Source organism: Paraburkholderia metrosideri (assembly GCF_904848625.1).
Taxonomy (GTDB): Bacteria; Pseudomonadota; Gammaproteobacteria; order Burkholderiales; family Burkholderiaceae; genus Paraburkholderia; species Paraburkholderia metrosideri.
The window spans coordinates 172,766-230,203 of the sequence record NZ_CAJHCP010000012.1 but is presented as its reverse complement, the minus strand read 5'-3'; the positions used below and the strand labels follow the sequence as shown (position 1 = coordinate 230,203).

General features: G+C 62.3%; 51 protein-coding genes (1 of these 51 running past the window's edge). 34 read left to right on the top strand and 17 right to left on the bottom strand.

The window, feature by feature from the left end; genetic code table 11:
- The first annotated feature begins 8 nt into the window (after positions 1-8).
- The 8 genes from LMG28727_RS25895 (at position 9) to LMG28727_RS25860 (ending at position 9,114) form a co-directional block, all read left to right on the top strand.
- Positions 9-212 (top strand): hypothetical protein, encoded by a 204-nt coding sequence (locus LMG28727_RS25895; protein WP_201645146.1) that lies wholly within the window; start codon positions 9-11, stop codon positions 210-212.
- A 157-nt stretch (positions 213-369) separates the two neighbouring features.
- The gene (locus LMG28727_RS25890) at positions 370-1,569 is read left to right on the top strand and encodes a serine hydrolase domain-containing protein (protein ID WP_201645145.1); all 1,200 of its coding nucleotides are present in this window, start codon (positions 370-372) and stop codon (positions 1,567-1,569) included.
- A gap of 122 nt (positions 1,570-1,691) precedes the next feature.
- Positions 1,692-1,988: an H-NS histone family protein gene (locus tag LMG28727_RS25885; RefSeq protein WP_201645144.1), complete on the top strand. Its 297-nt coding sequence runs from the start codon at positions 1,692-1,694 to the stop codon at positions 1,986-1,988.
- Between the two features lie 625 nt (positions 1,989-2,613).
- Positions 2,614-3,138, top strand: coding sequence for a formaldehyde-activating enzyme (gene fae / locus LMG28727_RS25880; protein ID WP_201645143.1), 525 nt, complete (start codon positions 2,614-2,616; stop codon positions 3,136-3,138).
- Positions 3,139-3,209: 71 nt separating this feature from the next.
- Positions 3,210-4,247 (top strand): aldo/keto reductase, encoded by a 1,038-nt coding sequence (locus tag LMG28727_RS25875; protein ID WP_201645142.1) that lies wholly within the window; start codon positions 3,210-3,212, stop codon positions 4,245-4,247.
- The gene (locus LMG28727_RS25870) at positions 4,244-5,683 is read left to right on the top strand and encodes an NAD-dependent succinate-semialdehyde dehydrogenase (protein WP_201645141.1); all 1,440 of its coding nucleotides are present in this window, start codon (positions 4,244-4,246) and stop codon (positions 5,681-5,683) included. Before LMG28727_RS25875 ends, LMG28727_RS25870 begins: the two co-directional genes overlap by 4 nt.
- Positions 5,684-5,805: 122 nt before the next feature.
- On the top strand, positions 5,806-7,188 hold the full coding sequence (locus tag LMG28727_RS25865) for an MFS transporter (RefSeq protein WP_201645140.1): 1,383 nt from the start codon (positions 5,806-5,808) through the stop codon (positions 7,186-7,188).
- Between the two features lie 324 nt (positions 7,189-7,512).
- Positions 7,513-9,114 carry a peptide chain release factor 3 gene (locus LMG28727_RS25860; protein WP_201645139.1) on the top strand — a complete coding sequence of 534 codons (1,602 nt, stop codon included), beginning with the start codon at positions 7,513-7,515 and terminating at the stop codon, positions 9,112-9,114.
- A 125-nt stretch (positions 9,115-9,239) separates the two neighbouring features.
- Here LMG28727_RS25860 and LMG28727_RS25855 read toward each other — a convergent pair whose 3' ends face one another.
- Complete coding sequence (locus LMG28727_RS25855; protein WP_201645138.1) at positions 9,240-10,109, bottom strand: LysR family transcriptional regulator; 870 nt, start codon at positions 10,107-10,109, stop codon at positions 9,240-9,242.
- A gap of 384 nt (positions 10,110-10,493) precedes the next feature.
- Here LMG28727_RS25855 and LMG28727_RS25850 point away from each other — a divergent pair, with 384 nt between their 5' ends.
- Complete coding sequence (locus LMG28727_RS25850; RefSeq protein ID WP_201645137.1) at positions 10,494-12,908, top strand: bifunctional acetate--CoA ligase family protein/GNAT family N-acetyltransferase; 2,415 nt, start codon at positions 10,494-10,496, stop codon at positions 12,906-12,908.
- A 135-nt stretch (positions 12,909-13,043) separates the two neighbouring features.
- Here the strand turns inward: LMG28727_RS25850 and LMG28727_RS25845 are convergent, their stop codons facing one another.
- Both LMG28727_RS25845 and LMG28727_RS25840 read right to left on the bottom strand, forming a co-directional pair.
- Positions 13,044-13,589 (bottom strand): hypothetical protein, encoded by a 546-nt coding sequence (locus LMG28727_RS25845; protein ID WP_201645136.1) that lies wholly within the window; start codon positions 13,587-13,589, stop codon positions 13,044-13,046.
- A 131-nt stretch (positions 13,590-13,720) separates the two neighbouring features.
- Complete coding sequence (locus tag LMG28727_RS25840) at positions 13,721-14,509, bottom strand: IclR family transcriptional regulator (protein WP_201645135.1); 789 nt, start codon at positions 14,507-14,509, stop codon at positions 13,721-13,723.
- 273 nt (positions 14,510-14,782) lie between these two features.
- Between LMG28727_RS25840 and LMG28727_RS25835 the strand changes: the two genes are divergently transcribed.
- From LMG28727_RS25835 to LMG28727_RS25795, 9 genes are all read left to right on the top strand, one after another.
- Positions 14,783-15,832, top strand: coding sequence for a sugar ABC transporter substrate-binding protein (locus LMG28727_RS25835; RefSeq protein ID WP_201645134.1), 1,050 nt, complete (start codon positions 14,783-14,785; stop codon positions 15,830-15,832).
- Entirely contained in the window at positions 15,829-17,352 is a 1,524-nt protein-coding gene (locus LMG28727_RS25830; protein WP_201645133.1) for a sugar ABC transporter ATP-binding protein, read from the top strand. The genes LMG28727_RS25835 and LMG28727_RS25830 overlap by 4 nt, the downstream gene beginning before the upstream one ends.
- The gene (locus LMG28727_RS25825) at positions 17,342-18,397 is read left to right on the top strand and encodes an ABC transporter permease (protein ID WP_201645132.1); all 1,056 of its coding nucleotides are present in this window, start codon (positions 17,342-17,344) and stop codon (positions 18,395-18,397) included. Before LMG28727_RS25830 ends, LMG28727_RS25825 begins: the two co-directional genes overlap by 11 nt.
- Before the next feature lie 46 nt (positions 18,398-18,443).
- A complete protein-coding gene (locus LMG28727_RS25820; protein ID WP_201645131.1) occupies positions 18,444-18,770 on the top strand; it encodes a UxaA family hydrolase in 327 nt (108 codons plus the stop codon).
- Between the two features lie 42 nt (positions 18,771-18,812).
- A complete protein-coding gene (locus LMG28727_RS25815) occupies positions 18,813-20,141 on the top strand; it encodes a UxaA family hydrolase (RefSeq protein WP_201645130.1) in 1,329 nt (442 codons plus the stop codon).
- Between the two features lie 256 nt (positions 20,142-20,397).
- Positions 20,398-21,438: an aldo/keto reductase gene (locus LMG28727_RS25810; protein ID WP_201645129.1), complete on the top strand. Its 1,041-nt coding sequence runs from the start codon at positions 20,398-20,400 to the stop codon at positions 21,436-21,438.
- 7 nt (positions 21,439-21,445) lie between these two features.
- Positions 21,446-22,276 (top strand): amidohydrolase family protein, encoded by an 831-nt coding sequence (locus LMG28727_RS25805; RefSeq protein WP_201645128.1) that lies wholly within the window; start codon positions 21,446-21,448, stop codon positions 22,274-22,276.
- Positions 22,277-22,337: 61 nt separating this feature from the next.
- Positions 22,338-23,081, top strand: a complete 744-nt coding sequence (locus LMG28727_RS25800) for an SDR family oxidoreductase (protein ID WP_201645127.1) — start codon at positions 22,338-22,340, stop codon at positions 23,079-23,081.
- A gap of 47 nt (positions 23,082-23,128) precedes the next feature.
- Positions 23,129-23,977 (top strand): ureidoglycolate lyase, encoded by an 849-nt coding sequence (locus tag LMG28727_RS25795; RefSeq protein WP_201645126.1) that lies wholly within the window; start codon positions 23,129-23,131, stop codon positions 23,975-23,977.
- 102 nt (positions 23,978-24,079) lie between these two features.
- Here the strand turns inward: LMG28727_RS25795 and LMG28727_RS25790 are convergent, their stop codons facing one another.
- Positions 24,080-24,514, bottom strand: a complete 435-nt coding sequence (locus LMG28727_RS25790; protein WP_201645125.1) for a PaaI family thioesterase — start codon at positions 24,512-24,514, stop codon at positions 24,080-24,082.
- A gap of 286 nt (positions 24,515-24,800) precedes the next feature.
- Here LMG28727_RS25790 and LMG28727_RS25785 point away from each other — a divergent pair, with 286 nt between their 5' ends.
- A complete protein-coding gene (locus LMG28727_RS25785; protein WP_201645124.1) occupies positions 24,801-26,423 on the top strand; it encodes a methyl-accepting chemotaxis protein in 1,623 nt (540 codons plus the stop codon).
- A 122-nt stretch (positions 26,424-26,545) separates the two neighbouring features.
- Here the strand turns inward: LMG28727_RS25785 and LMG28727_RS25780 are convergent, their stop codons facing one another.
- Positions 26,546-26,749, bottom strand: a complete 204-nt coding sequence (locus LMG28727_RS25780) for a cold-shock protein (RefSeq protein ID WP_007178724.1) — start codon at positions 26,747-26,749, stop codon at positions 26,546-26,548.
- Positions 26,750-26,968: 219 nt separating this feature from the next.
- Between LMG28727_RS25780 and LMG28727_RS25775 the strand changes: the two genes are divergently transcribed.
- Positions 26,969-27,244, top strand: a complete 276-nt coding sequence (locus LMG28727_RS25775; protein ID WP_201645123.1) for a hypothetical protein — start codon at positions 26,969-26,971, stop codon at positions 27,242-27,244.
- 127 nt (positions 27,245-27,371) lie between these two features.
- Here the strand turns inward: LMG28727_RS25775 and LMG28727_RS25770 are convergent, their stop codons facing one another.
- Complete coding sequence (locus LMG28727_RS25770) at positions 27,372-27,710, bottom strand: HNH endonuclease (protein WP_236592344.1); 339 nt, start codon at positions 27,708-27,710, stop codon at positions 27,372-27,374.
- 36 nt (positions 27,711-27,746) lie between these two features.
- A complete protein-coding gene (locus tag LMG28727_RS25765) occupies positions 27,747-28,853 on the bottom strand; it encodes an AGE family epimerase/isomerase (RefSeq protein ID WP_201645180.1) in 1,107 nt (368 codons plus the stop codon).
- 262 nt (positions 28,854-29,115) lie between these two features.
- Here LMG28727_RS25765 and LMG28727_RS25760 point away from each other — a divergent pair, with 262 nt between their 5' ends.
- The 7 genes from LMG28727_RS25760 to LMG28727_RS25725 all read left to right on the top strand — a co-directional run bounded on the left by LMG28727_RS25760 (position 29,116) and on the right by LMG28727_RS25725 (position 34,375).
- The gene (locus LMG28727_RS25760; protein ID WP_201645122.1) at positions 29,116-29,802 is read left to right on the top strand and encodes an MgtC/SapB family protein; all 687 of its coding nucleotides are present in this window, start codon (positions 29,116-29,118) and stop codon (positions 29,800-29,802) included.
- 129 nt (positions 29,803-29,931) lie between these two features.
- Positions 29,932-30,900 (top strand): hypothetical protein, encoded by a 969-nt coding sequence (locus LMG28727_RS34820; protein ID WP_407945867.1) that lies wholly within the window; start codon positions 29,932-29,934, stop codon positions 30,898-30,900.
- Positions 30,901-31,090: 190 nt separating this feature from the next.
- A complete protein-coding gene (locus tag LMG28727_RS25745; protein WP_171910253.1) occupies positions 31,091-31,249 on the top strand; it encodes a hypothetical protein in 159 nt (52 codons plus the stop codon).
- 437 nt (positions 31,250-31,686) lie between these two features.
- Positions 31,687-31,980, top strand: coding sequence for a hypothetical protein (locus LMG28727_RS25740; protein WP_201645121.1), 294 nt, complete (start codon positions 31,687-31,689; stop codon positions 31,978-31,980).
- Positions 31,981-32,086: 106 nt separating this feature from the next.
- Positions 32,087-33,040, top strand: coding sequence for a 3-hydroxyacyl-CoA dehydrogenase family protein (locus LMG28727_RS25735; RefSeq protein WP_201645120.1), 954 nt, complete (start codon positions 32,087-32,089; stop codon positions 33,038-33,040).
- A 142-nt stretch (positions 33,041-33,182) separates the two neighbouring features.
- Positions 33,183-33,794 (top strand): flavin reductase family protein, encoded by a 612-nt coding sequence (locus tag LMG28727_RS25730; RefSeq protein WP_201645119.1) that lies wholly within the window; start codon positions 33,183-33,185, stop codon positions 33,792-33,794.
- A 146-nt stretch (positions 33,795-33,940) separates the two neighbouring features.
- A complete protein-coding gene (locus LMG28727_RS25725) occupies positions 33,941-34,375 on the top strand; it encodes a cupin domain-containing protein (protein WP_201645118.1) in 435 nt (144 codons plus the stop codon).
- A gap of 93 nt (positions 34,376-34,468) precedes the next feature.
- Here the strand turns inward: LMG28727_RS25725 and LMG28727_RS25720 are convergent, their stop codons facing one another.
- Positions 34,469-35,965, bottom strand: coding sequence for a polyhydroxyalkanoate depolymerase (locus LMG28727_RS25720; RefSeq protein ID WP_201645117.1), 1,497 nt, complete (start codon positions 35,963-35,965; stop codon positions 34,469-34,471).
- Positions 35,966-36,183: 218 nt separating this feature from the next.
- Here LMG28727_RS25720 and LMG28727_RS25715 point away from each other — a divergent pair, with 218 nt between their 5' ends.
- Positions 36,184-36,846, top strand: a complete 663-nt coding sequence (locus tag LMG28727_RS25715) for a glutathione S-transferase family protein (RefSeq protein ID WP_201645116.1) — start codon at positions 36,184-36,186, stop codon at positions 36,844-36,846.
- A 107-nt stretch (positions 36,847-36,953) separates the two neighbouring features.
- On the opposite strand, the gene LMG28727_RS25710 is transcribed toward LMG28727_RS25715, so the two are convergent.
- Entirely contained in the window at positions 36,954-38,939 is a 1,986-nt protein-coding gene (locus LMG28727_RS25710; protein ID WP_201645115.1) for a methyl-accepting chemotaxis protein, read from the bottom strand.
- Positions 38,940-39,527: 588 nt separating this feature from the next.
- Here LMG28727_RS25710 and LMG28727_RS25705 point away from each other — a divergent pair.
- Positions 39,528-40,709 carry a GNAT family N-acetyltransferase gene (locus tag LMG28727_RS25705; protein WP_201645114.1) on the top strand — a complete coding sequence of 394 codons (1,182 nt, stop codon included), beginning with the start codon at positions 39,528-39,530 and terminating at the stop codon, positions 40,707-40,709.
- 178 nt (positions 40,710-40,887) lie between these two features.
- Here the strand turns inward: LMG28727_RS25705 and LMG28727_RS25700 are convergent, their stop codons facing one another.
- The gene (locus LMG28727_RS25700; protein WP_201645113.1) at positions 40,888-43,497 is read right to left on the bottom strand and encodes a heavy metal translocating P-type ATPase; all 2,610 of its coding nucleotides are present in this window, start codon (positions 43,495-43,497) and stop codon (positions 40,888-40,890) included.
- Between the two features lie 123 nt (positions 43,498-43,620).
- Positions 43,621-44,301 carry an FMN-binding negative transcriptional regulator gene (locus tag LMG28727_RS25695; RefSeq protein WP_201645112.1) on the bottom strand — a complete coding sequence of 227 codons (681 nt, stop codon included), beginning with the start codon at positions 44,299-44,301 and terminating at the stop codon, positions 43,621-43,623.
- A 349-nt stretch (positions 44,302-44,650) separates the two neighbouring features.
- On the opposite strand from LMG28727_RS25695, the gene LMG28727_RS25690 reads away from it, so the two are divergent.
- From LMG28727_RS25690 to LMG28727_RS25670, 5 genes are all read left to right on the top strand, one after another.
- On the top strand, positions 44,651-46,072 hold the full coding sequence (locus tag LMG28727_RS25690; protein WP_201645111.1) for a DUF1254 domain-containing protein: 1,422 nt from the start codon (positions 44,651-44,653) through the stop codon (positions 46,070-46,072).
- Between the two features lie 282 nt (positions 46,073-46,354).
- Positions 46,355-50,116, top strand: a complete 3,762-nt coding sequence (locus LMG28727_RS25685; RefSeq protein WP_201645110.1) for a DUF748 domain-containing protein — start codon at positions 46,355-46,357, stop codon at positions 50,114-50,116.
- Positions 50,117-50,455: 339 nt separating this feature from the next.
- The gene (locus LMG28727_RS25680) at positions 50,456-51,523 is read left to right on the top strand and encodes an OmpA family protein (RefSeq protein WP_201645109.1); all 1,068 of its coding nucleotides are present in this window, start codon (positions 50,456-50,458) and stop codon (positions 51,521-51,523) included.
- A gap of 83 nt (positions 51,524-51,606) precedes the next feature.
- Positions 51,607-52,248, top strand: coding sequence for a response regulator transcription factor (locus LMG28727_RS25675; protein ID WP_201645108.1), 642 nt, complete (start codon positions 51,607-51,609; stop codon positions 52,246-52,248).
- Between the two features lie 18 nt (positions 52,249-52,266).
- Complete coding sequence (locus LMG28727_RS25670; protein WP_201645107.1) at positions 52,267-52,641, top strand: Hpt domain-containing protein; 375 nt, start codon at positions 52,267-52,269, stop codon at positions 52,639-52,641.
- 16 nt (positions 52,642-52,657) lie between these two features.
- Here the strand turns inward: LMG28727_RS25670 and LMG28727_RS25665 are convergent, their stop codons facing one another.
- The 6 genes from LMG28727_RS25665 to LMG28727_RS25640 form a co-directional block, all read right to left on the bottom strand.
- Positions 52,658-53,473: a lytic transglycosylase domain-containing protein gene (locus LMG28727_RS25665; protein WP_236592342.1), complete on the bottom strand. Its 816-nt coding sequence runs from the start codon at positions 53,471-53,473 to the stop codon at positions 52,658-52,660.
- Complete coding sequence (locus LMG28727_RS25660; protein WP_201645106.1) at positions 53,473-54,231, bottom strand: TadE family protein; 759 nt, start codon at positions 54,229-54,231, stop codon at positions 53,473-53,475. Before LMG28727_RS25660 ends, LMG28727_RS25665 begins: the two co-directional genes overlap by 1 nt.
- Before the next feature lie 98 nt (positions 54,232-54,329).
- Positions 54,330-54,680, bottom strand: a complete 351-nt coding sequence (locus tag LMG28727_RS25655; protein ID WP_236592340.1) for a DUF192 domain-containing protein — start codon at positions 54,678-54,680, stop codon at positions 54,330-54,332.
- Positions 54,677-55,558, bottom strand: a complete 882-nt coding sequence (locus LMG28727_RS25650; RefSeq protein ID WP_201645105.1) for a type II secretion system F family protein — start codon at positions 55,556-55,558, stop codon at positions 54,677-54,679. The genes LMG28727_RS25655 and LMG28727_RS25650 overlap by 4 nt, the downstream gene beginning before the upstream one ends.
- A 4-nt stretch (positions 55,559-55,562) precedes the next feature.
- Complete coding sequence (locus LMG28727_RS25645; protein ID WP_201645104.1) at positions 55,563-56,411, bottom strand: type II secretion system F family protein; 849 nt, start codon at positions 56,409-56,411, stop codon at positions 55,563-55,565.
- A gap of 10 nt (positions 56,412-56,421) precedes the next feature.
- A protein-coding gene (locus LMG28727_RS25640) for an ATPase, T2SS/T4P/T4SS family (protein WP_201645103.1) crosses the window boundary here: on the bottom strand, positions 56,422-57,438 show its 3' portion. The gene runs 900 nt beyond the window's last position; only the last 1,017 of its 1,917 coding nucleotides appear in the window; the start codon falls outside the window, past its right edge — the gene reads right to left on this strand; the stop codon is at positions 56,422-56,424.

Genomic DNA, 57,438 nt, shown 5'->3' with positions numbered 1-57,438 from the left:
GGATAGCAATGAATCATCATCAGCTCGAAAAAGATATTCAGCATCTCGAACACGTGATTTCCCATATTTCCGCCGAAGACCGAATTCCGCTGTCTTATTGGCGCAGCCGTATCGAGTTCGTTTCCGGAGCGGTGCGGGTACCGGCGCAGGCCAGCCGGATTAAACGTCTGAATGCGGCGTTGTCGGCCTTGGAGAATCGGCAAAAAGCCTGATGGCGCGCTTGAATGTGCAAGTCGCGGTGGGAGTGAAGCGCAGTCGTGTAACCTTCGACGACGTAACGTTTTCTGCAAGAATGAGGGAACGTAACGCAGAAGCGGGCAGTAGCGACCGTGAGTCGGCGGGTCTCTTCATCCACTGAACAGGACAAACATGCAAGCAGCAGGATTTTCCGCGCCCCGACTGACGGCGTTGACCAACGTCATGCAAGGTTACGTGGAGCGCGGCGAAGTAGCGGGAGTGGTGTCACTGGTATGGCGGCGCGGCGAGATCGGCTATCTCGAGCCGCTCGGTTGGCGTGACGAAGCCGCGCAATTGCCAATGGAGCGCGACACGCTGTTTCGCATTGCGTCGATGACCAAACCGGTGACGAGCGTCGCGATCCTGATGCTGATCGAAGAGGACCGGCTCGCACTCGACACGCCGGTTTCGCTATGGCTGCCGGAACTGTCCGGGCTGCGCGTGCTGCGTGACCCCGCTGGACCGCTCGACGATACCGATCCGTTGAAGGCGCCGATCACGGTGCTCGATCTGCTGACGCATCGCGCGGGCTTCGCTTATCACTTCACCGCAACCGGCCCGTTGGCCGACGCGTATGCGGCGACGTTCAACGGCTTCGAGGCGCACGGCGATACCAGCGCGTGGCTCAGCCGGATTGCGCAATTGCCGCTGATATTCCAGCCCGGCTCGCGCTGGCATTACGGCATCGCGACCGACGTGCTCGGCGTGCTGATAGAACGCGTGAGCGGCATGTCGCTCGGCGACTTTTTCCGCACGCGAATCTTCGAGCCGCTCGGCATGCGCGACACCGCGTTCTGGGTGCCCGAGGCGCAGCTTCCAAGATTGGCTACCGCTTATAGCGTCGATCCGGCCACGGGGCGACGGGTGATCGAAGATCATTCGTCGTCGAGCCGCTGGGCGAACCCAGACCGCTTTCAGAGCGGCGGCGGCGGCCTCGTTTCGACCGCGCAGGACTATCTGCAATTCGCGCGACTGTTACTGGGACGCGGGCGCGTCGACACCATGCGTTTGCTGTCGCATCGTTCGGTCGATCTGATGCGCTCGAATTTCCTCACACCCGACCAGCGTCGCGTGCCGGCATTCGGGCGCTTGATCTGGGCAGGGCAGGGGTTCGGCCTGGGTCTCTCCGTCGTCGACGATCCGGCGCAGCAGTTGTCGCTCGGCTATCGCTCGATAGGGTCTTTCGGCTGGCCTGGCGCGTATGGCACAAGCTGGTTCGCCGATCCAGTGGAAAACCTGATCGGTTTGATGCTGATTCAGCGCCGTTCGATGGACGCGTTTCCGATGTCCGTCGATTTCGAACGCCGCGTGTACGATGCCATTGACGATTAAACGCATCGGCCGCCGCAACTGACAATCCAGCACCGCGCGCAGTTGTGATTTTTTCTATCCGGCGCTTTATTCGTCTGATAGTGTCCGCACTGCAATTCGCCAAACCGATGGGAGCACCCGCCATGGCCTCTTACAAACAATTAACTGCCCAACTCGAAAAGCTTCACAAGGAAGTCGCAGTGGCCCGCGAAAAGGAAATTGCGCAGGCGATTGCGGACATCAAGCAGAAAGTCGCCGAATACGACCTGACTGCGGAGGAATTGGGCTTTACGACTGAGCGCAAACCGGCGCGTAAAGCGGCTTCGGCGTCGGTCGCGAAGTATCGCAATCCGAAAACCGGTGAAACCTGGAGTGGCCGCGGCCGCTCGCCGAGTTGGCTGGCGGGTAAAAATCGTGAGCGGTTTCTGATTGAAGTCTGAAAGCGCTTTACTCCGCACGGTCGGTTTTCTCAGGCTCGCGACACCCTGTCGCGCAATGGCCTGAATCAGAAGTGATGCCGCGGGTGATTTATTCCGCACCGCAACGCGGGTCCCGAAAACGCTCACCTTTCGCGTGAGCGAGACGGCGCGATACAGCATTTTCGTGATCGTGGCATTCGCGCCCGGTGGTGACGGCAAGCTTGGTTTGGTCGCGTGATTCATCTTCCCGATCGATGCTGTCCCGATCCCGCGCAGCGGCGCGTATGCGTCACCGAACCCGCGATGTCCGCTGCTGGCGGGTGTTTCAGAGCTTTTCAAAAAATCGCATAGCCCTCTCCTGACGCTTTTTAATCCGTTCACCCCACGTTCAGCGCGTAATCAAAACCCGCGCGGCAGGTGCGTGAACGAACCTCCTCCGTGTTCACCTTTCGCGCCGATTCGGCTTGACTTGTCGCAGGTCCCGAAAACCCTCACCTTTGCGGTTTTCCTCGCACGCGACGTGAGTCGCGCTCGGGACAAACCCGGAGTTGAGTTTGCCTCATACCCCGGATCAAAACTCATCGATACATGGTCGCGGATGCCGAACGCCACAATCGGTCATCCATTCAACTTCGACGGAAAGACCATGAGCGTATCGACGGAAAAACAACTCTTTATCGGCGAAGGATTCGAAGGCCCGGGCGTCAACCTCGCGCACATCAACGTACTGGTCGGTCCGCGCAATGGTCCGGCAGGCCAGGCTTTCGCGACCGCGCTCGCGACCCCGTCAGCAGGCCACGCGCCGTTCGTCGTGATCGCTCGTCCCGGCGTGCCGACCAAGCCGCTGACGCTGTATGTGAACAAGGCGCAGATCGGCAGCGACTTCCACGGCAACGCGACGTGGGGCGCTTCGCAGGCGGGCATCGCAAAGGCGGTGGCCGAATCGCTCGAAAACGGCACGCTGCCGCCCGAAGCGGAAAACGATTGGGTCGTGGTGTCGGCGAACTGGGTCAACCCGTCGACCGACGATCTCGACGCCGTCTTCGACAACAACTACCGCGCGTGCAAGAACGCGATTCTTGCGGCGATGAAAGGCCTGCCGCATCGCGATGAAGTGTTCGCCGCCGCGCGCGAAGTATCGAATCCGTTCTACACCCCGAAACAACGTTAATTGCGGGCCGCGCGTTGCGCGAGATCCCGCCGCCCGCGCAGCTGGATGCGACCTGAAAGGAGATCAGCATCATGGAATACATTCGCCTCGGCCAGTCAGGCCTGAAGGTTTCGCGTCTGTGCCTCGGCACGATGAACATGGGCACGCCGCAATGGAAGCCGTGGATTTTCGACGAAGCGCAAAGTGAGCCGATTGTTCGTCATGCGCTCGACGCAGGCGTCAATTTCATCGACCTCGCCGATTTCTATTCGTCCGGTGTCGGCGAAGAAGTGGTGGGCCGCATTCTGAAGCGCGCGTCGCGTCGCGAGGAAATCGTCGTGGCGACCAAGGTCGGTTACGACATGGGCAACTATCAGAATGCGGGCGGCCATTCGCGCAAGCACATCATGGACGGCATCGACGGCTCGTTGAAGCGTCTCGGCATGGATTACGTCGACCTCTACATGCTGCATTTCTTCGACGTGAATACGCCGGTCGAGGAAACCATGGGCGCGATGAACGATATCGTGCGCGCCGGCAAGGCCCGGTATATCGGCGTGTCGACCATGTACACGTGGCAACTCGCGAAGATCATGCAGGTCTGCGAACGCAATGGCTGGCACAAGCCGGTCAATATGCAGTTGCAATTGAATCTGGCGTATCGCGAGGAAGAGCGCGAAATGATTCCGTATTGCCAGGATCAGGGCATCGGCGTTTCTGTGTTCAGCCCGCTGGCGCGTGGTCTGCTGACGTGCGACGCGAATTCGACGCGCAATCAGACCGACTTCTTTACCGCGCAAATGTATGGCGATGTCGCGTCGCGTGAGATCGCAGCGTCGGTGGCGCGCGTAGCGGCGCGACGTGGCGTGTCCGCTGCGCAGATCGCGCAGGCCTGGGTGCTCAATCATGGCGGTGTCGCGAGCATGCTGGTCGGCGCGGATACGCCGGCGCAATTCGATAGCGCACTGGCCGCACTGGGCACGACACTCACCGACGATGAACTGTTCGAACTCGAACGCAATTACACGCCGTGCGATCTGATCAACGATTACACTGCCGGCCGCCGCGTGGCGCGCGAACCGCGTCCCGCGCAACGCACGTTCGACGAAACTCTGGAGAAGGCGGCATGAACGAATTTCTCCGCACAGGGCACTACATTGGTGGCGAGTGGTACGACAGCGCGAGCACGTATGCGGTGTTGAATCCCGCGACGGGCGACGTGGTGGCGCAGGTCGCGAAAGGCGGCGCTGCTGAAACCGCCCAGGCGATCGCGGCCGCTGCGAAAGCGTTTCCCGCCTGGCGCGCACTGACCGCGAAAGAACGCAGCGCACGCGTGAAGCGCTGGGGCGAATTGATGATCGACAATCGCGACGCGCTCGCCGAACTGTTGTCGCTCGAACAAGGCAAGCCGCTCGCCGAAGCACGCGGCGAAGTCGGCTACGCGGCGAGCTTCTTCGAATGGTTCGCCGAAGAAGCCAAGCGCGCCTACGGCGATGTCATCCCGAGCCCGAATCCGAACGCGAAGATCATCGTGACGCGCGAGCCAATCGGTGTGGTCGCGGCGATCACGCCGTGGAATTTCCCGCTCGCGATGATCACGCGTAAAGCCGGTCCCGCGCTGGCGGCGGGCTGCACGATGGTGCTCAAGCCATCGGAAGAAACGCCGTTGTCCGCATTTGCACTGGCGGTGCTGGCCGAGCGCGCGGGTATTCCGGCGGGCGTGTTCAACATCGTTTCCGGCGATGCGGTCGCGATTGGCGGCGCGCTGACCGAATCCGATGTGGTGCGCAAGCTGTCGTTCACCGGCTCGACGCGCGTCGGCAAGCTGCTCGCCAGGCAGTCGGCGGATACGCTGAAGAAGCTGTCGCTCGAACTCGGCGGCAACGCGCCGTTCATCGTGTTCGACGACGCTGATCTCGACGCCGCCGTGCAAGGCGCGATGGCATCGAAATTCCGCAACACCGGACAGACCTGTGTGTGCGTGAATCGCTTCTACGTGCAGGACGGCATTTACGACGCGTTCACGTCCGCGCTGACGCAGGCGGTACGCAAGATGCGCGTCGGCAATGCATTGCAGGGCGATGTCGAGCAGGGTCCGCTGATCAACCAGGCTGCGCTGAAGAAAGTCGAAACGCACGTCGCCGATGCGTTGCAGAAGGGCGCGAAGGTGTTGACCGGCGGCAAGCCGCACGCGCTCGGCGGCACGTTCTATGAGCCGACCGTTCTCGCAGACGCATCGCGCTCGATGCTGATCGCCGAAGAGGAGACCTTCGGGCCGGTCGCCGCGTGTTTCCGCTTCAAGACGGAACAGGAAGTCATCGCTGCGGCGAACGACACACCGTTCGGTCTGTCCGCGTACTTCTACACGCGCGATCTGGCGCGTGCATGGCGCGTCGGCGAAGCGCTGGAAAGCGGCATGGTCGGCATCAACGAAGGCATTCTGTCGACCGAAGTCGCGCCGTTCGGCGGCGTCAAACAGTCGGGTCTGGGCCGGGAAGGCTCGAAGTACGGGCTCGAGGAATACACAGAACTGAAGTACATGATGATGGGCGGCCTCGGACGCTGATCCTCGACCCGTGCCGCCGTCGTCGCTGCTTGCAGTGGTAGTCGGCATCGACGGCGGCACAACCCGACGTAGCGGCAACGTGCTCGCAACGCCCGGCGATTCATACTAAATATGGAGACAGCGTGAGCAATCAGGACATTCAGGTGGCCGCTCTCGGCCTCGCCCCCACTTTGCCGTCTGCGGCGGCGCCTTCGCACGGCCCCGTTTCGCTCGACGACGTTCCACTGAACGCTTTCCACGTGAAGATCGCCGGGCTGACGTTCGGCGCGCACCTGACCGAAGGTTTCGCGCTTGGCACGATCGGCTACGCGCTCGCAGCGATGAATCGCCAGATGCCGATCGACGCATTCTGGATGGGCATGATCGGCAGTTCCGCGCTGATGGGCATTTTTCTCGGCAGCCTGGTGTTCGGCTGGCTGTCGGATCGAATGGGGCGGCAGAAGATTTTCCTGCTGAGCTTCCTGATCATCACCGCAGCCGCGTTCGCGCAGTTCTACGTGCGCTCGCCCGCGGAGTTGTGTCTGCTGCGGGTGTTGATCGGCTTCGGAATGGGCGGCGATTTCGCGGTCGGACACGCGATCCTCGCTGAATTCTCGCCGCGCAAACATCGCGGCACGCTGCTCGGCTCGTTCAGCGTGGTGTGGACAATCGGCTACGTGATGGCAAACGTGCTGGGCATGCATTACGCCGACTCATCTCCGGACGCATGGCGCTGGCTGCTGGCCTCGGCGGGCGTGCCGGCAGTGATCGTTCTGCTGCTGCGCATGGGTACGCCGGAATCGCCGCGCTGGTTGTATGGCAAAGGCCGGATTGCCGAGGCCAAGGCGGTCGTGCTGAAGCATTTCGGTCCGAACGTCACGCTCGACGGTGGTCACGACCCGCACGCGCAAGCGTCGGGCGGCTTCATGCGCCTGTTCAGAAAGGACCTGATTCGCCGGACGATCTTCAATTGCGCGTTCTTCGTGTGCCTCGTGATTCCGTATTTCGCGATCTATACGTTCCTGCCGACCATCCTGAAGGCGATTCATCTGAATAACGATTCAAGCGCCGACTTCCTGCTGAACGGATTCCTCGTGCTCGGCGCGCTGATCGGCATCTGGCTGACAATCAAGCTGCCGCGTCGCGTGTTCCTGATTGGCTCGTTTGCGGTGACGTGTCTGTCGCTGATCGCGCTGGGTTTTCTGCCCGAGTCGGCGACCGTCGGCATGATCGTCGCGTTCGGGATCTTCACGTTGACCATGTCGGCGTTCTCGAATCTCGTCGGCGTGTTCCCGCCGGAGTGTTTTCCGACCGAAGTGCGTGCGTGCGGAGTGGGACTGGCTATAGCATGCAGCCGGCTCGGTTCGGCGGTCGGGACGTTCCTGTTGCCGCTCGGCATCGTCCATCTGGGCTTCCACATCACGATTCTGGTGCTGGCGGCGGTGTTGCTGGTCGGCATGATCGTGTCGATTGCGTGGGCGCCTGAAACCAAGCATCTGACGCTGAATCAGGCGAGCGGCGTCTAAGCCTGTCCAAACGTCGCGCGGATCCACCGCCAAAGCTCCGTCTGAAGCACTTTCCGGCCGCGCGCCAACGCGTGCGGCCGGGCTCCTTTCCCCCTGATGCCGCCCCAGGCGTGTATCATTCGTTCCCTGCGCTGTTCTGCGCTGGCGATTCCCGTATGGCCGAACGCTCGTTCGTGACCTGTTTTCCGACGCGGCGAGGTTGCCAGTCGACGCGGGTCCCGGCCCAACTCCCGCAGCCCGACGCCGCCGCGCAAGGCGCGGCATACCGGCCGCCCCAGGCCGCCGGGAACCGCCCGAACCCCCTATCAGTGACCGCCAGACCCGATGTCAGTCTCCGAACTCAAACGCCGCCGCACGTTCGCGGTCATTTCCCACCCGGACGCGGGTAAGACCACGCTCACCGAAAAATTGCTGCTGTTCTCGGGCGCGATTCAGATCGCCGGTACCGTGAAGGGCCGCAAGAGCAACCGCTACGCGACGTCCGACTGGATGGAAATCGAAAAGCAGCGGGGCATTTCGGTGGCCAGCTCGGTGATGCAGTTCGAGTACGGCGACGCTGTCATCAACCTGCTCGACACGCCGGGCCATGAAGACTTCTCCGAAGACACGTATCGAGTGCTGACCGCGGTCGACGCGGCCGTGATGGTGATCGACGGTGCGAACGGTGTGGAAGCGCAAACGCTGAAGCTGCTTGAAGTCTGCCGCAGCCGCAAGACGCCGATCGTCACCTTCATCAACAAGCTCGACCGTGAAGTGCGCGAGCCGCTCGAATTGCTCGACGAAATCGAGCAGCATCTCGGTGTAGCGGCGGTCCCGTTCACGTGGCCGATCGGCATGGGCAAGGAATTCCAGGGTGTGTACGACATCCAGCGCGACCAGGTGCGCCTGTTCCGCGCCGGCCAGGACAAGGCAGGCGGCGAGGTCGAGACGGTACAAGCGCTGAGCGACGAAGAGGGCGAGCGCCGCTTCGGCCAGAGCTGGGTCAAGGCAAAGGAAGAGATCGACCTGATCACGGGTGCGTCGCCCGACTTCGACCGCGAGCAGTTCCTCGCCGGTCAGCAGTCGCCGGTGCTGTTCGGCTCGGCGATCAACAACTTCGGCGTGAAAGAAATTCTCGACGCGCTGGTCGATCTCGCGCCGCCGCCGTCAATGCGCATGACCGTGCAACGTCCGGTGATGCCCGACGAGCCGAAATTCACCGGCGTCGTGTTCAAGGTGCAGGCGAACATGGATCTCGCGCACCGCGACCGCGTGGCGTTTATCCGCGTGTGTTCGGGGCATTTCGAGCGCGGCATGGCCGTCAAGGTCACGCGCACCAACAAGACGTTCCGCGCGAACAACGTGGTGACGTTCCTGTCTCAGCGTCGTGAGACCGTGAGCGAGGCGTATCCGGGCGACATCATCGGTATTCCGAACCACGGCACGCTCAGTCTCGGCGACACGCTGACCGAAGGCGAACAACTGCAATTCGTCGGCCTGCCGTTCTTCGCGCCGGAAATTTTCCAGACCGTCGAAGTGGTCGATCCGATGCGCGCGAAGCAACTCGGCGAAGCGCTGAAGCAGCTTGGCGAAGAAGGCGCGATTCAGGTGTTCCGTCCGGAAGTGGGCGGTCTGACGATTCTCGGCGCGGTTGGGCAACTGCAGTTCGAAGTGGTGTCGCACCGTCTGTCGACGGAATATAAGGTCGATGTGCGGATGGCGCCGGCACGTTACCGGATGTCGCGCTGGGTGACCTGCAGCGACGCGGCTGAACTGCGCCGCTTCACCGATTCGTACGCGGCGCGGATCGCACTCGACGCATCGGATGCACCGACTTATCTGGCTTCGCACGTCGGTGAAATCGAAGTCGCGCAGAAGGCGTGGCCGAAGATCGTGTTCAACGAACTGCGCGAACATTCGGGCGCACCGTTCCGGAAGTCGATGTAATTTCGCGCGTTTTTAGCGCATCGCGTCAGTTGAAAAGCCGCCTCAGTTTAAGAAGCTGATGCGGCTTTTTTTATCCGAAGCGTGTGCGTTGCGCGGCATGCGCTCCCGCGCGCTCCCTGGGTCCCTCACCCAATCTTCAACACTTCGCCTCGCATCCAGCTGCCAAACGCCTGCACGTGCTCAAGCGCCGTATGACGTGGCGCGACATCGAGCCAGTAACCGTAAGGCCCCGCCACTTCGATCTCGGAAAACTGCGCAAGGGCGCCGTCCGCCAGTTCTTCGACGATCATGTTCCGGTCGACGACCGCCAGTCCCGCGCCCTTGCTGGCCGCGCGAATCGCCTGTTCGAGCGTGGAGAATTCGATGCCGTTGTCCGCGTAGCGGGCCGGCAGCCCCGCTTTTGCGAGCCAGTTCGGCCATAGTTCGAGGCGTGCGTCGTTGTGCAGCACATGCAGCGCGGGCATGCTGTCGAGCAGCGTATGGAGCGGCTGGCCCAGCAGGCGCGGCGCGCCCACGAGCACGTGGCGCTCCATCATCAGCAATTCGGAATGGGCGTCCGGCAGCGCGTGGCGCGCGAAGCGGATGTTGCAATGACAGTCGGCGCTCGGCTCGGTGCGGATCGACAGTTCGACGTCGGGTAGCTCCACCGCCAGCGCGCCGAGCCGCGGCGAGAACCACTGCGTTGCGAAGGTGGGCGGCACGGCAACCACCAGGCGGCGCCGGACCTTGGCCACCGCGATCTGGCGAAAGCCGCGTTCGATCGTATCGAACGCGTCACTGAGGCAGGGCAGGAACTGCGAGCCGGCCTGCGTCAGACGAATCCCTTTGTGGTCGCGCTCGAACAGTTTTGCGCCGATCGACTCTTCGAGCAATTTGATTTGCCGGCTCACTGCGCCTTGCGTGACGCATAGCGCCGTGGCCGCACGGTTAAAGCTCATGTGACGGGCGGTTTCTTCGAAGAAGCGCAACCCGATTAGCGATGGCAGGCGCCGCATAAATCACCTTCTCTTTCTTCTTAGTGATGCGAACTGGCAGGCCTGGGCGACGAGTGTCACCCCGAGAATGCGGGGTCCGCGTTGTACTGCATTGCCGGGCGCGGGTTGTCTCCTGAACGCGCTTGACTCGCCACCGTGTCCGGCAATTTTCCCGAGCTGAGCTTCGTTCTCAGTGGCGGGATGATTGTCGCATCGGCGCCGGGGTTTTAGCTTGATCAGGAGAAAAAATCGTGATGACGTGCGTTTTTTGCGTGCTTCTCTGGACCCAGGTCATCGCCGCGAAACAACGCGTCCGCGCAAACTTCCAAGTTCGCCTATCCTGACGAGATCGAAATCGCGCGTCCGGCCACGAGGCCGGTCCGTCTCTTTTTCCTCGGAGCGCCTGTGACCGTTCGCAATCTCGACGCGTTGTTCCGACCCAAATCCGTCGCCGTGATCGGCGCCTCCGAGCGGCCGGGCAGCACGGGCGCAATGGTCTGGGCGCGGGTGCTCGAAGGGGGCTTCGACGGCCCGCTGTGGCCGGTCAATCCAAAGTACGACACGTTCAGCGGACACCCTGTGATCGGCGACGTCGGCGATCTGCCGCAGGCGCCCACCGTCGCGTTGATCTGCACCCCGCCCGCGAGCTGGCCGGTGATCATTCACAAGCTCGGCGGGTTGGGCACGCGGGCGGCGATTATCGTCGGCGAGGTGCGCTCCGACGACGACCGGCTGGCGCTGCGGCACGCGTTGTCGGCGGCGCGTCCGCATTTGCTGCGGATCGTTGGGCCTGGCAGCCTGGGTGTGATCTCGCCGGCGCTGCGCGCGCATCTGGGCGCGCCGTCGTGCACGGTCAAGGCGGGTGGAGTCGCATGGGTCTCACAATCGAATGCGCTGACCAATGCGGTGCTCGGCTGGGCGCAGGCACGCGGGCTGGGCTTTTCACATGCGGTTGCACTGGGCGGCGAGGCCGATGTGGATGCCGGCGACGTCCTCGATTACCTCGCCAGCGACCCCGGCACCCGCGCGATCCTGCTCGAACTCGATACGGTGCGCGCGGCTCGCAAGTTCATGTCGGCGGCGCGTGCAGCGGCACGCAACAAGCCGGTGCTGGCGTTGCGCTCAGGCCGCGACGATCCCGCCGATGCGCTTTATACCGCAGCCTTCCGCCGCGCGGGTCTGGTGCGCGTGGATGCGCTCGACGATCTGCTCGACGAAGTGGAAACGCTGGGTGTCGGCCGGGTTGCCGCAGGCGGAACGGCGACGCTGATCACCAGTGATCGTGGTCTCGCCACACTTGCCTGCGACGCGTTCGCCGCTGCCGGCACGACGCTCGCGCGTTGGCCCGACGCAGCGTCGGACGCGTTGGCGCAGGTGTTGCCGCACGCAGTCGGCGGCAATCCGCTGCAACTCGGCGACGACGCGCGTGCCGAGCAATTCGGCAGCGCGCTCAAGCTGCTCGGCGAGCATCGCAGTACCGGGACAGCGTTCGTGGTCCATGCGTCGACGCATAGCGCGCCGGTTGATGAAGTCGCGCGGGCGTTGATCGAGAACCAGCGCTTTGCATATCGCGGATTGCTCGCGTGCTTTTTCGGTGGACTGGATGCGGCAACGCGCGATGCGCTGCATGCACAAGGCATCCCCGTTCACACGACGCCGCAGCGGCTCGCGCGCGCGTTCGCCCGCCTGGTCGATTACCGGATGGGGCGCGAGTTGTTGATGCAGACGCCCGAGGGCTTGCCGGAGCGGATTCCCGAAGCAATCGATGCGGCCCAGGCGCAGGCTTGCGCGGCACTGGCGGTAGGTGAGTGCCAACTAACCGGCGACGCGGCGGCGCGGTTGCTTGAGCGCTTCGGGTTGCGGGTTGAAGCGCAGGAAGATTGCGCAGGCGCCATTGCCAGCCCGCGCACCAAGTCGGTAGTCGACATTGCCGTCGAACTCCACGACGACGACAACTTCGGCCCGGTGTTCCGCTTCACCGCGCCATCGGCCGACGGCGTGTCCGCACCGTTGCGCGTCTACGGGCTGCCGCCGCTCAATCCGATTCTCGCGCGCGATATCGTCACGCGCTCGAGCTACGCCCGACTGGTCGCGCCGGAGCCGGCGTTGACCGCATTGACCGAACTCTCGCAAGCAGTCTGTGACGTCAAGGAGATCGTCGGTCTTGCACTGACGCTGCGGGTCTACCACGATCACGTCGCGGTAGCCGACCCCACGCTGAAGCTGGCCGCAAAACGCAGCCGGCTGGCGATCGTGCCGTATCCGCGGCGCTTTGAGGAAACGGTCGACTGGCAGGGCTTGCGCGTGACCGTGCGGCCGATCCGTCCCGAGGACGAAGCCGCGCATCATGATTTCGTCGAAGCCATGACGCCGGAAGATCTGCGCCTGCGATTTTTCGGCGCGGTCGGCAGCTTCGACCATTCGCAACTCGCGCGGATGACGCAGATCGACTACGACCGCGAAATGGCGCTGATCGCGACGGTGGCAAGTGATGAAGGTTTCACGCGCACCCTGGGCGTGGTACGCGCCGTGGCCGATCCCGATAACGAGACGGCCGAATTCGCGGTGGCGGTGCGCTCGGATCAGAAAGGCCGGCGCCTCGGCCAGTTGCTGATGGAACGGATTATCCGATACGCGCGGGTACGCGGTATTCATTGGCTGGTGGGCGAGGCACTACGCGAAAACACGCCGATGATCGCGCTCGCCAAAGCCAGCGGTTTCACGATTACCCGGACGGAAGATCCCGGCGTGGTGGGTTTTCGCATGGCGCTCGACGAGACGGTCGGGGCAAGCGAAGAGGGGCCGCGCAAAGGCGGCTAGATGGATGCGGATTCACCGCCGCACGGTCCGGGCCGCGCCGCGGCCCAGACTGGCCCCAGGAGCCAACGGGGCAAAACGACAGCAGCGAGTGTGACGCGATAACCGAACACCAGCCACCGCGCCACATCGACGTGCTTAAGCCGGCAGCTTCGCCGCTGCGTCATCAACCTGCGCCCGCGTCACCGACAACTCTTCCAGCCACGCTTGCGCATACACTGCGCCGGTCTCGCGTTCCAGACGCGCGATCGTCACCGCGCAACGGTTCGCGTCCTTCAGCGTCGAGATAAACGACTTCACCGATTCGCCCGCCTTGAATGCGTCGAACAGGGGCACGCGGATATCGTCCGGCAGCGGACGCGTGGTCCACTGATACGGCTTGCCATTGAACGTGAACGACGGCGGCAGCACGCGTTCTTTCTTCGCCGCCGGAATCAGACCGTACGTGCGCGCGGCCTCGCCGATCTGCTCCGGCGAAAACAGCTCGTCCGGGCTGATGTCGAATTGCTGGATAAAGGTCTCGATGCTTTGCATCGCCGCCGCGCGGTCGTCACGGCGCTTTTGCGCGTGAGCCACGATGTCGCGCAGTTCGTCGGCTTCTTCGGGGGTGATCGTGAAGCTCGACTGCTTCTGCTGGAGTTCAGAAAAACGCTGGAATTCGGAATCGGTCAGAAGTTTAGCCATGGCTTATCGATAGGCGCGCATGAGCGAACTCATACGGCGTAATTTTGAGAGGGTCGCCATTCTAAACCATGCGCGCAGGCGACCCGTTTTCGACGAGCCGCCGCGTGGTCGCCGCTTTGTTGCAGCCCGGCTTAAGCGGCGTGCTCGTGAAACATCGACAACGCCTGCACCGTATCGCGCAGCAACCCGGTCGCCGATTCCAGTGTGGGTGCAACGTATTCGTCGATACGCCGAAGATAAGGGCAGGTCAGTGCAGCAATCGCCTGGCCGGACGGCCCCTGAATCGGAAACGTGACGTCGGTGACGCCGAAGGTCTGCTGGCTGTCCTTCTGCGAAAAGCCCGCCGCGCGAATCCGCTCGCACGCGTGCTCCAGCGCTTCACGATCGATGGTGACTTCACCCTTCACCTTGGTGTGTTCGGCCAGCATCTGCTGACGCTGTTCGATGCTCTGGAACGCAAGCATCACGCGTCCGGAGCCGGTGTCGATCAAGCCAACCCGCGAACCGAGTCGCACCGACATCCCCCATGTGCCCGGGCCGTCCACCTGGGCGATCACCAGCAGATTGCCGCGGTCGTACACGACCAGGTGACACGACTGCTCAGCGGCGTCGGCGAAGCGCTGCATGAGCGGCAGCGCTTCGGCGATCAGCCGGTTCATTGGCGGATGACGGTGCGCGAGCGCATACAGCTTCAGGCTCAGCGAATAACGGTCGCCCGCCGCCGAGCGCACCACATATTGCCGCGCGACCAGGCGTTCGAGCATCCGGTACATCTCGCTCGCATTGCGCCCGAGGAGCTTGGTGATTTCCGCGCGCGTCAGCCCATCCTTCTGCTCGGCGAGCAGTTCGAGGATGTCGAGGCCCTTGTCGAGCGCGGGCGCGCGGTAACGGTCGGCGTCGTCTTTGTCTTCTGCGTCCATCGTCAGCGGGTTTCCGTGTGCATTTCTCATTATGTGGCGCGACAGGGTAAATGCGTGGCGATTCTCGAGCAACCGAACGCGGTCCAGGGAAAGTACGGACGCTTGATGCAGTGCACATTCCTTGACTTCGGAAAGTCCGTATATGAATAATACGTTCATTGGTGAATAAACACACGACAAAGCTCGCCAATAACGATAAGAAAGCGCAGGACGAAGTGCCGGCATCCATGACCGGTTCACGCAGTTCAACAACGCATAGCTGGAGACAACCCCATGTCGATCTTCACAAGGCCGCAGGCGGCCCATCGTCTGATCCGTCGTTCACTTTTCTCGGTTGCGGCCGCCGCGTGTGTCGCGAGCGTCGCAGTCAGTCAGGGCGCGCAAGCCGCCGACTCCGGCAAGATCGGTCTCGATCTGCCGCTGCTGACGTCGCCGTTCTGGCAGTCGTACAACAACTATCTGCCCAAGTATGCGAAGGACATGAGCCTGACCATCCTTGCACCGGTCAATTCGAACGGCGATCCCGTGCAGCAGATCACCGACATGAACAACCTGCTGAACCTCGACGCGAAGGGCATCGTGGTCGGTCCGCTGGATTCGGCGGCCATCAGCCGCGCGCTCGACGCCGCTGCTGCGAAGAACGTGCCGGTCGTCGCAGTGGACGTCGCGCCGACGCAAGGCAAGGTCGCGATGGTCGTCCGCGCGGACAATCACGCCTACGGCGAGAAGGCCTGCAAATACATCGGCGAACATGTGAAGTCGGGCAAGGTCGTGCAGATCATGGGTGACCTGGCGTCGGTCAACGGACGCGACCGGTCCGAAGCATTCCGTGCCTGTCTGAAGGGCTATCCGGCGTTGTCGCTGCTGGAGATTCCGGCGGCGTGGAAGGGCGACGTGGCCGCCACCGCGCTCGACAGTTTGCTGACCGCCAATCCCGACGTGAAGGCGATTTACATGCAGGCGGGCGGCGTGTATCTGTCGCCGACGCTGCAAACCTTGCGTCGCAAGCAGATGCTGTTTCCGGCTGGTGATGCGAAGCATGTCGTGATCGTGAGTAACGACGGCATTCCGCAGGAATTCGAAGCGATTCGCCGTGGCGACATCGACGCCACCATCTCGCAGCCGGCAGATTCGTACGCGAAATACGGGCTGTTCTACATCAAGGCCGCGTTGGCGGGACAAACCTTCAAGCCGGGGCCGACCGATCACGGCAGCACGATCATCCAATTGGCGCCGGGCCTGCTCGAAGACCAGTTGCCCGCGCCGCTCGTCACGAAGGCGAATGTCGACGACAAGGCACTGTGGGGCAACACGGTCAAATGAGCGCGCCAACGCCATCCGTGCAGCCGGTCGTCGAGGCGCTCGAGGTCACCAAGGTCTACGGCTCGACGGCCGCGCTGAACAACGTCAGCATCCGCGTGATGCCTGGCGAGTCGCACGCGCTCGTCGGGCGCAACGGCGCGGGGAAATCGACGCTGGTGTCGATTCTCACCGGCCTGCGCAAGCCCGACACCGGCGAGGTGCGTTTCGGCGGCGTGGCCGCGCCGTCGATTGCCGATCGCGATGCGTGGCGGGAGCGCGTCGCATGCGTCTATCAGCATTCGACGATCATCCGCGACCTGAGCGTCGCCGAGAATCTGTTCATCAACCGGCAGCCGGTGCGCGGCGGCAGGATCGACTGGCAGGCAATGCGCCGCGACGCGCGCGCGTTGCTCGATCACTGGAAGATCGACGTGCGTGAAGACGCGCGCGCTGGCGATCTGAGTGTGGAAGCGCGGCAACTCGTGGAGATTGCACGGGCGCTGTCGTACGGCGCGCGCTTCATCATTCTCGATGAACCGACTGCGCAACTCGATGGCGATGAAATCAAGCGGCTGTTCCGGCGCATCAGCGAGTTGCAGCGTGAGGGCGTGACCTTTCTGTTCATCTCGCATCACCTTCAGGAGGTCTATGAGATCTGCCAGGCGGTGACGGTGTTGCGCGATGCACGGCATATCGTGAGCGCGCCGGTGTCGGCACTGCCGCGCGAACAGTTGATCGAAGCGATGACCGGAGAACGCGGCGGCCTCGCCGTCGCCGACGCGGCGGCGCGCGGCAAACTGCCTGCCGATACGCCGGTCGCCTTGCAGGTAGACGGACTGGCCGGCCCGGATTACGACGACGTGTCGTTCACGGTCAAGCGTGGCGAAGTAGTCGGCCTGACCGGCGCGACGAGCAGCGGCCGCACGAGCGTCGCCGAAGCGATTGCCGGTTTGCGCGCGGCCAGACGCGGCACGATTCGCGTCGACGGCAAAGTATTGCCGCCCGGCGACGTGCCCGCGGCACTCGCGCACGGCATTGGCTGTGTGCCGAAGGACCGGCATCACGAAGGACTCGTGCTGACCCAATCGATCGCGGAAAACGCGTCGATGACCATCGCGCGTCTGCTCGGCAAATTCGGCATCGCGCCGCCCGCGAAGAAGAACGCGTTCGGTCAGAAGATGATCGACGCGCTCGGCATCGTCTCGCAAGGCCCCGAGCATGTGGTATCCGGCTTGTCAGGCGGCAACCAGCAGAAGGTGGTGATGGCGCGCGCGCTAGCCACCAACCCCGAAGTGCTCGTATTGATCGACCCCACGGCGGGCGTCGATGTGAAATCGAAAGAAGCATTGCTCTCCGTCGTGGATCGCGTGCGCGAAGAGGGCAAGGCCGTGCTGGTGGTGTCCGGCGAACTCGACGATCTGCGCACCTGTGACCGCGTGCTGGTCATGTTCCGTGGCCGCATTGCGGCCGAATTTCCAGCGGGTTGGCAGGACCACGACCTGATTGCATCTGTTGAAGGAGTCAGTCTCCATGAAGAATAGTGTGCCCAGCCCGGCATTCGGCACGGCGCAAGGTAACGCGCAAGTGCAGGCCCCCGCGCCTGTGTCGCGCGGCAAACGTGCCCGCACCGAACTCGCGCGTCTGCGTGAACTGGCGTTGCTGCCTGCGCTCGCGTTGCTGATCGTGATCGGCGCGTTCGTCAGCCCCAGCTTTCTGACGCGCGCGAATCTGATCAGTGTGCTCGGCGCCTCCGCTGCCCTGGCGCTCGTCGTGCTCGCGGAATCGCTGATCGTGCTGACCGGCAAGTTCGATCTGTCGCTCGAATCGACGGTAGGCATTGCGCCCGCCGTCGGCGCGATGCTGGTGATGCCCGCTGCGTCTGCGGGATTCGGGATGCAATGGCCCGCGTGGGTCGGGCTGATTGCGATCGTCGCGGTCGGCGCGGTGATCGGGTTTATCAACGGCTTTCTGGTGGTGCGTTTGCGGTTGAACGCGTTCATCGTCACGCTGGCCATGCTGATCGTGTTGCGCGGCATGCTGGTGGGCGCGACCAAAGGCGGCACGCTGTTCGATATGCCGCCGTCGTTCTTCACGCTCGCGACCACCATCGTGTTCGGCTTGCCGTTGTCGGTGTGGCTCGCAGCGGCGGCGTTCGCGATTGCCGCGTTTGTGCTGCGCTATCACCGTGTGGGCCGCGCGCTTTACGCCATCGGCGGCAATCCGGAAGCGGCGCGTGCGGCGGGGATTCGCGTCGAACGCATCACGTGGGGCGTGTTCGTGCTCGGCAGTATGCTGGCCGCGTTGGGCGGGCTGATCGTGACCGGCTACGTTGGCGCGATCAACGCGAACCAGGGCAACGGCATGATCTTCACGGTGTTCGCGGCGGCGGTGATCGGCGGGATATCGCTCGACGGCGGTAAGGGCACGATGCTCGGCGCGCTCTCCGGCGTACTGTTGCTGGGCGTCGTGCAAAACCTGCTGACGCTCGCCCAGGTACCGTCGTTCTGGATTCAGGCAATTTACGGCGCGATCATTCTTGGCTCGCTGATGGTGGCGCGTCTGGCAAGCGGCGAGGGCCAGAACTGATGCCGATGCCGATGCCGACGACGCGTACCTCTCACGGAGAATTCATTTGACCCGCGCTCCATTGCCAACCGACTTGCGCCTGATCCTGCTCAGTCCCGCCGACAACTGCCTGATCGCGGCCGCACGACTCGCCGCTGGCACCCAGGTGGAGATAGAAGGCGAGCGCGTCACGCTCGTCAAAACCATCGAACTCGGGCACAAGGTGGCGCGCCATGAACTTGCAAAAGACGACAAGGTGCTGCGCTACGGCGCGGTGATCGGTCACGTGAACGAAGCGGTGGCGCGTGGCGAGCATCTGCACACGCACAACCTCGAAAGCGACTATCTGCCCACCTACACCCGCGACGCGGGCCACGAGTTCGTCCATCACTGACAGGCGCACATTTGCGTGGTTCGATGCCGCGCTGGAACGATCATGACTGACATTTCCGTAGCAACTGCCGAGGCAACGAGCGCAATGCAGCCGATGCTGCAAGGCTATCCGCGCAGCGATGGCCGCAAGGGTATCCGCAATGTGGTCGCGGTGGCTTATCTGGTCGAGTGCGCGCATCACGTGGCGCGCGAGATCGTCGCGCATTTTCGCGACCCTTTGGACGCGTTCGACGATCCTTCGACTTCGACCGAACGCGAACCGCCCGTGCATCTGATCGGCTTTCCCGGTTGCTATCCGAATGGGTACGCGGAGAAGATGCTCGAACAATTGACCACGCATCCGAATGTCGGCGCGGTGCTATTCGTGTCGCTCGGTTGCGAGAGCATGAACAAGCATTATCTGGTGGATGCAGTGCGCGCCACCGGACGTCCGGTCGAGGTGCTGACGATCCAGGAAAACGGCGGCACACGTAGCACGATTCAATACGGCGTCGACTGGATTCGCGGCGCGCGCAAACAACTCGCCGCGCAAAAGAAAGTGCCGATGGCGCTGAGCGAACTCGTGATCGGCACGATTTGCGGCGGCTCGGACGGCACCAGCGGCATCACCGCGAACCCGGCGGTTGGCCGCGCATTCGATCATCTGATCGACGCGGGCGCGACCTGCATCTTCGAGGAAACCGGCGAACTGGTGGGCTGCGAGTTCCATATGAAGACTCGCGCGGCACGACCTGAACTGGGCGATGAAATCGTCGCCTGTGTGGCGAAGGCGGCGCGCTATTACTCGATTCTCGGACACGGCAGTTTCGCGGTCGGCAATGCGGACGGCGGGCTCACCACGCAGGAAGAAAAGTCGCTGGGCGCGTATGCGAAAAGCGGCGCGTCGCCGATTGTCGGCATTATCAAACCGGGCGATGTGCCGCCGACTGGCGGCCTCTATCTGCTCGATGTCGTGCCGGACGGCGAGCCGCGCTTCGGTTTTCCGAATATCAGCGATAACGCGGAAATCGGCGAACTGATCGCCTGCGGGGCACACGTGATCCTGTTCACGACGGGGCGCGGCTCGGTGGTCGGATCGGCGATCTCACCGGTGATCAAGGTGTGCGCGAATCCGGCGACCTATCGCAATCTTTCCGGCGATATGGATGTGGACGCAGGCCGGATTCTCGAAGGACGCGGCACGCTCGACGAAGTCGGTCGCGAGGTGTTTGAGCGGACCGTCGCGGTGTCGCTGGGTGATGCGTCGAAATCGGAAATGCTGGGGCATCAGGAATTCATTTTGACTTACAAGACTTTCGAGCCGGTGGGTCCGGCGTGCTTGCCGTCGAGCGCGTCCGTCATGCCTCGGGCGGTGGTGATCGAGCCGCGTTGAGTTCAACCGGACTGCTTGAAGCGGTTCGAGCGCGGTTTGATCGATAGGCAATCTGCCCACGTGGCGGGCAAATCTCGCCCACGCGTGGTAAAAACACAAACGCACCGGTGCATGGGAACAGAGGAAGAGCTTAAGCGCTCGCTCTGGCCGACAGCTAAAGCGCCAACTCGGGCCGACAGCTTTGCATGAGCCCAAGGTGCACGAGACGGGAGCAAGCGCCAAACCGCTAACTCCCGCCGACAAGGAGACACGCTCAATGACGGCAAGCACGGTTTCGAACATCACGCAGCGCCGCCGCGTCGGTCGCGGTGCGTTGCAGGTGAGCGGGTTAAGTCTCGGCACAGCGCCTCTAGGCGGCCTGTACCGCGATCTGTCCGACGAGGAAGCTCACGCGACCATCGCCGCGGCGTGGGACGCCGGTGTGCGTTATTTCGATACCGCGCCCCACTACGGCAATACGAAGGCCGAACATCGGCTGGGCCATGCGTTGCGTCACTACCCGCGCGAAGATTACGTGCTGTCCACCAAAGTCGGCCGCCGTTTTGTGCCGCGCACCACGCCGTTCGACGACCGCGAAGGATGGCAAAACCCGCTGCCGTTCGAAGCAATCTACGACTACACGCACGACGGTATTCTGCGTTCGTTCGAAGACAGCCAGCAGCGTCTGGGCATTGTCGATATCGACATCCTGCTGGTCCACGATATCGGCCGGGTCACGCACGGCGACAACCATCCTCATTACTGGCGCCAACTCACTGAAGGCGGCGGATTCCGCGCGCTCGACTCGTTGCGTTCGTCGGGTGCAATCAAGGCGGTTGGACTGGGCGTCAATGAAGGCGCCGTCATACTCGACGCGATGGCCGAGTTCGATATCGATTGCGCGTTGCTCGCGGGCCGTTATACGCTGCTCGAACAGACGACGCTCGACGACTTGCTGCCAGCGTGCGAAGCGCGCGGCGTCAGCATTCTGTTGGGCGGTGCGTTCAACTCGGGTATCCTGGCGCGCGGTGTCCAGGGCGATCTGAAATTTAACTATGGCGATGCGCCGCCCGAAGTGATCGAGCGCGTCGCGAGACTGGAGGCGGTGTGCCGCGCGCATGGCGTGCCGCTGGCCGCTGCGGCGTTGCAGTTTCCGTATGCGCATCCGGCGGTTGCCAGCGTGCTGACCGGCGCCCGCAGCAGTGACGAATTGCGCGAGAACGTCGCCTCGTTCGAACTGCCGATTCCCGCCGAGTTGTGGTCCGCGTTGCGTGAAGAAGGCTTGCTCGATCCACGCGCGCCTGTGTCACAGAAATGATCTGACCATGCCTATCGACGCTCACCACCACTACTGGGACCCCGCTCGCGGCGATTACGGGTGGCTCACACCGGAACTGAAGATCCTGTACCGGAGCTTCGGTCCCGAGCATCTCAAGCCGTGGCGGGAGAGGGCGGGCATCGAGAGAACGGTGGTGGTGCAGGCGGCGCCGACCGTCGAAGAAACGCATTACCTGTTGGGCATGGCACGCGATGAGCCGTCGATCGCGGGCGTGGTCGGCTGGGTTCCCCTGCTGTCGCCCACGGCGGCCGAGGTGATCGAGTCGCTGGCGCGCGAGCCGAAGTTCAAGGGCGTGCGCCCGATGCTTCAGGATTTACCGGACGATACGTGGATCGCGAATCCCGATCTCGCTCCCGCCATCGAAGCACTGATCGCGCACGACCTCGCGTTCGACGCGCTGATCTACGCGCGTCACGTCGAGCACATCGAAACCTTCGCTGCGCGTTTCCCGGCGTTGCGCATCGTCATCGACCATGGCGCGAAGCCGCCCATCCGCTACGGCAGCGCCGGCTACCATGTCTGGGCCGATGCCATTACGCGGCTGGCCCAACTGCCGCAAATTCATTGCAAACTATCCGGCCTCGCCACCGAGGCTTCGCCCGGCTGGACCGAAGACACGCTGCGGCCGTATGTCGAGCATCTGCTGAAATCATTCGGCCCCGCGCGCCTGATGTGGGGCAGCGACTGGCCCGTGCTCGATCTGAACGGCGACTATTTGCTCTGGCATTCTGTCGCGACCACGTTGCTCGCGTCGTTGAGCGACGACGAGCGCGAAGCCGTTTTCGGCGGCAATGCCGCCGCGTTTTATCGACTCTGATTCTGACGAATTTCCTGAAGAGGCATCAACGCAAAAGCAGTCCATTCAACTGGAGTCGTAGATGACACAAAGACTGGCCGGCAAGACGGCCCTGATTACCGCAGCAGGACAAGGCATCGGTCTGGCCACCGCAGAACTCTTCGCACGCGAAGGCGCGCGGGTGATCGCCACCGACATCCGCATCGACGGACTCGCCGGCAAGCCGGTCGAAGCGCGTCAGCTCGACGTACTCGACGCCGCCGCGATCAAGGCGCTAGCCGCCAGCGTCGGCCCGATCGACGTGCTGTTCAACTGTGCGGGCTACGTGCACGCGGGTTCGATTCTCGAATGCCCCGAAGAAGACTGGGATTTCGCCTTCAATCTGAACGCGAAGGCCATGTTCCATATGATTCGCGCGTTCCTGCCGGGCATGCTGGAGAAAGGCCACGGTTCGATCATCAACATGTCCTCGGCGGCGTCGAGCGTGAAGGGCGTGCTGAACCGCTTTGCGTATGGCGCGTCGAAGGCTGCGGTGATCGGGCTGACGAAGTCCGTCGCTGCAGATTTTGTCACGCGTGGTGTACGCTGTAACGCGATCTGCCCGGGCACGGTGTCCTCGCCGTCGCTCGAACAGCGGATCGCCGCGCAGGCGCAGGCCCAAGGCGCGTCGCTGGACGCCGTGCAGGCGGCGTTCGTCGCGCGCCAGCCGATGGGCCGCATCGGCAAGCCGGACGAAATCGCCGCGCTGGCGCTGTATCTCGCGTCCGACGAATCGTCGTTTACCACAGGCCAGGCGCATGTGATCGACGGCGGCTGGTCGAACTGACGCACATTGACGAACCGAACACTATTGAACGTAAGGGAAGTGCAACGATGAAACTGCTTCGTTATGGGCCGAAAGGCCAGGAAAAGCCGGGCTTGCTCGACGCGCAAGGCAAGATTCGCGATCTGTCCAAAGTGGTCGGCGATATCGACGGCGCCACGCTGAGCGACGAGAGCCTCGCCAAACTGCGTGCGCTCGACCCGGCTTCGTTGCCGGTGGTCGAAGGCAATCCGCGCATTGGCCCGTGTGTCGGCAAGATCGGCAAGTTCATCTGTATCGGCCTGAATTACGCGGACCACGCGGCGGAATCGAATCTTGCAGTGCCGACCGAACCGGTCATCTTCAACAAGTGGACGAGCGCGATTTGCGGCCCGAACGACGACGTCGAAATTCCGCGCGGCTCGAAGAAGACCGACTGGGAAGTCGAACTGGGCGTCGTGATCGGCAAGCCGGCCAAATATATCGACGAAGCCAATGCGCTCGACTACGTCGCCGGTTACTGCGTGATCAACGACGTGTCGGAACGCGAATGGCAGATCGAACGCGGCGGTACGTGGGACAAGGGCAAGGGCTTCGACACGTTCGGCCCGATCGGCCCGTGGGTCGTCACGCGCGATGAAGTCGCCGATCCGCAGAACCTGAGCCTGTGGCTCGAAGTGGACGGCCACCGTTATCAGAACGGCAGCACGAAGACGATGGTGTTCGGCGTCGCGAAGCTGGTGTCGTATGTATCGCAGTGCATGAGTCTGCAACCGGGCGACGTGATCTCGACCGGCACGCCGCCGGGCGTCGGCATGGGTGTGAAGCCGAACCCGGTGTTCCTGAAGCCGGGTCAGACGATCCGTCTGGGTATTGAAGGTCTCGGCGAGCAAACGCAGAAGACCTACGCAGCGGAGTAACGCGCGCGTGATCGGGTGGTGGTCTGATCAAGGCCACCGCACGACGTGAGTTGCAGATAAAAAGGCCGTTCCTGTTTGATCAGCAGGAGCGGCCTTTTTGCATCAGCCGGCCGCTTCGTGCTCGCCGCTATCGCTGATCCGGTTGACCGTACCCTGCGCGACCGCCACGAGTTTCTCGCGATTGCCGTCCATCACATAGACGTTGCACTGACACGTCGCCTGATGCTGACCCGCATAGACCACCTTCGCGCGCGCGATCAGCGTGCCGTTCACTACCGGCCGCAAATAGTTGATCTTGTACTCGCCGGTCACGACCTTCGGCCCGAGCGACAGCGCACCGGCGAAAGTCAGCGCATTGTCCGCGAGATAGCTGATGACACCGCCATGCACGAAGCCGTGCTGTTGCCGCAGTTCATCGCGGATCGGCAGGCTCAGAGTGAGTTCGCTGGTGCCCGTGTGCATCAGCTCTGCGCCCAACAACATGCTGAACGGCTGGGCATGCAGTGCGCCGCGCGCCCGGTCGAGGAGGTCGGTCATCGTGATTCCTTCGGGCGGGGCCCGCTGACAGCTGACAGGTGCACTGGCGTGCAATTGGCCGATTGCGAGATGCAATCCTTACCCACTCTAGAAACCGCGGGCGCGCTCCGTCAAGGTGAATCGGTAATATGTTTCTTGCATTGTTGCGGCAAACGTTGGCAATCGACACGTTGCGCGCTGAAAAGGGGATGTAAGCCGATTTTTAATGAAATTGGCCTCAAGCTAGAAGCGCATATGCCGTAAACCCTGGTGTAGCTTTCCGTCTCCATGCTTCCAGGGTTTTACGATGTTCAGCAAGATCAAAGTCGCATCCGGCCTGTTGTGTGTTCTGGCCGCCTTCTGCGTATTTCAGCTCGTCACGGTCGGGCTGGGGTTCTGGTCGCTCACCCGTACGCACGACGACGTGGGTGACCTGTCCAACATCGCGTTGAAACAGGTCGACGCGGTCAACGAAACGACCGAGCGTCTGATGGACGCGCGGATCAACCTCTCGCGGGCCGGCACGCGTATGGTGCGCGGCGGCGGGGAACCGGCCGACATCGTCCAGCATGCGCGCGAGCAGCTGGCCGCCGCCGATCAGTCATTTAGCGCGTTCATGAACACGCAGAAGAGCGGCGACGAGAACAGCGCTCGCGCCACCGCCCTCGCCGCGCGCTACAAACCGCTGCACGACGCGCTCGTCGAACTGGTGCAGTTTCTCGACGCGAACAATATTCAGGCGTTCCTCGATCAGCCGACTCAGTCGTTCCAGGACGCGTACCTCGCCGAGTCGCGCAACTTCGTGCAATTCGGCGACGCCGCGAGCCATGCATCGCTCGATTCGATCGACGCTCGCATGGCGACCTTCCGGGTCGTCAGCATCGCGATCCTGCTGGTGCTGGTCGCCGGCACGGTCGCGGTCCACGCGGCGCTTCGGCGTGGCGTGGTGGCGCCGCTGGAGGAAGCCGGCCGTCACTTCGACCGGATCGCGCAAGGCCGCCTCGATCAGCCAATTGCCGCGCGTGGCACCAACGAAATCGGCCGACTGTTCTCGGGCCTCGCAAAAATGCAGGCGAGCGTAGCGCGTACCGTGCAAACCGTGCGCGAAGCCGCCGACTCGATCCACCTCGGCGCCGACGAAATCGCGACCGGCAACGCCGATCTGTCGGCGCGTACTGAAAACCAGGCGGCGTCGCTGGAAGAAACCGCGTCGAGCATGGAAGAACTGACGGCTACAGTCCGCCAGAACGCCGACCATGCCCGGGACGCCAATGCGCTTGCCGGAACGGCACTGGCGGCGACCTCGCGCGGCAGCGAGGTGGTCAACGAGGTGGTCGACAAGATGCGCGGCATCGCGCGAAGCTCGGACAAGATCGCCGAGATCATTTCGGTGATCGACGGCATTGCGTTCCAGACCAACATCCTCGCGCTGAATGCGGCCGTCGAGGCGGCGCGCGCAGGCGAGCAGGGACGCGGCTTCGCAGTGGTGGCCGGCGAAGTGCGTGGCCTCGCGCAGCGCAGCGCGCAGTCGGCGAAGGAGATCAAGACGTTGATCAGCGAATCGGTTGCCGAGATTCAGGGCGGTTCGACGCTGGTCGAACATGCGGGCGCGGCGATGAGCAACGTGTCCGAGTCAATTTCGCGCGTCACGCAGATGATGGCGGAGATCAGCGCATCGTCGCTCGAACAGAGCACGGGCATCGAACAGGTCAATCAGGCAGTCGTGCAGATGGATGAGATGACGCAGCAGAACGCGGCGCTGGTTGAAGAGGCGGCGGCGGCGGCCGCTTCGCTGCATCAGCAAACGCAGCAATTGAAACAAGCTGTTTCCGTGTTCGAAATTTCAGAAACTGTGTTGCGCACGCAACAGCTGGATGAAATGCGCGGAGCAAATACGGATTTTGCGATGTCCGGAATGCGCGCGATTTGAGTGTGGGGAACGCTTAAAAAGAAGGCATTTCACACAGATTTGACAAAGAAAATGGCCCGCCAAAGCGGGCCATTTTGCATCAGACGCAAGCGCCTAAGCGTGCTCGAAGTACCCGTGGGTACTTAAGCCGGCTGGATGTTCGCAGCTTGCTTGCCCTTCGGGCCTTGCTTGACTTCGAACGTCACTTTTTGGTTTTCCTGCAGGGACTTGAAGCCGCTGCCTTGAACTTCCGAAAAGTGCGCGAACAGGTCTTCGCCGCCGTCGTCCGGCGTGATGAAGCCAAAGCCCTTTGCATCGTTAAACCACTTCACAGTACCTGTTGCCATTTTTGATCCAGTAAATGTTGTGTGTTGCATTCGCGTCCGCTATTTCTCAACACGAGATCGAGCGCGAAGTGAGAGTTGTATCACGTCTTAATGATCGACGCCAATCAACCAGTATTCGGGTATTCCCAGGTTAGGGCCTTTTTGAGGCCTTCGAAAGCATTTGGAAGGGTGTTCCCGCCGGTAGGGTAAACTGCTTGTATTACTCTTTTGGGAAATACATTGACACATTATCAGCAAGAAGAACTCACCTCGTTCTGGAGTCGTTTGACCCCCTATCTGGCGATATTGGAGTCTAAATCACCTCAAGAAGGCGCCCCGGACCCAGTCGGCCGCATCACCGTCGACACTGAAGACCGTCAGGCTTTTGCCCTTCATACGACCGATCGCCAGCCTCATGGCGAAATATCTGAAACACCCACCGGACAAAGCGCAACTTATATGCGTTTTAAATCGGCCGACTCCGGTTGGGGCCCCTGGCAACGCGAAGAGTATTGATCGACCGGCCTGTCGGTCGGGCTTTTTTATGCCGCCGGCATCGGTTGCAACGTGTTGCAGGATCGTGGCCGGCTCCCCGCCGGTCACGCGGTGAATCCGGCCTTCGGGTTCTTCAAGCTGCGTTGCCCTAGCCTTTTCTTGCACTGCGGCGGCTACGCTCATAAAAATTATTCGGCTTTGTGCGCACCCAGCGGACGAACGTGCGTACCGCCTCGTCGGTGAGTAACGCATCGACCGTCGAATACCGCTGTGCCAGTTCGGCTTCAGAAAACAGCGCGTGCAACTGACGATGACAAATGCGATGTAAGGCAGCGACTTCCTTACCGCCTTTTGTTTTCGGCACCCAATGATGCAGATCGCGTTGGCTCGTTGGGATCGGCCGGCCGCATAGCGGGCAGATTTCCTCTGCCGGCGGTGCTTGATACCAGGGTTCGGCGACTTTTCTGGCCATGACGAGGATACGCAAGTCCCGAGGCGCCGCCTGAGGGTCCGACTGCGTCGCTCAGCCCGGCAACGCGGCGTAAGCCGTCGCGAGATGGTATGGCGTAGTGGACGGCATATCGGCCCGCGCCACTTCACCTGCCGGTGTCTTGCACTCGAACCAGCCTTCCGGCCGCAAAAAACGCTGCCGGAACAACTCGATTTGCGTGGGCAATGTGGCAAGCACAGCGGGATCGCTATGACAGGCCAGCGCGCGGAGGTACTCCGTTTGGGCCCAGATCCGCTGGGTAGGGTCTTTGATGTTGCCGGTTTCGTCGAGTGCTGCGCACACGCCGCCAGTTTCCCGATCCACGCCGTTTTGCTGCGCGAAGCTGAACGCACGGCTGAGTGCTTCCGCGAGACCCGAGCCGTCGAACTGCGGCCCGGCCTGCTTGACCAGCCAGAACCATTCGAACTGATGCCCGGGCTCAAGACGGTTGTTGCTCGTGCCAATCGGCAATTCGGCGACGCAGCCGGTGGGCTCATGCACGAAATGATGCGCGACGGCGCCGGCCAGGCGCCGCAGCGCGGCGCCGAACACGTTGTCACGCGTGACTTCGCACGCGGCCAGCCACGCTTCGGTCAGATGCATCAGCGGATTCTGGATCGGCGTGCCGGTCACACTGCCGAAGTCCTCGGTCATGGCCGCATTGAACAGATCGCCCGACGCAGCAAAGTGCGACTGGATCAGTGCCGACGTGTTGTGCACGAGTTTCAGCGCGTCGCGATTGCCGGAACGTCGGCCGTATTCCGCGCACGCGAAAATGACGAACGCGTGCGTGTACAGGTCTTTGGTGGTGTCGAGCGGGGCGCCTTCCGCGTCCACGCTGTAGAACCATCCGCCATGCTGCGTGTCCTGAAATGTACGCGTTAGCGAATCGAACAGCGTCTGGGCGTGGTCTGCGTCGCCTGCTTGCGAAAACACGAACAGCTGGCGCGCGCAGGCCATCGCGCGATAACGCTCGACAGGCAGCGGCTGATGGTCGGCACCGATCGCCTCGTAGGGCAGCTTGAGCGACGTGTTGAAACCCGGTTCTCGCCACATGGGCAGCACGATGCCCGTAAAGTGATCGCGCAATGGGGTGGCGAGAGCGATCGTCGAAGCGGCGGAAGGGTTCATGCTCGGCATAGTTAGTTTGGTCAAACGCAATGATTCGAAGCGCCTGCGGCGTGGTCCGTAAGCTGGGCTGCCACGCAGCGCAGTTGCTAGCCAACATGCCGGCGAGCGCGGATGTTACCTGGTTGCCCGGACGGCGAGGTCTCCCTATGACAAACTTCGTCGCAATTCGCCCGGCGGCGTGCGGCTTAGCATAAAGCAAACGGGTCTCGCTGACACGTCATCACAGGTGTGAAAACTGCTTCCACAAGATTTACGACAAGGAGGAAAAGCAATGCTGGGAAATCTCGAACTCATCTCCCGTCTGGTGCTTGCCGCGGCGCTCGGCAGCGTCATCGGGTTTGAGCGGGAGCGGCTCTCATGGGCCGCAGGGTTACGCACACACATGCTGGTGTGCGTGGGTTCGACGCTCATCATGATCGTGTCGGCTTACGGTTTCGCCGAAGTGCTGACCAGCGACCATGTCGTGCTCGATCCTTCGCGGATGGCCGCCCAGGTCGTCTCCGGCATCGGCTTTCTCGGCGCGGGTTCGATCCTGCTGCGTGGCGAGATCGTCCGGGGGCTGACGACGGCGGCGAGTCTGTGGTCGGTTGCCGCTATCGGTCTTGCGGTGGGTGGAGGGCTGTACACGGCGTCGATCGCGGCGACCATCATCATTCTGATTATCCTGGCCGGTATCAAGCCGCTGGAGCGCCGCTTCATCACCGTCAGGCAACGGCGTCAGGTGAGGATGATCGTCGAGCGTGGCGCGATGACGTTTCACACGCTGCACGATGAGCTTGGCTCTGCGAGTCCGCGCGTCAAACAGTTTGTGATGCAGCAAAGTGACGACTCGCCTGAGTGCGACGAGGTGATGATCACGCTGCATCGGGTGTCGAATACCGAATATGAGGCAATCTGCTCGCGCCTGCGTCAACTGAACGGCGTCAGGGAGTTCCGACAGGACGATGTGGCGCCCTGAAAACGGAAAATCGTCGGTGAATGGCTTCGGCGAGCGGGGGCGGGCATGCGACAATGCGGACCCAAAAATTCCAACGCATTGACGAGCGTGCCCGGCGCCCGCTTCCCGGCGACGACCGCTTTCTTCTCTATGGCAGATTCCGTAGTAACCCGGCAGTCCAGGTCACCGCGTGGCGCTTCGACCAAACGTCGCCAGGCCACCGTCTCAACCGAAACTGAAAACCGACTGGCGCGCGCCGCGCGTCCAGCACGACGCTTTGCGCCACTGGGTGACGCAGCGCACGACGACTGTACCCTCGACCTGTTCCCCGACGATCCGACGCGCGCCACGCTGGAGTTGATGAATATCGACATCCGCCAGCGCACGCTGCATGGCTTTGAGTTGCCCGGCGTGGTGCTGGCCGCGGTCGGCGCGATAGATGGCGCCGTCGGCAGGTCGCTCGCCGCGAAGGCGGCGCGTCGCACGCCCCGCGCGGCAAGGATCGAGGAGCCGGTGCAGGTGAACGCTCAGTTGAGCGGGCTGGAAATTGTCGACGCGCCGGAGTCTGAATCAAGTTCCGTTGCCGTTTCGCGGGAAGCGGACATCGCCGAGGAGGTGAGCAAGCAGGACGATACTTCGGACGAGGCCCGCAGCGGCAAGCCGCCGTGCGTCCACGCTGCTACGCCTGATAGGCACGGTAAGGCTTCCGCCGTGCGCACCCTCTCGCAGTGCCATTCGCCCGCTTTACACTTTCAATGCTGCGGCGAGACCAGACCGGATACGCCAGCACATTGTCTGCGGGGAGCCAATATGTCGGCTAAGGACCACAAATTTTCAATCGAAGAACTGCTGTGTGCGCTTCTGCGCGACCGAGGGATACACGAAGGACACTGGGCGTTGAACGTTGAGTTTTCGGCCACCGGAGCGTCCGTCAAACCCGCTGACGACGCCGCGCGCACACTGCCGGGGCTGATCGTGTCGATGAACGCGGCAACGCTGGTGCCCGCGGACAGTTCCGCCGCTGGTGCGGTCGATGCCGCCATCGTCAATCCGCGCAAACGCACGCCGGCTGCGAAGTCATCACGAAATCGCAAGCCCGTTTCGCCCACGCTGCAATAAAGATTCCGCTTTGGTTCGGCTCCCTGAAAAAAGGGACGTTGTCATGGTGCAACGCACAATCGGTAAAAACCGGCGCGACATCCCACCGCATCAAAAAATTGCTGCATTGCACTAGCTTTTGCCTAGGGAAAACCCTATACTTCTTCTTAAGGGAAAACCCTAGCAATGCAGTAACCAACCGGGAGTCGCCATGAGCTTCATTTTTGCACTGTTCCAAAAGGTCAGCGACCTCTTTGCGTCGCCCCATCTGCCGCTGGATTCGGACTACTCGTTCGAGGCACGTAGCCGCGAATCGGAGCGCGTGCGCAAAGCACAAGCAACGTTGTTCGGCATCAAGCTGACCGACTAAGTAAGCCACGTAGCACCAGCCCAATCGCGGATCAACGCGTGTGGGCGCGCACGTTCGATGCGCATTGAACGATTGAGGCCACTGTTCGCGAAACGCGTACCGTGGCTTTTTGTTTTGGGCCGGCAGGATCAGCGTCGCCGTCTTCCGAAATATTTCTCTCCAGAAATGAATGTAACGGAGCCTGTCGTTCCGCCGACGTAATTTGCCTGCAATCTTCCGCGCAGGCCTTTGTTGGCAAGCAGGAAAGCCCGACTGGCGGCCTTTTCATCCGTCCCTTTCTCTGAAATGACCTCTTACAAGTGCTCACGTATTCGGGCGGTTTGGGCCATTAAAGTTGATCTCAAGCGTACGGCGTCTGGTTCGAACCCGATGTCGCAGATCCAGGGACGAACGAACACGGACGCTGGCTTCGATACAAACTTTGATGGGAGGTCACGATGAAAACCTTTAATAAGACGTCGCGTTCGATTATCGCCACGCTGCTCGCAGGCAGTGCTTTGCTCGCAGCAGGCAGTGCGCTCGCCCAGGAACGGGTGATTGTTGACAATGGTCCGGCAGGTTATGGCCAGCCGCACATGATGCCGGTGGGCATCTCGATCAACGTCGGCTGGCATGGCGACCGCTACTACGACGGCCATCGCTACTGGGCTCATGACGACTGGATGCGTCATCACCCGCACGACTACGATCCGCACCACCACGACGACCATCGTGGCCCGCACCGCGATTAATGCGTAACTGCGCCGCAACGTGCGGCGTGAAGTCTTCCAAAGCCGGTCCTTCCTCACGGAAGACCGGCTTTGTCACATTCGACGCGGCGAACAGGTGTGCTGCGCTATGCTTGAAAGCTTTCGGTATTGGAAGCGAGGAAGCGACGTGGACAAGGCAACAATCGGCGTGGTGGGTTCGGGGTTGATGGGCGTTGGGATCGCGACGCAAAGCGCGTTGCATGGGTACCGGACAATCGTTCACGATGTCGACCCCGCGCGTCTGGCGAGCGTCGCGCCCAAAGCGGAAGCGGTGCTGGACGAATTGATCGACTGTGGGCGCATTGACCTTGCGGCGAAAACGGCGGCGTTGGCCCGCATCGAAACGCATGCGCAGCTCGACGTGATGGCCTCCGCGAAATTCGTGATCGAGGCGATCCCCGAAGTGCTGGCGCTGAAGCATCGACTGTATGCGGCGCTGACGGAGCTGCTGGCCGACGACGCGATTCTCGCCAGCAACACCAGCGGTTTTCCGCCCGATCAACTGGCTGTGCCGCTGCGCGCGAAAGAGCGCTTTGTGATCGCGCATTTCTGGAATCCGCCGCACATGATTCCGCTGGTTGAAGTCGTACCCGGCACGGTGACTGCGCCGGAGGTCACGCAGCAAACCGCCACGTTGATGAGCGCGATCGGCATGGAGCCGGTGGTGCTTGAGAAGGCAATTCCGGGATTCGTCGGCAACCGGTTGCAATTTGCGGTGTTGCGCGAGGCGTTGAACATCGTCCGCTCCGGAGCGGCCACGCCGGACGAGGTCGATCGGGTGATGAAGGCGTCGCTTGGGCGCCGCTGGAGCATCGTCGGACCGCTGGAAGGCGCGGACATGGGTGGACTGGATACTTTTCTCGACATCTCATCGCATCTGATGCCCGAGCTTGCTAAAGACGAAGACGTGCTGGATCTTCTGCGTGAACGGGTGAATGCGGGACAGGTTGGCGTGCGTAGCGGCGCAGGCTTTTACGAATGGGACGACGCCCATCTCGCACAGGTTAGGGAAGGACGCAAACGCCTGATCAGCCGCGGCTGACGCGGGACAAAACAGGTCCGACGCCGCGCATGGTGAAGCTTCGCTTCTCCGCGCGGCAACGTGTGAAGCCGTTAGCAGACACCCTCACGCTGCGGTATAAATAGCTGTCCCGCTCATCCGCCAATTCAATCCACGCACGCACATGTCCCATTACTTCTATGACCCCGCTGCCGGCCACGGTCTCCCGCACGATCCGTTCAAAGCTATCGTCGCACCGCGTCTGATCGGCTGGATTTCGTCACGCGACACCGAAGGCACGTTGAACCTCGCGCCCTACAGTTTCTTCGGTGCGTTCGCCACGTATCCGGCGATCATCGGTTTTTGCAGCGAAGGCCGTAAAGACAGCGTGTCCAACATCGAAGCCACCGGCGAATTCGTCTGGAATCTCGCCACGAAGCCGCTCGCCGAGCAGATGAACCGCTCGTCGGCGCCGGTCGCACCGCACGTCGACGAATTCGAACTCGCCGGGCTGACGGCCGCACCCGGCCGCAATGTGTCGGTGCCTCACGTCGCGGAATCGCCGGCAGCGCTCGAATGCAAATTGCTGCAAGTGGTGCGTTTGCATACGCTCGACGGCACGCCGATGGATAACTACCTGTCGCTGGGTCAGGTCGTCGGCGTGCATATCAACGAGGCCTATCTGAAAGACGGGCTGTTCGACACGCACGCTGCGCAGCCGATCATGCGGGCGGGCTATCGCGCCGACTATGCGGAAATTGGCGACATGTTCCAGATGTTTCGCCCATCCGCATAAATCCCGCAGCATGGCGAACCGATCGCGCCGACCCGTGGGGAGAATGCGACGCCGCAACAGCGTCGTTCACTGGCCCGCTTGATGCTTGCAACCGACGCTCCAACGCGTCGTTTTCAACAGCCGGCTCACTTTCCAGGAGCGCGATCATGTCCACCGAACTTGCCACGCAATTCAGCCACGTCCGCCCGCAAGACACGTCCTACGTGGATCAAGGCCTGCGGGACTTCTTTCTCTACCGTGATCTGGGCATCGCGCAGGCGACCGGCGGCAAGGTCCTCGCGCAACTCGTCAAGGCGAATCACGCACCAGAGCAAGGCACCGGCTGGCACCGTCATGAGGCCGACTTCCACATTGTGATCATGCTGAAGGGCTGGGCGCGCTTCATGTATGGCGACAAGGAAACGCTCGTCGCCGCTGGCGATTGTGTGCATCAGGCGCCCGGCATCGTTCACTACCTGTTCGATTACTCACCGGATATGGAGTACATCGAAATCGTGTCGCCGGCCGATTTCAAATCGATCGATGCCGAAGGCCCATGCGAAGTGCCAGGTGTCACGCCGTGGAAGAGCGTCGCCGCTTGACGCGGACGTAGAGCGGCGCGGCTCGACATGCGATCAAGCCTGTTCAGCGAGCGCGGCGCGAATCCGCCCCGCGTTCGTTGAAGTCGAGCGAGCTCATTGCGCCGCTGGTGGCCTTCTGCGCGAAGCTCGGGTTGTTTTGTGCCGGGTTGTCGCGGTAGCGGTGCCGCTGCCGTTGCCGTCGCCGCTGGATTCAACCCCGGCGGCGCCATTCTTCGATCCAGCCGCGCTTGACGACGTTTCCACCACCACCTCGACCACCGCAGCAGCGGCCGGCGCCGCAGGCGCAACCTCGGCAGCGACAGCCACCGGCATGGACACCGGCTGTATCGTCCGGGCTCGCGAACTGACCAGCACGGCGCGTGGTTCGTTGTCGTAAATCACGGCGCGTACGCGCGGATAGATCTGCCGTTCCCAACGTCGTCCGTTGAACACGCCGTAGTGCCCGACACCGGTTTGCACGTGATGCGTCTTCAGATAAGGCCGGAGCTTGTCGCACATATCCTGCGCGGCGAGCGTCTGTCCGACTGCGCAGATGTCGTCTTTCTCGCCTTCGACGGTCAGCAACGCGGTGCGCCTTATTTTCGATGGCTCGACGAGATGCCCTTCCACTTCGAGCTCATGCAGCGGCAGCGCGTGCCGCTGAAAAACCGTATCGACAGTTTCGAGGTAGAAGTCGGCGGTCAGATCCATCGTCGCGAAATATTCTTCGTAGAACGTGTGAATCGTGTCGGCTTTCGCGGGATCGCCCTTGGCGCGCTCGTAGTACATCGTCTCGAACGAATCGATGTGGCGGTTCAGATTCATCGCCATGAACGCGGTCAATTGCACGAAGCCCGGATACACCCGCCGATGCGCACCCGCAAAGCCGAATGGCACCGCGCTGATCAGATTCCGCTCGAACCACTCGAGCGGTTTGCTCTTCGCCAGTTCATTGACGCGTGTCGGATTGATCCGGGTATCGAGCGGCCCGGCCATCAGCGTCATGCTGGCAGGTTGCGCGGGATGATCTTCGGCGGCCATCAGTGCGACGGCGGCCAGCGCGGCCACGGTCGGCTGACACACCGCCAGCAGGTGCGCGCCGGGCCCGATCTTCTCCGTGAAGTCGATCACGTGCTGCACGAATTCGTTGAAGCCGAAGCGGCCCTGACTGAGCGGCACATCGCGCGGGTTGTGCCAGTCGGTGATGTACACGTCGTGTTCGGCGAGCATCGTGCGCACGGTACCGCGCAGCAGCGTGGCGAAGTGGCCGGACATCGGCGCGATGACGAGTACGCGCGGTTGCGGCGTGGACGGCGCGGTCGTTTTACGGAAATGCAACAGCGAACAGAACGGCGTATGCGCGGCGATCTCTTCGACAATCGCCACCGGCTTGCCCTCGCTCACCACGCTATCGATACCGAACGGCGGCCGCACGGGCGTCAGCCCGGCCAGCGTCAATAACTCGCAGGACGCACGGATTGAGCGTCCATGCGGCGTGTCGGCCAACGCGGGCCACGCATCGAGCGAATGATTCATCAGCGCCGCGCTGTGCCGCAGCGGCAGCATCATATCGGCGAACGCCTGAAAGGCGGGGTATGCGAACAGGTTCATAACCTTCGCACGAGTGCAGGAAAGGAAGGAGCCCAAACATAGGCAAGTCATGTGCCAAGCATGCATACGCACTGATACAGCGTTCCTGCACGTTGGCATAGCATTTGCGCGCGTCAGTCGAACGGGCCGGAATTGCCGCGCTTTGGTGCGTTCGCGCACGGCAGCGTGCATGGCGGCTGTCAGGCGTCAGCCGAACGCCTCATCTGGAGGAGAAACGTATGGCGAATAACACGCACACCACGCTCACGATCAGCAGCAAGAATTATTCGTCCTGGTCGCTGCGCGGCTGGCTGTTGACGAAGTTCAGCGGTCTGCCTTTCGACGAAATCGTGATGCCGATCGATGACCCCGCCGCACGCGCCGAATTGCTGCTGCTGTCGCCGTCGATTCTGGTGCCGTGCCTCGTTCACGATGACATCAAGATCTGGGACACCTTGGCGATCGCGGAATATCTGAACGAATTGAAGCCGGAGGCGGCGCTATTGCCGACAGACATTCGCGCACGAGCGCATTGCCGGTCGATCTGCGGCGAGATGCACTCGGGCTTCGGTTCGCTGCGCTCGGCGTTGCCGATGAATCTGAAGGCGCACTTTCCGGGCTTCAAGGTATGGGCGCGCGCGCAATCCGATATCGACCGGATCGTGGCGATCTGGGGGGATTGTCTGAAGCAGTACGGCGGCCCGTTCCTGTTCGGCGAACGGACGGCGGCGGACGCGATGTACGCGCCGGTGGTGACGCGTTTCGTCACCTACGATGTGAAGCTCGATCCGGAGATCGTCGAATACGGACAGCGGATCATGGCGTTGCCCGAGATGCAGGAATGGATCGCCGACGCGCAGCAGGAAGCGGAGGAGATCGACGAACTGGATGTCGAGTTCTGACATGACCCACGCGGACCAATAAACAGAGCGGCAACTTCACAGCCGGTGGTGGCACGCCCGGTTTCACCGCGCCATCACCGCCCTGCACGACTGCACGACTGCACGAATCAACCGCGCTCGTTGCCGAGCTTGAACACGCGGACGACCTGCGCGAGACGCGCCGCCTGGTCGCGCAATTCAGCCGCCGCGAGTTCTGCTTCACCGACCATCGTCGCGTTTTGCTGAGTGGCCTCGCCGATCTGCGTGACCGCGAGGTTGATCTGCTCGATGCCGCCCGATTGCTCGCGTGACGCGACATTGATCTCGCCCATGATCGCGCGCACCTGACCGACCTGCTCGACGATGCCCTGCATGGTCGAGCGGGCATGTTCGGCAATCTTGAAGCCGCTTTCGACGGTTGCCGTCGACGTCGCGATCAGGCTCTCGATCTCCTTCACCGCCGCCGCGCTGCGCTGCGCCAGCGCGCGCACTTCCGATGCCACCACCGCAAAGCCCTTGCCATGCTCGCCCGCGCGGGCGGCTTCGACGGCGGCATTCAGCGCGAGGATGTTGGTCTGGAAGGCGATCCCTTCAATCACCGTGGTGATCTCGGCGATCTTCTGCGACGAACGGCTGATCTCGCCCATCGTCGACACCACGCGCTCAACCGCATGGCCGCCTTCGAGCGCGGCGTCGGCGGCGCGGGTGACGAGCGTGTTGGCCTGGGTCGCGTTGTCTGCGTTCTGTTGCACGGTCGACGTGATCTGCTCCATACTCGCCGCCGTTTCCTCCAGGCTGCTCGCCTGGGTGGCGATTCGCGCGGCGATGTGGCCGCTGCCGGCGGCGATCTTTTCCGTCCCGTGCGACATATCCGCCGATGCGTTGCGCACTTGCGAAACGATGCGCGCCAAGCCCTCGCCGATGCCGTCGATCGATTGCATCAGACGGCCGATTTCATCGGTGTGCGCACTGCCGCCCGCGTTGCGGCCCTGAGCCACGCGCACGGACAGATCGCCCGCCGCAAAGCGCTCGGACGCGTTGACGGCTTCATCGAGCGGACGGCTGACGAGACGCCGAACCGCAATCAGGAACAGGACCGCAAAGACGCCGACCAGCGCGAATCCCAGCAGCAGGAACTGATTGCGCGTCTTGACGACGTCGGCCAGCACTTCGTCGCGCGGCGCGATGCCGCCTACCAGCCATTGCCATTCCGGCACGGTGACGAACGACACGAACTTGTCGCGCGAGTCGGTCTCGTTAAGCGTGGCATCGGCGGAACGGTAGTCGAGCTCGCCCTGCTTCATATCGAGCATCTGCTGATACGGCGCGTTCGCGTCATCCGCCTTCTGGCCCGCTGCAGCCGGGTGGACGATCAGCTTGCCGCGGTCCGCCCCCTTCGACGCGTCCACGACGAAGTAGTAACCGCTATCGCCGATCTTCAGATTGCGGATGCCGTCTTCGACCGATTGAATCTCTTTGTCGACATTCACGCCGACGAACAGCGCACCGATGACGTGGCCGCCCGCGTCGGTAATCGGCCGATATTGCGTAATCAAACGTTTGCCAAACAGCGCGGCAAGTCCTGTGTAGGAGCGGTTCGCCAGCAGCCGCGCGTAAGCCGGTGCATGGCGGTCGAGCAGCGTGCCGATTGCGCGGGTGCCGTCCTGTTTTTTCAGCGATGTGGTCACGCGTACAAAATCGTCACCATTGCGTGCGAACACCGTGGCCACCGCGCCGCTGCGTTCGAGAAACTGGTCGGGGATCGTGAAGTCCAGGTTGAGGACTTTGTCGCCGGCCTTGATGGTGGGCGTCGCGACCCCGCCGATGTCGACTTTCTGCGTGTCGTCGAGCGTGTAATCGGTGGGCAGGAAGCTCGCGAACAGCGACATCGAGCGGTCCACTTCTGCCGATAACGCCTTGTCGAAGAGCGTGATCATGGCGGCGATCGAGCGGTCCTTTTCGGCGATCTGTTCAAGCACCTGATCGCGGACCTGGTTGCCGGCGGAACGGGTGAGCGCCCACGTGAAGGTGGCGAAGATCAATGCCATCAGCACGCACGAAAGGATGGCGAGCCTGGCGCCAACGCTGGCGCGGCGCAGAGAGAGAAAATCCATTGGCAATCGCGGAATAAAGAGGGACTGGCGGAGATGCGGGCCATGGTGTGCATGGCGGGCGTCGGTGACTGGTTAACGGCTGTGTCGGCGGTTGGCTTTAGCGGCCTGAAAGCGGGTAGCCATCGGCGCGGGGTTCTGGCGGGTGGAATGTTTGGCGAGGGTGTCTACTTTTGCTATCGCGACCGCGTTCGCGATTTCCACTGCGGCTCGGACTGCGCGTGTGTGATTTCACGCGCGGCGTACCCGGCGGGTCCCCGCCTGCTTGCCGCGTGCGCGACGATAACGCGCTCCAGACGGCGTTCTGCCACGCTTAGGACCGGCTTGGTCAACCAGTCGAGGCTGACGACATTTTGCGTGCCGTTTTGCGGGAAGGCCTCGTCGCTTCCCAGTAAGGCTTGGCGGGGAAATGGCGTACGTTTTCGTCCGAATCCTGAGAGCGCCTCCGGAGGAACCCGTCACTGTGCGTCACCGCACAGTGCATGCCCGACCGACATTGCATGCTCGATTCCGCCGCAACGCATGCCGTGCCGGACCGCATAAGACGTGCCCGTCCCGCCACGGCAAACCTGACCCGCCCGGGGAAGCGATATGACAGACACTGCATCACGATTCGAGATCGTCAGCGACGAAGCCGGATTCCGCGCTTTGCAGTCCGACTGGGACGCACTCTGGTTGCGGGCGCACGGGTTCTACCACCAGTCGTTCAGTTTCTGCTGGCTGTCCTGGCAGGAGGTCGCCAAACCGCAAGGCAGGCAACTGCGCTGCATCGTCAGCCGCGATGCTGACGGGCGTCTCGCGATGGTCTGGCCGCTCATCAGCTATAAGCGGCTGCTATGGACTTACATCGTGCCGCTCAGCCCGGTCGGCTACGACTATTCGAGCGTCCTGGTCGAAGACGGCCCTGCGGCGCCGGAGCTGATCGACGGCGCGTGGGACGCGGCGCGCCAGCGTTGCGGCGCGGACTTCGTGCACATGCCTTGCATGAAAGAAGATGGCGACTTGTACCGCCTCGTGTCGAAGGAGACGCGCGTCGTATTCTCGGAGTCCAATACGTGGGTCGTCGCGAGGCTTCGCGATGAAACCTCGTGGGAACAGTACTGCAGCACGCTCGGCACATTGTTCGGCAAGAAGCCGGGGGCGGCTGAACGGCGCTTCGCCAAGGAAGGGCGGCTCGCCGTACGAATGGTGGACGCGAGCGCTCGCGACGAGGCCGCGTCGGTGATCGACTGGATGCTCGAATGCAAACGCGGTTGGGGCGAACGGGTCGGCAAGCAGGGCGAATGGCTGAACTCAGCCAGTTTCCGCAATTTTCTGGTGCACCTGGTCAGTTCGACCGACGTGCCACCGGTCGGGCGGCTGATTGTTGTCAGCCTGAACGAGGCGCCGGTGGCCGCAGCAATTCTGGGCGTGGGCGATCTGTGCGCGAGCGCGATCATTTCGGGCTTCGACGCACGGTATGGCAAGTTCTGTGTAGGGTCGATCGCGTGGGAGCACGCCGTCAAATGGTCGTTCGAGCAACGCTACGATCTCGACTTCGGCGTGGGCGGCGAACGGTTCAAGGCGTTCTGGGGACGCGGGAACATCGCGACGGCATGGACCATTCAGACGGTCAATAGCGAATGGGGCATGCTGGCGGTGCGCGGAAAGCGGCTGGCGCGCGAGCTGATCGGGCGGATCCGGCGACGCGGCCGCGGCTTACCTATTGCGGCGCCAGCGGGTGAGGCGATCGGCGGCGAGCCTGAACTGGCCCAGCGGGACGGCGCTGCATAACTTCTGTAAGCGAGGTCCAAACCCACGTTACCCGCGAGTTGTCGAATGGCGCGGCGCAAGGTGATCGCCGTTCGGGCCATCGCGGTCACTGAACGGCTTTCTCAACGTGTCGAGGCTGAGGAGAAAAGGCGGCAGGAAAGCGCATCGTCAGAACGCGTTGAACGGATTTCGGGCGACATCAGTCGGCCCGCAGCTCCGCATCGGGTTCAACAGGCAGCCGCCGCGCCGCACGCGCGGACGGTCGATGCGCACCACGCCAGGTGCGCAGCAGCAACGCATTCGTCACGACGCTGACGCTCGAAAACGCCATCGCCGCGCCGGCCAGCATCGGATTCAGCAAGCCGAATGCGGCAAGCGGAATGCCAATCAGGTTGTAGACAAACGCCCAGAACAGGTTCTGCTGGATCTTGCGCCAGGTCTTGCGGGAAATATCGATGGCGTCCGCCACCAGCGCCGGATCGCCGCGCATCAGCGTAATGCCCGCTGCGTGCATCGCGACATCGGTGCCCGTTGCCATCGCGATGCCGATGTCGGCGGCGGCAAGCGCAGGCGCATCGTTAATGCCATCACCCGCCATCGCAACGATGCCGGCACAGCGGATTTTCAGATCGCGGATGACGCGCGCTTTATCGTCGGGCAGCACTTCGGCGTGGAATTCGTCGATGCCGAGCGCTTTCGCGACGCTCGCCGCGCTGCCGTGGTTGTCGCCGGTGATGAGCACGCTCTTGATGCCCATTTGCGCGAGCCGCTCAATGGCTGCACGTGCGGTGGGTTTCACCGTGTCGCCGAAAGCGATTAGCGCAAGTGCGGCGGGCTTCCCCGGGCTGCGCTGCATCAGCCAGGAGACGGTGTTGCCCGCGGCTTCGAGTTCGCGCGCACGTGCGCTGAATTCGGAGGGGAGTGCGATATCGAGTTCGTTGAGCCAGCGCGTGCTGCCGAGCGCGAGGGTGCGGCCATTGACGTCCGCTTCGACGCCTCGGCCCGCTACGGCGCGGGTGGCCGAGGTGTTTGGCGCGGGAGAGTGCGGGGCGGCGTCGGCGGCGGGCTGTCTGGCTTCATAGGCTTTAACCACCGCCCGCGCCAACGGATGATCGCTGTGCCGTTGCACTGCCGCAGCCAACCCGAGCGCCTCGTCGCGGCCCATATCGCCAATCGGCTCGAATGCCGTTACCGACGGTTGGCCGAGCGTCAGCGTGCCGGTTTTGTCGAACGCGACGATGTTCACCCGATGCGCCGTTTCCAGCGCCTCGGCGTCCTTGATCAGCACGCCGTGCCGGGCCGCCACGCCGGTGCCGGCCATGATGGCGGCCGGCGTCGCAAGGCCGAGCGCGCATGGGCAGGCGATCACCAGCACCGCGACCGCGTTCAGAATCGCGGTCTCGCCACCCGCTCCGGCGATCAGCCAGCCAACGAGGGTCAGCGCGGCAAGCGCCAGAATCGCCGGCACGAAGATTTCGCTGACGCGATCCACCAGCCGCTGGATCGGCGCTTTCTCCGCCTGCGCGCTTTCGACCAGGCGGATGATCCGCGCGAGGGTCGTCTCCGCGCCGATGGCCGAGGTCGTGACGGCGATCGCTCCCTCGCCATTGATCGAGCCGGCCGTGACCGCGTCCGCCGGCTGCTTCGGCACGGGCAGACTTTCACCGGTGATCAGCGATTCGTCGATATGCGTGCGGCCTTCGAGCACCGCGCCGTCGACCGGCACGCGCTCGCCGGGCCGCACGATCACCACCGTGCCGACGCGCACTTGCGCCAGCGGCACATCGCGCTCGTCGTTACCGATGCGAATCCGCGCGCGATCGGGACGCAGCGCGTTGAGCGCGCGGATGGCGTCGGTCGTCTGACGCTTGGCGCGCGCTTCGAGCCACTTGCCGAAGCGCACCAGCGTAATCACGACCGCCGATGCCTCGAAATACAGATGCATCATGTCGCCCGGATGGCCCAGCAGTTCATAGACACTGATGCCATAGGCGGCCGACGTGCCAAGCGCTACCAGCAGGTCCATGTTGCCCGCTCCTGCGCGGACCGCCCGGTAGGCCGCGCGGTAAAAGCGCGCGCCGAAGACGAACTGCACGATCGACGCGAGCGCGAATTGCACCCAGGGCGGCAGCATCGCGTGAACCCCTAGCCATTCGCCGACCATCGGCGCGACCAGCGGCAAGGTCAGGACCGCACACACCAGTACCGCGACCAGGTCACGGCGGGCCTCGTAGCGTTTGCGTTCGGCGGGGGTGGCCGCGGCTTGAGCGCCGGTATCGGCGGACGGCTTGGCGTCAGGCGGCGCAATGCGGGTTGCTTCGTAGCCTGCTTTGTTGACGGCGGCGATCAGCGCGGCGGTGTCCGCAGTCGAATCGCTCAGCGTGACGGTGGCGGTCTCGGTCGCCAGATTCACCGATGCGCTTCCGACCCCCGGGACTTTCGCCAATGCCTTTTCGACGCGTGTCGCGCAGGACGCGCAGGTCATGCCGCCAATCGCCAGTTCTGCGGTGTGCGAGGTATCGACGGGTGCGGGGTCGACTTTTAACGGGAACGTGGCTTCATATCCCGCTTTGCGCACCGCATTGGCGAGTGTTTCGGGATCGATGGCGACGTCGCTTTCCACGCGCGCCCGCTCCGTGGCGAGATTGACCGACGCGCGCGTGACGCCCGGCACCTTGGCCAGCGCTTTCTCCACCCGCATCGCGCATGACGCACAGGTCATCCCGCCGATATCCAGTTCCGCGGCACGGGCAGGGTTTTGACGGATGTCAGCGCCGGCGGGGCGCTGCGAGGGGGCAAGTTCGGTCATGGTAGTAAGGCTCGCGACGGCATCAGGCCGTGTCGTGAATCCAGTATCGACCTTCCCATGACGGGAAGGTCAAGGACGGATTAGGTGGCAAGCCCCGACAAGCCTGTCAACGAATGCCTCACCTCAAAACGCGGGGGGCGCATCCAGCATCGCCTGCCCCACGGCCTGCTGTTCATCGGTGGAACGGCCCAGCAAAGTCTCCGCCGCCCCACGCCGGTCAGCCGCTTCCTTGTTTTGCCCCAGCTTCCACTTGCCGACCAGTCGCGTCACTTCGATCTCGATCCCGACAATCGCCCCGAGCATCTGCTTGATGAAGTCGGCAGGCGCGTCGCCCATTTTCCACGGCACCGCTTCGCCGGCTTCCATCTTGCGGGTGAGTCTCGCGACAAGGCCGCGCACAAACGACTCGTCGTCGCGCACGACGATCCGGCCATGCGTATGCACGACCATGTAGTTATAGGTAGGCACCTGCCGATGCGTGTCGTGTTTGCTTGGATACCACGTCGGCGAAATGTAGGCGGCGGGTCCCTGAAAGATCACGAGCGCGTCAGGATTCGTCGCGGCTTCCTGCCAGATGGGGTTCGCGCGGGCAACGTGCGCCCGAAGAATCAGGCGGCTTTGAGTCGAATCCGTGGCCGCCGCCGCCGCATCGTTGCCCGTGGCGACCACCTCCGCCTCGAACGGCAAATGGTTCGCATCGAGCCCGTTCGGCCCGTTCGTGATCAACGCGCCGAACGACTGCTCGGCGATCAGGCGGTGGAGAACCTCTGGACGGTTCTCTTCGAAATGGGCGGGCATGTACATGAAGCGCTCCGGAGACGAAAACGTAGGTGACGAAAAAATGAAAAGAAAAGCAAAAATAAAAGGCGAAAAAAAGCGGCGGGAGGCCAGTCCGTAAAAACGCCCCGCGACGCGCAAGCCAGCATAACTGCCGAGAAAACCATCAACCGTATCGCAAATGGCGCACCCAGCCACGTTATCCGGCGCATTTCTTGCCTTTGCGCTTGCCTGGTTAGCAAGGATACGATACAACCCGATGTTGTCGGCATTGCGATCCGCAGACAGGCTGCGCTGGGCTTTGGGAGACCACGCAAACACGTATCGCTGCGCGCCGGCTTCTCCCATAGGACCGCTCGTTCCGCTACACCAACGAATGATAAAAAATCGCCGAGAACCGTTTTCGTTTCACTGGACCTGCGCATCGCTCGCAGGCCTCGCATTTCTGGCCGGTTGCGTGTCGTCGAGCCCGTCCGCGACACCAAATACCACTGGCTGGATCAAAGACGAAGTCGCCGATTCGTACGTGTTCGGCTATCCGCTGGTGCTGATGGGCGTCGCGCGCGACGCGGCGGTCGGCACCGACCCTGGCCAGGCGCCAATCAACACGCTGCGTCACGCGCAGGCGCTGCCGCCGATCGGCGCGGCGAATCCGACGCGGCCGGGTCTCGACACGCTAGATTCCACGGGCTGGCTCGACGTCAGCGAGGAACCGGTGATCCTGTCGCTGCCCGATTCGCATGGCCGCTATGTGGACGCCCGCGTGCTCGACATGTGGACCAACGTGGTGTGGTCGACCAGCTCGCAGTTTGCCACCCGGGCGGCGGGCATCAAGGCTCAGGGCATTGCGTTCGTCGGACCGGGCTGGAAGGGCGATCTGCCGAAAAACGTCACGCGCGTCGATGTGCCGACCCGCAACGCATGGGTGAGCGTGCGCATCCAGTCGAACGGCACGCGCGATCTGACGGCGGTGCGCAAACTGCAGCGCGCGATTCGGGTTGTACCGTTGAGCGTCTACGTCGGCGATACGCATGCGGCGCAGATTGCGCCGTCGCGCAGCAATGCCGCCGACACCGCAGCGGCGACCGGCACGACGCCGGCCGCGCAAGTCGCCGCACTCGACGCGAACGGTTTCTTCAGCCGCCTCGCCGACGCGTTGTCCGACAATCCGCCGACGCCGGCCGATCCCCATGCGCTGAAAATTCTGTCGGATTTCGGCGTGACGCCCGGCGAGCCGGTAAAACTGCCGAACGCGACCGCCGTCGTCAACGCGGGTCTCGCGGACGGCCACGAGCGCGTTGCGACACCGCCTTCCAACGTGCTGAGCGCCAACGGCTGGAGCTGGTTCGGCGACGGCGTGGGCAACTACGGTCCCGACTATGCATTGCGCGCTTACGCGGCGAGTGCGCAACCAGGCATCGGCACGAAGGACGACGAAGTACGCGCGGTCGTCACCCAGGATAGCGATGGACATGCGCTGAATGGCGCAAACCGCTACGTGATCCACTTCGCGCCGAACGAGTTGCCGCCGGTACGCGGCTTCTGGTCGATCACCGCGTACACGAAAGACGGCGCATTGGGCGAGAGCGCGCCCGCGCGTCTGGCCGTCGGCGATCGTAGCGGCGCGCGCCGCAATCGCGACGGTTCGCTCGATGTGACGGTGTCGTCCACGCGCAGCAAGAGTGGCAATTGGCTGCCCGCGCCGCGCAGCGATCTGCAACTGGTGCTGCGTCTGTATGCGCCGAAGCCGCAGGCGACCGACGGTAGCTGGCAACCGCCCGCGGTGGTGCGCCAGTAAGGTCCGTCAACCGGATGCGTCGGTGAACTGAATCACCGGCGCACCTCGCGCAAAAATTGCGTCCTGCGAAGTACGTCACTGAGATGACAGGACGCTGTCAGTGATACATCAAATCGTCGTGGATCCGTTGCCTCGCAGCGACGAATCCACGACTCCGTCACGCGGACGAATGTAAATCCGCGCGCGACATTTCTATCCCCCATCAGATTCACGTCTTATACTGCCGCTTGCGGGATTTTCGTTTTCGCGGCGGGCTTGCCGCCGCATTACCCAAAACCGAGCATGGCAAGCCTTAATAAAGCATCACTAGCATCTTCCATGCAGACCGTGCGCGAGGTTGCGCAGTCACGTCGCACGCGGCGCGTCCTGATAGGTCTGCTGATCTTCATCGTATTGTTCGGTCTGCTGGGCTTTTTCGCGGCACCACCGCTGATTCGCCACATCGCCGCGCAACAACTCAGTAAGCAACTCGACCGGCCCACCAGCATCGGCCGTATCGCGCTCAATCCTTATACGCTCAGGTTCGAAGCCGATAACGTGCATATCGGCGATCGCGGCGGCGCGGGTGATTTCATCGATATCTCGCGGCTGATCGTGAAGCCGTCGTGGAGTTCGCTGTTTCGCGGTGCGCCGATTGTCGACGAGGTGCAGATCGATTCGCCGCGCTTTCATATCGTTCGTTACGACGCGCAACGTTTCAACTTCACCGACCTGATCGAGAAGTTCTCGAAGCAGCCGGCCAAGCCCGATAGCAAGCCAACGCTTTTCTCGGTGTCGAACATCCGCCTTGAAAACGGCCAGATTACGTTCGACGACAAGCTGCTCGCCGCAACACATGTGATCGATCAATGGAAGCTCGGCATTCCGTTTATCGCGACGCTGCCATCGAAGACCGATATCTTTGTCGAGCCGCTGCTGCGTGCGCGGATCGACGGCAGTCCGCTTGCTATCGACGGTAGAACCAAGCCGTTTGCAGCATCGCGCGAGTCGGAAGTGTCGCTGCGTTTCGACGGACTCGATGTGCCGCGGCTGATGTCGTACGCACCGACCACGCTGCCGGTGGTGGTGCAGTCCGGCAAGCTGTCCACCGATCTCAAGCTCAACTTCGTGATGTCGAATGACGCCCCTGCATTGCGCGTCGCGGGTACCGTCGATCTGAACGACGTGGATGTGCAGGACCGCAGCAAGGCGCCGTTCTTCGCCGCTCGCGCAGTGCATGTGGCGGCGGCGACGCTCGAGCCGCTGAAGAGCGTCTATCACTTCGACGAAATCCGTATCGATGCACCGAGCGCCAGTCTCGCGCGCGATAAAGACGGCGTGCTGAGCGTTGAGCGGATGTTTGCGCCGGCGCCTGAAGCGGCGCCGCAAGCCGCGAGCGCACCCGCTGCGGCTTCGGGTGCTGGTGCGGGTGCGAATGCCAAAGCCAACGCCAACGCAACCGAAGCAAAAGCCGCCCCGCCGCTGGACCTGTCGATCAAGCGCTTCGCGCTCAACGACGGCACGATCAAGGTTCACGACTCCGCAGCGTCGCGCCCTGTCGACCTCGGTTTGCAAAAGCTGGCGGTCACGCTCACCGATTTTTCGACGCTCGCCAGCACGCCCGCGCACTACACGCTGAACACGGAGCTGAGCGATGGCGGTTCACTCGGCGCGGACGGCGCAATTGGTCTGGCGGCGAAAACGGCTAGCGCGAAGCTCGAAGTGAAGTCGTTGAAGTTGCCGTTCCTGCAGCCCTATATCGACACCGCCACGGCCGCGCAAGTGACTGACGGCACGCTGTCCGCGACCACCCATGTCGACGCGAACTGGTCAAAGTCGCCGGCCGCGGTGATGGTCGCCGATACGCAACTGGACCTGCAATCGCTGAAGCTGGCCGCTCGCGACAGCAAGGCGCCGGTGGTGTCGCTCGCGCAGGGTCAGGTCACGGTCAAGCAGGTAGACGTGGCGGCGCGTACCGCAGATGTCACCAGCGTCGACACGACCGGTCTCATGGTGGATGCGCAGCGTCTGAAAGACGGCAGTATCAACCTGACGTCGCTCGCCGGGCCGCACGAAGCCGCGCAGCAGCGCACCGCGATCCACGCGGTGAAGAAGTCGCAGGAACAGGGGCCGGCCTGGCATTACAAGGTTGGCGAGCTGAACCTGAAAGACGCCACCGTTGATTTCACCGACAACACCACGCCGCATCCGGTCAAGCTGAACATTGCACCGCTGCAACTGAAGGTGCAACAGATCAGCGACGACCTCAGCCGTCCGCTGCCGGTCGATCTGCAAGCCACGCTGAACAGGAAAGGCACGCTCGGCGTGAAGGGCGACGTCACCGCGACGCCGCTCAAGGTGGCCGTCAAGGTGAACGCGAACCGGTTGGACGCGGCGGCGTTCGAACCGTACTTCGGCAGCGAGCTGAATGCGGTGATCGCGAGTGCGCTCCTCAATGCAAACGGCGATCTCGCGCTGACTCAGGCGAAGTCGTTGAAGGCGAGTTATCACGGCGACATGGCGCTCGTCGATGTGCGCATGCTTGACAAGGCGACCTCGGACCCGTTCGCGGGATGGGGCTCGCTCGCGTTGTCCAACCTCAAGGCGGATTACGACGAGCACGGCACGGTCGTGGACGCTGGCCGTGTCACCTTCACAAAATTTTACGGGAGCGTGCTGCTCGACGCGCAAGGCAAGCTGAATCTGAAGGATGTCGTTGCGCATCAAAGCGGCGCTCCGCAATCGCTGACGCGAACCAAAGGCGGCACTGAACCCGTACCGTTGACACCGCCGGCGGCATCGGCCGCCGTGGTTGCGTCCGCGCCCGCTGCCGCTTCGTCGGCTACGGTTACTGCGGCGACGCCGCCGCAAAGCCCGGTCAGGATGCACTTTGGGCAACTGGTGCTGCAACAGGGCCGTGTGACGTACACGGACAACTTCATCAAGCCGAATTACAGCGCGGACCTGGTCAGCATCCAGGGCACGGTGGGCGCGTTCGGCACGCAGTCCACCACGCCTGCGCCAGTCGATATCGCCGCGAAACTGGCGGCGAACGGTCCGCTGTCGATTCGCGGCACGATCAATCCGCTGATCGCCAAGCCGGCGCTCGATCTGACCGCGAGCGCGCACGATATCGAACTGACCAACCTCACGCCGTATTCGACGAAATATGCCGGCTACCCGATCACCAAGGGCAAGCTGAATGTCGATCTGCACTACAAGCTCGATAACGATCAACTGAATGCGGACAACCATCTGTTTATCGACCAGCTCACCTTCGGCGATCATATCGACAACGACACGGCGACCAAGCTGCCCGTGCGTCTCGCCATCTCGCTGCTAAAGAACTCGCGCGGCGAAATCGACGTCAATCTGCCGGTATCGGGTTCGTTGTCGAATCCCGAGTTCAGCGTGGGCGGCTTGATCTGGCATGCGGTGCTCAATCTGCTGGAGAAGGCGGTGACCGCGCCGTTCACACTGATCGCGCACGCCTTTGGCGGCAGTGGCGAGGAATTGGGTTACGTCGAATTCGACGCGGGGTCCGCGAAACTGACGGATGCCGACAACCAGAAACTTGACACGATCGTGAAGGCGCTCGCCGATAAAACCTCGGTGAAGATGGATCTGACCGGACGCGTCGACCCGGCTGTCGACGAACCGGCGCTACGCACCCTCTATGTCGATAGCCTTGTCAAACAGCAGAAGATCAAGGACGTGGTGGGCAATGGCGAAAGCGTGGACCCGTCGACCGTGACGATCGATCCGAAAGATTACGACAAGTACCTCACCAGAGCCTACAAGTCCGCCGACTTCAAGAAGCCGCGTAACTTCGTCGGCCTGACGAAGAGTGTGCCGGATGACGACATGAAGGCCGCGCTTGCCGCCAATGCACCGATCAACGACACGAGTTTGCGCGAACTCGCGCAACAGCGGGCGCAGAGCGTGCAGCAATATCTGGACGGAAAGATCGACAGCAGCCGGATATTTATTGTCGCGCCGAAGCTGAATGCCGATGGCATCAAGGATAAAGGCGCAACCACGCGCGTCGATTTCGGCTTGAAGTAATGGCGAGTTGAATGCGCATGCCGCAGCGTGTTTTATGCGCTGCGGCATGCAAGCCTGGTGAACGCGCGGAGTCTCGCCCGTTGCTCTTTTCCCTCTCACACATCGCTTTGCAGCAACCCTCGCTGCATGCGTTCTGTCGCCCTCGATGCGGTGCGGCTGAAGATACTTTTTTGCATCGCACGGCGGGGCAATCACGCAGAGCGGTGACTGCCGCTATTCCACCTGCATCAAGCCGTCGAAGCGTCTGACGGGATTCTAGGATTGCTCCCATTCCTTGGGCATCTACGGGTACTCATACTCAGAGTCCTTTCCAGGACGATGCGCTAGACGCAAACCTCAATGAAATTGCAGCTAACGGCGCTGGTATGCAGTTTGTCCTTAGCCGGTTGTGCAAACCATGCAGCACGTGAACGGCTCGGCATCCAGGATGCGAGCGTGCTGATAACCGGCATTGGTGCCAACCAGAACGAAGCAGCGGGCGCGGCCAACTCACAATGGGTCAACACCTACGCATCGATCGGCAGCAGCCGCAACGCGTTGGCATCGTTGCAAAAGCGGCTCGACCGGTTGCCTGGCGATAAAGACCACTACTTCCACGCCAAAGCCCAATGCTGGATCAAAGCCGCTCAGCAGACGCGCGACTCGCACGACGATTGGGGCTTCGTCGAAGAAGCCATCGGTCAGGCGGCGATGATCACCATGAGCCTCGAGCGAGGCGAGCCACTATCCGCAGCAAATCCCGCGTTACGCACCGTGTCTACTGTGCGCCCCGACCTGTGGAAAATCGTCAACGCCATCAAGGCAGATGCCGCTGTGGTGAACTGTCCCGAAGCGCAACAGCCGCTCGCCTGTGCCGAAGTCGAACTGATGCAGGCTGGACACGATGCATGGATACGCAGTTTCTCCGATGCTGAAAAACGCTTGCCGGCAATTCAGAAGCGCTTGCGCGAGTCAGCAGAGTTGACGTTGCAATGCAAGGTGGCGACGCCAGAGCATCAGGCTCAGGTGTCTGCATCGGCCGAATTGTCGCCACAAAAAATGACACTGCGCGCCGACTCATTGTTCCGTTTTGGCGGCGCGGACAAGCTGGCGATGCTTCCCGCCGGCAAGGTCGAACTGGCCGATCTGGCCGTGCATCTGAAGGCGGTGCCTGTCGGAAGCAAGCTGAAAATTACCGGCTACACCGACCGTCTTGGCGACAACGCCTATAACCAGCGCCTGTCATTGCAACGCGCGCGCACGGTCGAGCAATACCTACGAGGCCACGGCGTGACATTGAAGGTCAGCGTGCAAGGCCGAGGCAGTGAGAATCAACGGGTGGACTGCCGGCAAACGCAGCGCGACGAACTGGTGCACTGTCTTGCGCCGAATCGCCGCGTTGAGCTGGAACTTGCAGGCGCTGACTAGTTAGCAGCGCTATTGCATCGGGGCGGCGCGCAGCGCTACTAACTACTCAATAGCAGCGATAGTTTCACGAGGATAAAAAAAACATGTCGACTATTCTGATTATCGACGACCATCCGGCATTCCGAATGGTCATCAAAATGCAGCTCAAGCAGTTGCTGGGCATCGAAGAAGTGATCGAAGCGGACAACGGCCAGACGGCAGTTGAAATGGCCCGGCAGTTCACGCCGAAACTCGCCATACTCGATCTAGATATTCCGCGTATCAGCGGACTCGATGTGATTCCACGGCTCAAACTTGTTCATCCGCCGATTCGTCTGCTGGTGTTGTCGGGCCACGATCCTGCCACCTTCGCACCGCGGGCAATGCGCTCGGGTGTCCACGGTTTTGTCGGCAAGTCGCAGGAAATGAAGGAGATCATGCGCGGCGTCGAGGCTGTGCTGGCTGGCTACACGGTATTCCCCGTGACGGCAAGCGGAGGTGGCATGGCGCCCAACATCGGCACCGAAGACGACGAAGGTCGCGTGCGGTTGCTGTCTGACAAAGAACTCGTGATCTTGCAGATGCTGTCGAAAGGCATGTCGAATAAGGCTATTGGCGACGCACTGTTTATCAGCAACAAGACTGTCAGTAGTCACAAGACTCGCATCATGCAGAAGCTCGGCGCGAAATCGCTAGTGGAACTCATCGATCTGGCACGCCGCTGCCGGATCGCATCGACGCATTGACGCGAGGACAGTGACGCAATGAACCGTTCCCTGTGCTCCGATGGGGCAAGCCCGTTCCTTGCCATCGCCGCGGAACTGGCCGGTGGCGATCTGAGGGTCGCACGCCGGTTGCTCGAGATGATCGTTGAAACTAACCGCACGACGCTTGTTCTGTTGCGCGACAGTGTCGACGCCAAGGCCTGGGATCTCGCCGCTAACGCTGCGCATCGACTGGCGGGATCAGCCCGTATGCTCGAATGCGACAATCTCGTCACGCTGATCAATGAACTGGAAGCGGCTGCGCGTGCCCGGCAGGATGTCCTGGTCAGTGCACTTTTATCGCAAGTGGTGGGGGCGGTGACCGAGTTCGAAATATCGGTCAAGTTGGCTTTGGGCGTTTCAGTTCAACCTTGACCACGTTGCATCGTCGTCAATAGTCGGCGCCCGAGCCGATCAGCAGCAGCCGCCCCGTCGCGCTCTCCTTTCCTTCCTGTATTGATGCTCCGCCGCCAGCAGTTATCGCTCGGTACCAGTTGTATCGGGCGATGACTTTGGGTACATAGCGCATCGTCTCCGCGTACGGCGGAATCTGTCCGCCATACTTTTGCACGGCGCCTTCGCCGGCGTTGTAGGCCGCGAGCACGAGCGAAAGCTCGCCGAATTGCCGCGTGAGCGCTTTCAGATAACGTGCGCCAGCAGCGACATTCTGGCGGGGATCGAACAGATTGGACGCGCCGTGCTGCTCTCCCGTGCCCGGCATTAATTGCATCAAACCGGTTGCGCCCTTCGGCGATACCGCTCGCGGATTACCACCGGATTCCACATCGATCACTGCCATCAGCAGAGCACTGTCGACATCGGCGACGTGCGCGGCTTCGTTGATGACCGGCGAGAGCGCCATGACACGTGACGCAATCGATTCGGAGGTTTGCTGGATCGCATTGGTGAGCAGCGAGCGGCGTCCTGGCTGGATGACGACCGAGAGACGACTGGCGTCGTCAGACGGGCTGATGTTTTCCGCCGACACGGCTTGCGCCGATTGCACGCTGTTGTCGTTCGCCATGCCGCCGATCATCATCACCACATCTGATTTGGGGTAGGCGCGCACAGTCATGCGCTCGGTGGCTTGCGCGCTATACGGCAGGCAGATACTCGCCGCGATCAGGCCGCCCGCCACCAACAATCGGCTCGGGCAATGCCGATGCACGCCGCGCCATGGAAACCTCGGCTGGCCACGACGTGTCATCAGTTGCCGATGGGGTTCGGTGAGTCGGTCAACGCCGCTGGCCTGAACGGCGATTGCATGCGCACGATTGCTTCCGAATCGATTGAAATCGGCCAGCGGCCTGTTTCGATACCGTCCTTGAGTTGGATCTTGCATAGCTCGTCGCCATTCTTCGGCGAGCCATACGGGTCCCGATCGACCTCGGCCGGTTCACGCGTCAAAATACCGCCGCTGCCGATAATGCCGATCACATTGGTCGCGTAGTAAATCGCCTTGTTGGCCAGCGGAACATACATGTCGTAGCAATAGTGCACATGAATTTTCAGAAGATTGGCATCCTGAATATTGACGTGTGGATCGTTGGGATCCGATTGGCCGTCCGTCGGTACAGAGGGATCGCGATACATCAGCGAATCGTTGGGAATCTCGGTATAGGCGACCTGCTCGTCTGCGTAGTAACGGGGGCGGGCGTAGTCCCTCATGGCCGTCGACGAGGGATTGAGAACCGTGATGATGCTGAACTGGGTGGCATCGACTTGCGCCTTCGCGAGCGCGTTAGCGGCGCCCTCAGCGCTCGCCTGACGCGCGTAAAGCGGCGCGATCCCGCGCGCGAGGCCATTGCGCATTGCCTGCATCGAACCGTGGTTGACCGCCCCCTCGCGCGCGGCTTCCAGCACGGCCACGTCGAGTGTGGATTTCGCCTGATAGAGCAGGACGAACTGCAGTGTGCCGAAGCACACGAACAGCAATACCGGCGCGATGATGATGAATTCCGTCATCGATTGACCGGCTTGGCGGAGTTTGCGTACGCGGTGAGCCCATCCACTGCGACGCGGCGATGACCGCCGGCGTGGCGATTTGAAACCAGAAGAACGGTTCACGGCGCTGCCTCGAAGCGAAGCTGGTCGCCGACAACCAGGCCTAGTTTGCGCGCAGCGCCCGCAGACATTTCCAGAGTGTGAGCCGCGCGAAAGTTGAACAACATGCGCCGCTTACCCACGTCGTGATGAACGGCAACGGCACGCTCGAACCGGTCGAGAAACACCACGTCGATCGCAAAGCGCATGCCGAACGTGTGTACGGATCCGCAGCGTTTGAGCAATAGCGCTTCGCCGGCTGGGAGATGGTCGCGGCCCAGCAGACCGCGCAGCCGTTCCCGCGCGGTTTCCGTCATCGATACCGCGACGCCGGGCTGCTCTCCGCGAACCTGAAGGCGAGCCAGTTTCACAACAGACCCTCCTGAACGAATTTCATCACGATCGGAAACCCCAGCACGATAAACGTGACGGGAAAGATGAACACGAGCAGCGGAAAAACCAGTTTTACAGGTGCTTCCATCGCCTGTTTTTCTGCGCGTTGAAAGCGTTCGGAACGGCGCTGTTCAGATTGAAACCGCAGCGACTTCGCGAGACCCGAGCCCATCCGTTCAGCCTGTACCACCGCGCCGACCAGATTTGTCACCTCCTTGATGCGCAGCCGGTCATCCAGACGACGCAGCGCTTCAGTCCGGTTCAGCCCCGACTTGAGATCGCGCAGCACATGTTCCAGCTCCCACCGTAATGGCCCTGGCGGCCCTTTTTCAATGGCCTTCTGAAGCGCCCCGTTGATGTTCAGTCCGGCTTCGACCGCGAGCGTGAGAAAGTCGAGATAGATCGGCAGATGCTTGAGGATTTGCCCGATGCGGCGGCGCCGCACATCGCGCGTCCAGATACGCGGATAGAAGTAGCCGAGGATCGCTGCGCCGATGAGTACCAGCACGGAAAACAGGCCGAGCGAGAGCATCAGCAGCAGCGCGATCAGCGCCACCATGACCGCGCCGATGACGGACAGCGCAATGAACTGCCGCGCGTTCATCAGGAACGTCAGCGACGTCAGCCGCAGTTGCAGGTCGGTTCTTTCGACCAGCTTCGTGCTGAATCTGTCGCCGAAATGGTGGACCACGAAATTGACGAGCGGCCACAGCGGTCGCAGGGATGCCGGCAGCGGGTCGAGGAACAGGCGATTCTCCTGTGGCACCGCGCCGGACAGCCCGCGTATCGACGTGTAGCCGATGCCGATTACCACGATCAGGCCGACGCTTACAGCAAAAGCAATGAATAGCAGCATAGGGTCACACGTCGATGTTGGTGATCTTCTTGATCGACAGATAGCCGAGGAACTCCATCACGCCGATGACCGCGAGCGTGCCCCAGCCGACTGGCTCGTTGAACAGCGGTGCCATCGCCTTCGGTTCCATAAAACGCAACACGAGCATCAGCAGCAGCGGCAGACAGGTCATCACAATGCCTTGCATGCGGCCTTGCGATGTCAGCGCCTTGATCTTGCCTTCCATCTGCAATTTCTCGCGCAAGGTGCGGGCGACGGACTCCAGCGCTTCCGCGAGGTTGCCGCCGACTTCGCGCGCGATCGTGACGGCGGCCGTCATCATCAGAAAGTCGGGAATCGGGATGCGCTTTTCGACGTTGCGCATTGCGATGTCCATGTCGATGCCCATACGGATCTCGCGCATGAGCAGATCGAATTCCTGCGAGATCGGTGCGGCGGTTTCCTGCACCACGGCTTCCAGCGCGGTCGGAAAACTGGCGCCTGCGCGCAGCGCGCCGGACATCATCAGCAGTGCGTCGGGGAGTTGCTTTTCGAGCGTTTCAATTCGCTTCTGACGCATCCGGGTGATGTATTTTTTCGGCACCATCAACGCGATCGGCACCGACGCCAGTGCAATCAGAATGCTGCGGGTCAGTAAAAAGACTGCGATCGGCAAGCCAATCATCAACGCCATGCTCCACGCGGCCGCTTTCTGCCGGTTCACGAACACGAACGCGTCGGCCAGCGACGATTCGATTTCTCCTGCCATCTGCCGCGAACCGGCCCGCAACGTGGATGTGCCCATGCGCGACACCAGGAACGTCAACGCGAGGCAGCCGACGAACGTCAACGCGAGAATAATGGGAAGACTCATAGCCGGCCTCTCACTCGATCCGCGTAAAAATATCGGTATTCACCGGAATGCGGCGGCGAATCAACTCCTGATAGAAATCGGGGATATAGGCAGTGGGCACGAACTTGCCCTGAATCTTGCCGTTCTCGCCGAAACCTTCTTCCTTGAAAACGAACACGTCTTGCAGCGTGATCACGCCGGATTCCATCCCGCTCACTTCGGTCACGTGCGTCACTCGGCGGGAGCCGCACGAAAAGCGCGACTGCTGCACGATGATGTCGACGGCCGAGCAGATCTGTTCGCGAATCGCCTGCACCGGCAGTTCGAGCCCGGCCATCAGCGTCATCACTTCGAGACGCGCGATACAGTCGCGCGGCGTGTTGGCGTGGGCAGTGGTCAGCGAACCGTCGTGGCCCGTGTTCATTGCCTGCAGCATGTCGAGCGCTTCGCCGCCACGGCATTCGCCGATCACGATCCGGTCAGGGCGCATCCGCAAGCAGTTTTTCACCAGATCGCGGATGTGGACCGCGCCTTTGCCTTCCATGTTCGCGGGCCGCGCTTCGAGCGACACGAGGTTGGGCTGCGACAGTTGCAGTTCCGCCGCGTCTTCGACAGTGACGATGCGTTCGTCGTCGGGAATGTAGTTCGACAGCACGTTCAGCAAGGTGGTTTTACCCGAGCCGGTGCCCCCGGAGATGATGATGTTGGCTCCCTGCTCGACGGCGGTATGCAGAAACTCGAGCATGTCTGGCGACATCGAGCCGAAGCGGATCAGATCCTCGCCTTCGAGCTTTTGCCGCGAGAATTTCCGGATCGTGATGCTGGGGCCTTTCAGCGCGAGTGGTGGAATCACGGCGTTCACACGCGAGCCGTCGGCCAGACGTGCATCGACCATCGGCGAGCTTTCGTCGATGCGTCGCCCAATCGGCGCGACGATCCGCTCGATTGCGCCGAGCACCGCGCGGTCGTCGGTGAAGATGACCGGCGAGCGGGTGAGCCGCCCGTACTGCTCGACAAAAATCTCGTTGTGACAATTGACCATGATTTC

Excerpts from the sequence above, each read along its gene's own strand:
- LMG28727_RS25895 (WP_201645146.1), top strand. The coding sequence starts at position 9 with ATGAATCATCATCAGCTCGAAAAAGATATTCAGCATCTCGAACACGTG.
- LMG28727_RS25890 (WP_201645145.1), top strand. The coding sequence starts at position 370 with ATGCAAGCAGCAGGATTTTCCGCGCCCCGACTGACGGCGTTGACCAAC.
- LMG28727_RS25885 (WP_201645144.1), top strand. The coding sequence starts at position 1,692 with ATGGCCTCTTACAAACAATTAACTGCCCAACTCGAAAAGCTTCACAAG.
- fae (WP_201645143.1), top strand. The coding sequence starts at position 2,614 with ATGAGCGTATCGACGGAAAAACAACTCTTTATCGGCGAAGGATTCGAA.
- LMG28727_RS25875 (WP_201645142.1), top strand. The coding sequence starts at position 3,210 with ATGGAATACATTCGCCTCGGCCAGTCAGGCCTGAAGGTTTCGCGTCTG.
- LMG28727_RS25870 (WP_201645141.1), top strand. The coding sequence starts at position 4,244 with ATGAACGAATTTCTCCGCACAGGGCACTACATTGGTGGCGAGTGGTAC.
- LMG28727_RS25860 (WP_201645139.1), top strand. The coding sequence starts at position 7,513 with ATGTCAGTCTCCGAACTCAAACGCCGCCGCACGTTCGCGGTCATTTCC.
- LMG28727_RS25855 (WP_201645138.1), bottom strand. The coding sequence starts at position 10,109 with ATGCGGCGCCTGCCATCGCTAATCGGGTTGCGCTTCTTCGAAGAAACC.
- LMG28727_RS25845 (WP_201645136.1), bottom strand. The coding sequence starts at position 13,589 with ATGGCTAAACTTCTGACCGATTCCGAATTCCAGCGTTTTTCTGAACTC.
- LMG28727_RS25840 (WP_201645135.1), bottom strand. The coding sequence starts at position 14,509 with ATGGACGCAGAAGACAAAGACGACGCCGACCGTTACCGCGCGCCCGCG.
- LMG28727_RS25835 (WP_201645134.1), top strand. The coding sequence starts at position 14,783 with ATGTCGATCTTCACAAGGCCGCAGGCGGCCCATCGTCTGATCCGTCGT.
- LMG28727_RS25830 (WP_201645133.1), top strand. The coding sequence starts at position 15,829 with ATGAGCGCGCCAACGCCATCCGTGCAGCCGGTCGTCGAGGCGCTCGAG.
- LMG28727_RS25825 (WP_201645132.1), top strand. The coding sequence starts at position 17,342 with ATGAAGAATAGTGTGCCCAGCCCGGCATTCGGCACGGCGCAAGGTAAC.
- LMG28727_RS25815 (WP_201645130.1), top strand. The coding sequence starts at position 18,813 with ATGACTGACATTTCCGTAGCAACTGCCGAGGCAACGAGCGCAATGCAG.
- LMG28727_RS25810 (WP_201645129.1), top strand. The coding sequence starts at position 20,398 with ATGACGGCAAGCACGGTTTCGAACATCACGCAGCGCCGCCGCGTCGGT.
- LMG28727_RS25805 (WP_201645128.1), top strand. The coding sequence starts at position 21,446 with ATGCCTATCGACGCTCACCACCACTACTGGGACCCCGCTCGCGGCGAT.
- LMG28727_RS25800 (WP_201645127.1), top strand. The coding sequence starts at position 22,338 with ATGACACAAAGACTGGCCGGCAAGACGGCCCTGATTACCGCAGCAGGA.
- LMG28727_RS25795 (WP_201645126.1), top strand. The coding sequence starts at position 23,129 with ATGAAACTGCTTCGTTATGGGCCGAAAGGCCAGGAAAAGCCGGGCTTG.
- LMG28727_RS25790 (WP_201645125.1), bottom strand. The coding sequence starts at position 24,514 with ATGACCGACCTCCTCGACCGGGCGCGCGGCGCACTGCATGCCCAGCCG.
- LMG28727_RS25785 (WP_201645124.1), top strand. The coding sequence starts at position 24,801 with ATGTTCAGCAAGATCAAAGTCGCATCCGGCCTGTTGTGTGTTCTGGCC.
- LMG28727_RS25780 (WP_007178724.1), bottom strand. The coding sequence starts at position 26,749 with ATGGCAACAGGTACTGTGAAGTGGTTTAACGATGCAAAGGGCTTTGGC.
- LMG28727_RS25765 (WP_201645180.1), bottom strand. The coding sequence starts at position 28,853 with ATGCCGAGCATGAACCCTTCCGCCGCTTCGACGATCGCTCTCGCCACC.
- LMG28727_RS25760 (WP_201645122.1), top strand. The coding sequence starts at position 29,116 with ATGCTGGGAAATCTCGAACTCATCTCCCGTCTGGTGCTTGCCGCGGCG.
- LMG28727_RS34820 (WP_407945867.1), top strand. The coding sequence starts at position 29,932 with ATGGCAGATTCCGTAGTAACCCGGCAGTCCAGGTCACCGCGTGGCGCT.
- LMG28727_RS25745 (WP_171910253.1), top strand. The coding sequence starts at position 31,091 with ATGAGCTTCATTTTTGCACTGTTCCAAAAGGTCAGCGACCTCTTTGCG.
- LMG28727_RS25740 (WP_201645121.1), top strand. The coding sequence starts at position 31,687 with ATGAAAACCTTTAATAAGACGTCGCGTTCGATTATCGCCACGCTGCTC.
- LMG28727_RS25735 (WP_201645120.1), top strand. The coding sequence starts at position 32,087 with ATGCTTGAAAGCTTTCGGTATTGGAAGCGAGGAAGCGACGTGGACAAG.
- LMG28727_RS25730 (WP_201645119.1), top strand. The coding sequence starts at position 33,183 with ATGTCCCATTACTTCTATGACCCCGCTGCCGGCCACGGTCTCCCGCAC.
- LMG28727_RS25725 (WP_201645118.1), top strand. The coding sequence starts at position 33,941 with ATGTCCACCGAACTTGCCACGCAATTCAGCCACGTCCGCCCGCAAGAC.
- LMG28727_RS25720 (WP_201645117.1), bottom strand. The coding sequence starts at position 35,965 with ATGAACCTGTTCGCATACCCCGCCTTTCAGGCGTTCGCCGATATGATG.
- LMG28727_RS25715 (WP_201645116.1), top strand. The coding sequence starts at position 36,184 with ATGGCGAATAACACGCACACCACGCTCACGATCAGCAGCAAGAATTAT.
- LMG28727_RS25710 (WP_201645115.1), bottom strand. The coding sequence starts at position 38,939 with ATGGATTTTCTCTCTCTGCGCCGCGCCAGCGTTGGCGCCAGGCTCGCC.
- LMG28727_RS25705 (WP_201645114.1), top strand. The coding sequence starts at position 39,528 with ATGACAGACACTGCATCACGATTCGAGATCGTCAGCGACGAAGCCGGA.
- LMG28727_RS25700 (WP_201645113.1), bottom strand. The coding sequence starts at position 43,497 with ATGACCGAACTTGCCCCCTCGCAGCGCCCCGCCGGCGCTGACATCCGT.
- LMG28727_RS25695 (WP_201645112.1), bottom strand. The coding sequence starts at position 44,301 with ATGTACATGCCCGCCCATTTCGAAGAGAACCGTCCAGAGGTTCTCCAC.
- LMG28727_RS25690 (WP_201645111.1), top strand. The coding sequence starts at position 44,651 with ATGATAAAAAATCGCCGAGAACCGTTTTCGTTTCACTGGACCTGCGCA.
- LMG28727_RS25685 (WP_201645110.1), top strand. The coding sequence starts at position 46,355 with ATGGCAAGCCTTAATAAAGCATCACTAGCATCTTCCATGCAGACCGTG.
- LMG28727_RS25680 (WP_201645109.1), top strand. The coding sequence starts at position 50,456 with ATGAAATTGCAGCTAACGGCGCTGGTATGCAGTTTGTCCTTAGCCGGT.
- LMG28727_RS25675 (WP_201645108.1), top strand. The coding sequence starts at position 51,607 with ATGTCGACTATTCTGATTATCGACGACCATCCGGCATTCCGAATGGTC.
- LMG28727_RS25670 (WP_201645107.1), top strand. The coding sequence starts at position 52,267 with ATGAACCGTTCCCTGTGCTCCGATGGGGCAAGCCCGTTCCTTGCCATC.
- LMG28727_RS25665 (WP_236592342.1), bottom strand. The coding sequence starts at position 53,473 with ATGACACGTCGTGGCCAGCCGAGGTTTCCATGGCGCGGCGTGCATCGG.
- LMG28727_RS25660 (WP_201645106.1), bottom strand. The coding sequence starts at position 54,231 with ATGACGGAATTCATCATCATCGCGCCGGTATTGCTGTTCGTGTGCTTC.
- LMG28727_RS25650 (WP_201645105.1), bottom strand. The coding sequence starts at position 55,558 with ATGCTGCTATTCATTGCTTTTGCTGTAAGCGTCGGCCTGATCGTGGTA.
- LMG28727_RS25645 (WP_201645104.1), bottom strand. The coding sequence starts at position 56,411 with ATGAGTCTTCCCATTATTCTCGCGTTGACGTTCGTCGGCTGCCTCGCG.